We start from the raw sequence: 41844 nt of genomic DNA, 5'->3' as shown, positions 1-41844 counted from the left end.
GAGGACCGGTCGATGTACAGCCTCCGCCCGCTCGCCTGGGCCGTCGCCGTCCTGGCAGCGCTCCTCCTGGCGGTCCCCATCCTGACCGCGCTGCTCGTCACCGCCGTCGCGGCCCCCGCCATGACCCGGACCGGCTGCACCGACCCCGTCGCCGCGGCGATCGCCGGTGGCTGGCAGGCCCCGTTCACGCAGCCCTACCTCGCCACCTCACCGTTCGGGATGCGGCTACACCCCGTCGAGCTGGTCTGGCGGCTGCACTCCGGCATCGACCTCGTCTCCCTCCCCGGCCCAGGACCCGTCCACGCCGCCCACGGCGGCCAGGTCATCGCTGCCGGCCCGCGCCCCGGGATCGGGCTCAGCGTCGACATCGACCACGGCGACGGCGTCACCAGCCGCTACGCCCACCTCGCCACCCTCGACCCCGCCATCCACCCCGGCACCACCGTCACCGGCGGGCAGCGCCTCGGCGTCGAAGGCTCCACCGGCACCTCCACCGGTGACCACCTTCACTTCGAGATCCGGGTCCACGGCCGGCCCGTCGACCCGGCCGGGTTCATGGCCGCCCGGGGCGCCCCACTCGACGGCCGCCCCGCCCCCGCCATCACCCCGACCACGATGGGGCCGCGTCCGCCCGACACCGGCACCGCCATGGTTCTGCTGGCACCAGGCCACCATCGGCTGCAGTCTCTCACTTCGCCCGCCGCACCCATCCCGCCCCGCATCAAGGCCCTCTACGTCGCCGCCGCGGACCGCTACCACCTGCCGTGGGAGCTGCTCGCCGGGGTCGGGATGGAAGAGACCCGCCACGGCGCCGCGACCGCCACCTCCACCGCCGGCGCCCAGGGGCTCATGCAGTTCCTCCCCACCACGTTCGCCCAGTACGGCGTCGACGGCGACGGCGACGGCCGCGCCGACATCCTCGACGACGCCGACAGCATCCACTCCGCCGCCCACTACCTCGCCGCCTCCGGCGCCGCCACCGGCCCCGACGGCATCCGCACGGCCCTCTTCACCTACAACCACGCCGACTGGTACGTCGGCGACGTCCTGCACTACGCCCACACCTACGCCGACACGCCCGGGACCGGCGGCCCCGACCCCTGCCCGGCACCGTTCCCGCCGACGTCCTGGACACCGACCGGAGGACCGACATGAGCCGCCACCCGCAGACCCCGCCGTCGGTCCTCGCCCTCGTCCACCGCGACCTCGGCCGCGCCGTCCGCGACGCCGCCTGCCACACCCTCTCCCCGTACCTGGCAGCGCACCGCCTCGACATCGAGCTCGCCCCCCTGCGCTCCCGCATCGACCTCCTTGCTCAACGCCGCCCCGACCTCCTGGACCAGCTGGCCGAGCACTGGGGCACCCGCCCCGACCCCGCCGACCTCGGCGACGCCGTCACCCGGCACGCCCACCTCCTCCTCGTCCGCCGCCACGCCCACGCCGCCGGCGACCGCGACCTCCTCGCGACACCGCTGCCCCGCAGCGCTGACGCGGCCGCGGCCCGCCTCGCCAGCGACCAGACCCACACACCACCCCGGCCGACCCGTCAGGTCGGGCTGTCCGGCCCCGCCCGCTGACCCACGTCCAGCCACCCCGAGCACCGGGAGCCCGCCTTGCAGACCAGCCGCCGCACCACCCCCTACCCCTGGACCTGGGAGATCCCCGCCGGCGCCCTCACCGCCGTGCTCCTCCTCCTCGTCCTCGCCGCCCACACCGCCCGGGCACTGGCCAACGGGTTCACCGGCGGCGGCTGGGACTACACCCCCCGAGACCAGCTCTTCACCGCCCTCCCCGCGCTGCTCGCCGGCGACACCCGCGCCGGCCTCCCAACGGGCCCCGGCGTCAGCGCTGCCGCGTTCTACGCGTGGCTGGCGGCCTGCGAGACCGGCGCCGTCGCCGCCATCGTCTGCGTGACCGTCATGGGTCTTCGCCAGTGGGGGCCCGGCCGCGTCCACGGCATGGCCAGCCGCACCGAAGCCCAGGCCCTGCTCGGCACCGCGCGGCTGCGGCGGGTCGCTCCGGTCATCCGGCCCGACCTCTACCCGCGACGCCGGTGGCCCCGATGACCCGCTTCACCCCGACCGAGGTCGGGTGGAGTCTCGGTCGTGCCCACCAGCCACGGGGCGGTGACCTGTGGGTGCCGTGGGACCGCACCACCGGCGTCATCGGCCCCCAAGGCTCCGGCAAGACCCTCGACCTCCTCACACCAGCACTGCTGGCCGCCCCCGGCGCGGCGCTGGTCACCCTCACCAAACCCGACGACCTCCACCTCACCCTCGACGCCCGCTCCGCCAGCGACCGGCCCTGCGTCGTACTCGACCCGTTCGGGCTCGCCCCCGGCGTCCCCGAACTGCTCTGGGACCCCGTCGCCGGCTGCGTCGACCCCCTCGTCGCAGAACGCCGCGCCAAGGCCTTCACCGCCGGCACCATCGGTGGTGCCGGCGTTCGAGGCCACGACCAGGACGCCGCCCGCTTCTACGCCGCCGAAGCCGCCAAGGTCATCCAGGGCTACCTCCACGCCGCCGCCCTCACCGGCCGCACCCTCGCGCACGTCCTGCGCTGGGTCGCCCACCCCGCCGCCGCCACCGAACCCCTGGAGATCCTCACCGGCCACCCCCACGCCGCACCGTTCTGGCACGGCCTCGTCCACGGCGCCCTGCGCGGGGACGACCGCACCGCCGGCAACACGACAACCACCATCCAGCAAGCCCTTGGGCTCTTCTTCCAAGAGAGCACGCGCACCCGCTGCACCCCCACGCCGGGGCGTCAGGACACTGACATCGCTGAGGTCATCCGCCGCGGTGGCACCATCTATCTGCTCGGCCGGGACAGCCCGTACGAGTCCGCGTCCCCGCTGATGACCGCCGTCGCCGAACACGTCCTCGACACCGCGCTGGCCCTCGCGCACACCTCCTCGTGGGGGAGGCTCTGCCCGCCGATGCTCGCCTGCCTCGACGAGCTCCCATCAACGACACCGCTACCGACCCTGCAGACCCGGATGGCCAACGAACGCGCCCTTGGCATCGCGTTCATCTGGGCCGCCCAGACCCGAGCCCAGCTCACCCAGATCTTCGGCGACCACCCCGCCCGAGCCGTCCTCGGCCTCACCAACACCCTCGTCCTGTTCGGCGGCTCGAAGGACACCGCTTTCAACCAAGAGACCTCCGACCTCATCGGCCGTGTGCGCGTTCCCCGCACCACCTGGACCACCGGAGCGGGCCGCCGGTCGGTCACCGGCGAGGACATCCCCGTCCTTACCGGCCCTGAGATCCGCCAGCTCCCACCCCGCCACGCCCTCGTCATCGCCGAGAACGGCAAACCCATCGTCGCCCGCCTCACCCGCGCCATCGACGGCAAGGCCGGGCAGGCGCTCCTTGCCGCGCAAGCCGCCGCCCGCGACCGTGCCGCCACTGCTCGACACGCTCAGGTGTCGGCCGCCGCCCGGGCCGCGGCCGCTCTCGCCGAGGCCCGCCACCACGGACTCGCACCCGCCGACACCAGCAGAGGTACGCCGTGAGCGACCAGCCCCGACCCGACAACCAGCCGCAGCCGCTCGTCCAAGGCTTCCCCCGACCAGGACGTCTCGTCGAACACGCCTACTGGGAGCTCACCATCGCCGCCACCGGCACCCCCGTCCAGGTCAAAGCCCTCGGTGACCTCCGCCGCCTCCCACGTCCCTGGGACCCACCCACCTGCACCCACCCCGACCTGCGCCTCGAGCTGTGGATGTGGCTCGAAGACGTCACCACCTGGATCAACCACGAATACAACTGGGACCCCGACACCTACATCCCCACCTGCTGGCCCAACCACCCCCACCTCGTCCACGACCTCGCCGTCCTCGCCGACCAACGCCGCCGCGCCGGCATGGCCAACACCTCCGATGCCCTCGAAGACTGGCACCGCTACGCCCTGCCCACCTTCCACGACCGCATGCGCGAACGCCTCAAAACTCACTGCGACAATGGCCACCAACCCTGGCCGTCCACAAGCCGCCACGCCCGACACACCAGCGACCCCCACCACCGCCGACGCATCCACACGTACACCATCGACGCCCGATTCGACGCACCCCAGGACCTCGCCCCGGTTGCGCCCAGCGCGCGCCTGCGCGTGGTCGATGGCGAAGTCCTCGACCAGGAAACCGGGGAGGTCCTCGAATGAGATCCTGCGGAGGTACACCGCCGTCACCCAAGCGCGCAGCCGCCAACGCGGTGATCCGCGCACCGATTGGCATGCCGATGGTTCCATGAGGGCTCCAAGCGGTGGGGCATCCAGTCTGCTGTGCTGCCAGCGTGAGCTCGTCGAGGGCCGAGCAGACTCGGGCTCTCGCAGTCGCCGCTGGAAGTAGCGCCACAACCGGGCTGTGTACTGGCGTTTCGAATAATTGACAAGTTCTTTTCAACCTGCTTCGATAGGTCCATGCAGACCACTCTGGGCCCGCTCAGCCGCTCCGAAGTCCACAGCATCGTCACCCCGCATATGTCTGCTCTCGAGTCTGCGTTCCACCGGGCTTGGGGTCGATGGCAGGGCCTCGTCAGCGACCCACGGCACGCCAGCGCCACGATCAGCGCTCGCAGTAGGGCCAGCTTGCTTTCTGACTTCATTGCGCTGGAAGTCACGGCGGAGTTTCGCGGCAAGTCCGCCGCTCGCCTGCGGAAGAGGCATGGCGTGCTTCTGCTGATCCTGGATGACCGGGTGGTGCTGCGCTTCAAGAAGTTCCGCGATGCCGCGCTGAACACCAGTGACAACCGCACCCAGGCGACCCTTGCCTTCGACGAGCAAGCGCTTGTCTCTGCGGGTGATCTCCAGCCCATCACCCACCTGGTGGCCGGCTACCGCCTCGACGGGTTGGCCCTTGAACTGGACCGACTGGCCATCACGTGTCGCGTGGATGGAGCTCACCATTGGGAACCCATCGACATCACCCCAGCGCCGTCGCGGCCTAGCGCCGTTGTCCCCCCCAACTCAGCAGCACCCAGAGCAAGGGTCAAGAGTGCGCGTAAGGAGGCTCAGGAGGGCAACAGCGCTTCGGGTGAGTCCAAGTGATGCACGTTCGCCCTCAAATGCTCGCGCTCGCTCGCGAAGCGGCTGGCCTAACGCAGAAGGATCTAGCGACGACGAGCGGAGTCAGCCAGTCGCAGATCAGCAAGGCAGAGAACGGGCTCGCCGCGCTCTCGGAAGAGGACGCGGATGCGCTCGCAGAAGCGACGGGTGTCTCTCCTCACCTTCTGTCTTGGAATGACCAGGTTCACGGATTGGGCACGGCAAGCTTCTTTCATCGCAAGCAGCACAGCCTCAGTCAGAAGGCGCTGCGAAAGATCCAGGGCCAAGTCACCTTGCTAGCGATGCGTTCTCAGCGGCTCGCCCATGGGCTTACGTTTGAGTCTCCCTTGTCCCTGCCGCACTTCGACCTCGATTCCGGGATCACGCCAGCCGAAGCTGCGCAGCGCCTGCGCGCTCATTGGCGCTGCCCAATGGGTCCGCTGCAGGGGCTCATTGATCACGCTGAGGCAGCAGGAGCTATCGTCGCGCGGCGGGATTTCGATACTCATCGGATCGATGCCATCTCCATCTGGGATCCAGGCGAATCACCATTGATAGTCCTCAACTGGAGCCTCTCTCCGTCGCGACAGCGGTTCGTCGTCGCGCATGAGATTGGACACCTAGTCCTGCATGAGGGAGTGCCCCCTCGAGACGATGCCGAGAAGGAAGCGGATGCCTTTGCTGAGGAATTGCTGCTGCCCAGAAGTGAGCTCCAGCGAGAGCTCGTCGGGCTTGATGTAAAGCGCGCTTTCGAACTGAAGCCGTACTGGCAGGTGCCCGCACAGAGCATCATTTTGCGCGCGGAGCATCTTGGCGTGATAACGCAGCGCAGATCTCGAAGCCTGCATGCTTACATGAACAAGCTCGGATATCTGCGTCGCGGTCAGGAACCCCTTGAATTTGCCCGAGAAGAGCCGGCCATTGTGAATGAGATGGTGCGGATCCACAAGGAAGAGCACCGCTACTCCGTACAGGACATGGTCTCGATCCTCGGACTGGCAAGTCCGAGGCAACTGGGAGAGTTCGAGGGTGATTCGCGAGACGGTCTCCGAATCGTCCACTAGTGCTGCGATATCCGCGCCTCTGGTCGGGGGCGGTAGCGGCGTTCGCGGGGCTTGCGGCATCGCGTGCGTTCGAGTCGAACTTGGGCAGCTATCCGCACATGAAGCCCCCGGCGCATGGCACGCGCCATGGTGCTGAAAGTAAGTCAGACGCGCGGGCGGTTCAGGTCGCGAGCCACGCCAGCCGCAAAGGCCGCCGCGCGCTCCACGGAGCGTTCCGGATCGGCGGCGATCACATCTAGCAGCGCCTGTCCCACCACCTCCGCGGTGTGTCCGGCAGCGTGCGCCTGATGCAGAGCAGCGTCGATGCTAGGGGTGATAGGCGCTGCCGGCGCGGGCCTGGTCGATGGGCGGCTGCGCTGGTTCCCTTCCGGCGCATCGGTGAACAGACTCGGTTGCTTGTTGGAAACGCTAGACCGAAGCTGGAATGGGGATGCGGGCGCAGCGCTCCAGACCTCGGCAGGAGGCAGCAGGTGGTGTGGCAGCGGTTTCGGGTTAGCCCGGTAGCGCAGGAACACGACCTGCCCGGTAGGCAGGGAGGCCCACTGGTAGAGGGTGGGCGCGGCGGAGCGTCCGCCCGCGACGGGCTCGCCCTGCCCGGTGATAGGTCCCTGCCCGGCCAGGGCGAGCCGGTTCCCGTCGGTCAGGCCGACCAGGTCCAAAGCCGACCGGGGTGGGTTCCAGGCGAGCAGGTCCGGGTAACGGAATGACGCCATCGCCTCTCCCGTGGCGATTCCATACATGCGACCTGCCTCGCGGTCGATCAACCGGCTGTCCTGGACCGGGGTGGGTGGTGGTGCCGCGACCACCACGCCGATCAGCGCCCCGGCCATCGTCGCGATGGTGTCGGTGTCCGACCCCAGCGTGTTCGCCGCCAGTTGCAGGGCCGCGGCGGGGTCCTCGGCCTTGGCGGCGAGGTATAGGGCCAGGATGGAGGTGCCGGTGCCGGAACCGCGTGTTGCTGGGTCGAACCCACCAACGGACTCGACCGCCGACCGGTAGGCATCCTGCTCACTTGCGTGCCGGGCACGCATAGTCGATCGGAGCTGTCGGAACAGGTCTGTCGTCTCGCGCAGGCACTCCTCCAGGGCGGGTAGCAGTGCTCGGCCGGCAGCCTGTTCCCACCCGGGTAGCCACAGTCCGCCCAGGTCTTCGTCCGCGGTGATCACCTTCGCCAAGCCAGCCAGTTGGTCGGCCAGGTGGGGCCACGCGTCCGGCCCGGGCACATGACCCTCACGCATGGTCCAGGCGAGTGACAGGGCGTGGATGGCAGCTCCGAGCAGGCCGACCGGATGGCCATGCGTGCAGACGGCGTCCTTCAGGACGGAGGTGAGGATGCTGTCGGTGTCGTCGAGGTTGCGGGCGGCCCAAACGTGCGGCTGAATCCGCATTGCGGCACCGTTCCCGCCGATGTCGACATACCGAGCCTCCTTAGTTGCGAAGGTGTTTTGGTTCCACCGCGCGTCCGTGCGGGTCATCGCGGCGGCTGCTGCCTTGCTGCCACGGCCTGCCCCGAGGTGGTAGGCCTGCCAGCCCACCAATTCGACCCGGGCGAAGCTCTCGACGTCGAAGTCGCCGTCACCACGAATGGACCGTGAGGTCGCCAGACGCAGCTGTGTGTCGTCCGAGTAGCTGCCGGCCGGCAGCTTGGCCTGCACACCGGTGCGGCCCCCGATCCTGCGGCGCCAAGCGATGGGCTCGACCACCGTGTCGACGCCGGCGCGATGCCGAAGACCAGCAGCATCGGTCAGCTCAGTGATGAAGCCCAGCGCATCGCCCCACGCCGCCCACGCAGCCGACGCTCGAGTTGCCGACAGACTTCGATCGCTTCGCACGCCGCCTCCTTGCTTTGGCATCACCGTCGGAACAGGTCGGAGTCAACCACCACGTCTACCTCAGGATGGTCGATGGCCCCGACAATGGCTTCGACCGATGCCGCGAAGTCATCATCGGCCACCGTCACCCTGGTCAGGAACTCTGTCGACACCTGGTCGGGGTAGAGCACCTCCGCTTGCGGGTTCGTCGGCAGGCCGACCGACCGGTCCGCAGGGCGCGTGACGGTCTTGCCATACCCGTAAGGCACACGGCCGGCGAACAAGGACGTGAACCCGTCGAAGCCAGCTGCCGGTGTCATGCCCTGATAGCCCATGTTCCCGGGGGAGAACAACACGTCAGGGTGGGCCAGGATGGCCGGGTCGAAGTGCAAGATCGCCCAGAACAGCCCGTCCTCGCGGGCATGCCATCGCTGGCTGATCCCGAAGAAGCGGCCGTTGACGTCGGTGACCGACATGTTCACGTACCGCCAGTACACGGGTGCCTCGTACCGGCTCGCGGCGTTGGGCCGGTACACGTGCTCCAGGTAGTCGTCGCTGGCCAGATGGGCCCGGGCCCGCAGCTCGCGTAGGGTCAGGATCCCTAGCAGGCCGTGGCTGGTGGTGAAGTGCAGGACATCTTCGATCCCGCGGCGGGTGAGCTCGACCGCGAACCGGCCGTCCGGGGCCTGGTCTGCGCTCACTGGGTGACCTGGTCGTAGGTGGCGGGGTCGATGCACGCGATTAGGTCGCTGGCCTCGTCGGGCTTGTACGTCACCCGCAGCGTGCTCCGGGCCCGTCCCGCCGCCATCGCCAGTAGCCTCAGGTGGGCGTCCCGTTCGCTGTCGCCGGCCTCGGCTCCGTGGGGCATCGTCTCCTCGTTGAGGCCGACGATGATGACGTGGTCGAACTCCAACCCCTTGACCGAGTGCATCGTCGACAGGGCGATCTGCTCCGGGCCCGACGGCCACTCGGACTGCCGTGTGATCTCGACGTAAGCCAACCCGGCCGACACCAGCCGTCGCTTGACGTAGTCGAACCAGTCCCACCCCTTGGCGTGCAGGATGGCCACCGACTCCTGCGCGTCAGGGTCCAGTTGCTTGATGAACGCGATCACGTGGTCCATCTGGGCGCTGAACCTGCCAGCGACCAGGACGGGCCTGGGGCCATTCGCGGTGCACGTTGTCAGGTCGGGAATCGCCGAGTCGTCGGTCACTTCCACCTGTGTCAGCAGGGAGGCGGCGAAGGCGGCGATCTGCCGGGTGTTGCGGAAGTTCTGGGACAACTGCTTGCTGTTGGACGGGCCTACGGTGAGACCGACCTCGGTCCAGGTGAACCGTTGTGGATAGATGCGCTGCGCCCCGTCCGTGACGAAGGTAACCGAGTGGTCGGCTGCCAGATGGGCCAGCACGGCACGGACCTGGTTGGCGGAGAAGTCCTGCGCCTCGTCGACCACCACGACGTGGTACTTTCCGGCTGGGGTCTGATCAACCATCTCGTTGGCCAGGTCTGGCCAGTCGTGCGTCCCCTTGTCGGCCTTCCATTGGGCGTAGGGGTATATAACCTCGTCCAGCAGCCGGCGCCGGGTGGCCTGCGCCACCCGTGGGGTCGCACCGCGGCCAGCGCGCTCACAGGTCAGGTACGACTCCAGTTCCGTGGTGCGGAACCGGCCCAGCACGTAGTCGACCTCGCTGCGCAGGAACGCCTCCTCCAGTCCCAGCCCCTTCCCCAGCTCGCGCAGCTTGACTGCCTTGGCGTTGTCCCGGACCAGCGTGTGGGCCGGCAGGCTCGAGGTGGCCCACTTGCCGAACGTCGCGATGGTCAGCTGGACGTCCGTCCCGGTGATGTCGGCTCGGGCCAGCTCCTCGATGTAGCCACGCAGGGTGCGGTTGTACGTCAGGACCAGCACCCGCACCGGGCCCAGCATGTGCCCGTCCCGGACCCGACGTTGCCAGTATCGGACCGTCTGCTTGAGCCGATACAGGGCCGTGGTCGTCTTGCCCGACCCGGCGGCCCCGCGCACCACCAGCACCCCCTTGGCTTGCCTGTTGATCACCGTTAATTGCTCCGGCGTCGGCCTGATCTGCCGAAGAACCTTCACCCGCATCCACCCCTTTGGAACCCATCGACCCCTGGCCTCTGCGCATTCTGCCCGGTCACGCCGCCGTTCGCTCGAACTGGCCGCAACCGGGCGGCATCCCCCGTCTGACATACGTGGCGGCCTGGGTCGCCGCGCGTCACACTCCTGCCGCGCCGGTGGACCAACAGCCAGCGAGCCCCGGCCGAACCGGGCACGCCAGAGTCTGCGGACTCGCCGGGGCGGTTCATCATCGAGCCGCGGGCCTGTCTTGGCGGAGTGGCCGGCGGGAAATTGGCCTCGGGTGTGGGTGCGAGGAGTACGTCGCCATGCGAGGTGCTCCGCTGCGGGAGCGTTCTACGGCAGGGCCTTTCCTTCGCTCATTGCGTCGGCCCTGAGCCTCGGACACGGTCAGCAGCTGCTCACTGGCTACCGCGGTAGGGGAGGTGTTCCAGCGCTCGACGGCCTGAGCAAGTTCGGCTCGAACCTCAAGTAGCGCGATGTTGTGGGACGCAGCGAGCTGTTCCGCCCGTGGGTGCCACAACGCGGAGTCTCCGGCGGCGATGATGGCCGCCCTGACCTCGACGGGGAGAGCGCGCGCCGTGAGCACATCGGTGAGCGAGTGGGAGCGATCGACGGCCCGGGAGAGTGCGGCGGGGCCCGCGTCATGCATTAGTGACGCGGGGTCTGTGCCGTCCGGCAGGGTGATGGTGCGCGGCGTTGTGGTGTGCTGAGCGAGGAGCCAGTATGCGCGTTCCATGGCTGCTCGGCCGGCGGTGTCGTTGTCGAACGCGACGATGGGCCCGCGATGGCGTGCGGCGATAGTTCGGGCTTGGGTCTGGGTGAGCGCAGTGCCGAGCGGCGCGAGGCCGAGGTGGCGGCCGTGGGTGGCGGAGGTGATGGCGAGGGCGTCGAGGGGTCCTTCGACCAGGACGGGGACTGCCCCGCCGCCCAGGGCGTCGTGGTCCATTCCGTAGAGCACCTGGCTCTTGTGGAACAGGACAGTGGTGGGGGTGTTGAGGTACTTCGGCCCGTGCTCGTCGCCATGGTTGGGGTGGCGGCGGCCGACGAACCCGACGGTGATGCCGTCGCAGTCGATGGGCAGCACGAGCCGGTCCCGGAAACGGTCGATGAGGCGTCCGGTCCGGGCGCGGGTGGCGAGGCCGATGGCGAGGAGCTCCTCGTCGGTGACGCCTTCACGGTGGAGGTGGTCGGTGAGGTGGGTCCATCCGGGTGGGGCGTACCCGGCACGACCGGGCGGGGCGGCGGTGCGGAGCCGGCCGCGCAGGTAGTCGCCGGCCCAGCCGGTGTCGAGGAGGCGGGCGTAGTAGTCGGCGGCGACGGTGTTGATCTGGGCGGCACGGGCGGGGGAGAAGGGTGCGTCGTCCCAGGCGGCCGCGTGGGCGACCATCTGTTCGATCTCGGCGTCGGAGGGCGGCAGGACGCCCATGGTGGCTCGGACGAGTGCGGCTGCGACGAGCCGTGCCTCGACGTCCTCACTGGCGGCTCCGGTCACGTCGATCCCGATGTCGGGAGGGTCGCAATCCGGTGGTTCTGGCGGGGTCCAGGCGTCGTCGCGCTCGCGGTCGGTGAGGTCCTCCGGTCCTGGTGGGGTGTCGTCGGCGGGTGGGTCCGTCAGGAGGCTGATCCGCCAGGTGAGGGCCTGGCAGGGATCGATCCAGTCGTCGAGGGTGGCGGTGTCGGCGGCCATGGCCTGAAGGTCCGTGAGGCGGGTGCCGCGGGCGAGGGCGTGGTCGACGGTGGCGACGAGCGCGGGCCACCACGAGCTCCGCCGCAGCGTGGCCGCGTGGTCAGCGTGAAGGTGCCGGGTGAGGCGGTCGGTGCCGTCGGTGGAGAGGGTGGTGCTGGTGTCGAGATGGTGGGCGACGGCGGGGGAGAGGTGGCGGCTGATACGCCACCACAGGGCGGAGGCGGCGTGGTCGTCCGGGAGCGGCGCGCCACCGGCGGTCCGGAGGAGGGCGGCGGCGTCGATGCCGGTGCGGTGGATCGCGGCGAGCCGCTGCGCCAGGTGGGGGGTGAAGTCGTCGCCGCGGACCGCGGGGGCGAGCGAGTGCAGGAGGGTGCCCCATTCGGCGAGGGCGGGGGAGCCGGTGCCGAGTCTGGTGTCGAGGGCGCGCTGCCAGAGGGCGGGTACTTTGGCGAGGTGGCGGGGCCCGGTGGGGCGGTGGTCGGTCTCGGGGACGCCAGTCGCGGCGCGCCACACGGCCAGGTCCGCCCGCAGCTCTCGGTCACCTTGGCTGGCTGTGTCGGGCCACCAGGACGGCGCCGCCGGGTCGCCGGCACCGGCGGCCTCGCGGACCTGGTCCGCGAGGTGGGTGACGAGGTCGCGCCGCGCCGCCAGGTAGCTACCCCAGTGGGGGTCACGGGCGAGCGTCTCGGGGATGGCGGGGAGCCACGGCAGTGGTCCGGGGCCGGTGTTGCGGAGGCCGGTGTCGTCCAGGCGCCAGCCGAGGACGGCGGCGCGGTCGCCGGCGGTGTCGAGCTCCCGCACCTGCGCGGCATCAGTCAGCGCGTGGACGGGGTCGGTGCCAGTGGCGGCCAGGAGGGTGAGGTGGGCGCGCAGGGTGGGCCAGGCTGGGTCCTCACCGATGCCGGGGACGAGCCGGTCGGCGGCCTTCTCGAGGCTAGCGACTCCGGCAGCGCCGAGGTGGTTGGTGGCGGCGTGGTGGAGGGCGTCGAGATAGCGCCCCGTCGCGGCGTGCAACCGCGGTCCGAGGAGAACGGCTTCGCGCTGGAGGGTGGTGGCGGAGCGGGGCGAGTCGTCGCGGGCGAGGACGCCTTCGAGGATGTCGGTGGCGGTGAGGGGGTGGGTGGTCTCGGGGCGGATGACGCCGTGGGGGTCTCCGTCGCCGACGGTCTGGAGGTATAGGTGGTTGGCGTAGGCGCCGCGGGTGAGCATCGTGTAGAGCTGTTGCCGGAACTCGGCGCCGGTGGCCAGGCCGTGGAGGGTGTCGACAGAGACGCCTTGGGCGCCGTGGATGGTGGTGGCGTACCCGAGCTCGACGAAGTCGCGCACGTAGTCGCCGGGAAGAGTGACCCGGCGGCGAGTTCGGGTGTGGGCGACGGTCAGGGCTCCGTCGTCGCGGACGGCAATGATGGTCCAGCGGTCGCCGTTCTTCACCCAGTCGGTGCTCGACAGTCGTAGCCGGCGGTCGTTGCGGCGGGTGATGACGGTGTCCCCGACGTGCCCGACCGCGCCGTCGGCGAGCGGTGTGCCGTGGCCGGTGGGGCTGCCGGCGTGGTGGTGGTGTTGGGCGCGTTGGTTGAGGGCGGTGGCGAGGTCGCGGGTGGGGGCGAGCATGAGGGTGTCGCGGCCGGCGTCGAGGTCGGCGGCCCACGCGGTGAACGCGTCCTCGGTGGTGGTGGCCAGGTCTCCGACGTGGATGCGGTGGTGGTCGAGGTAGAACCCGAGCGCCTCGGGGAGCCCGTCGCGCAGGGCGAGGGAGGCGGCGCCTTCGGCGGGGTCGGTGAACCGCATCAGTTCCGACAGATGGAGCGCGCCATGGGTGTGGGCGATGTCGCGCAGGACGCCGCCGGCGCCGATGGCGGCGAGCTGGTGGGTATCACCAATCAGCCGGACCTGCCCGCCTTTGGTGAGGACGAAGCGGATGGTGGTGTCGAGGGAGAGGGTGTCGGCCATCCCGGCCTCGTCGATGACCACGAGCGTGCGCTCGTTGATGCCGGTGACCCAGTCGGGTTGCTCGTGGTCGGGGTGGTCGAGGGTCCAGGTGAGCTTGGCGAGGGTGTCGGTGGGGGCGCCGGTGTGCTCGCGCAGGACCGCGGCCGCGGCGGCGGAGGGGGCCAGGCCGATGACGGTGCCGCCGTCCTCGACCCAGGCCGCGGTCAGGGCCCGCATGGCGGTGGTCTTCCCGGACCCGGCCGGCGCGATCGCCAATTGGACCCGGGCGCCGGAGGTGGCCATGCCCCGGACGAGGGCGACCTGGCCGGCGTTCAAGGGGGTGCCGTTGGCGGCCTGTTCGAGCAGCGCGAGGGTCACCGCCTGCTCGCTTGCTGGGTGCCGGCCGGCGGTGCCGGCGGCGGTGACGATCCGCTGCTCGGCGGCCAGGACCGCAGCCGAGGAGTACACGGTGGAGCCGGCGACCTCGTAGACGCTGGAGCCGTCGCTGCGGCGCAGCGACTCCGGTTCGGCGATCCCGTCACCGCCCGCGGTCAGCCGGATCGACGCGGCCAACGCGGCGTCGGTGACCAGTCCGACGACGGCGTCGACGCCGGCCGCCGCAAGGTCGGCGTCGCGGAGGTGACGGTGGGCCTCGGCCCGGACGTGCCAGACCTGCCAGGTGGAGCGTCGCGCCTGCACCTGCGCCAGCACCGCCTCAGCGGTGCGGTCGACCCACGCAGAGTCGACCACCGCTGATGGGGCTGAACGCTTCGGACTGAGGACTGTCCGGAGCATCGTGGCCACCCCGCTGGGCTCGCCGAGGACCTGCTCGGCCTCGGCCCGCCACGACGTGCGCTGCTCCGCGAGGGATCGGGGTTCGTGCTTGGCGTCGCGGGTCTCCAGGGTGGCCTGCTGGGCGAGATGGATGGCCTCGACCGGGGTCGGGGGCCGGCCGTGGTCGCGCTGGAAGCGGGTCGCGAGCTCGCCGCGGCGGGTCTCGATCGACGCGCGTCGGGTCGACCAGCGAGCCAGCAGGGCGGGGTCGACGCCGACGATCTCGCGAACCGGCCGCGCCCCTCGGCTGGTGCCGGGGCGTGCGGTGAACCGGAGTCCGAGCCGAGCCCGGAGGTGGAGCTCGAGGGTGGTGTTGTAGGTCTCGGACGCGGACACGTGGGCCTTGAACAGGACCCGCCCGTCGATGGCCAGCCACGAACCGGACGTCCGTGCTTGGACCTTGTTGGCGACGGCGACGTGGGTGTGGAAGTCGGGGTCGCCGGCGCGGGAGTCGCGGTGGGTGAACGCGGCCGCGACCAGCCCGGTGGTCTCGACCTGACGCACCCCATCGGTGCCCTCCCGCGTGAACAGCGCGTGCGTCTCGAGGTAGGTCAGGGCGTCGCGGACCGCGTCGTGATGGGCGCGCTCGATCTCCGCCGCGACCGCACGCGGAGCGATCGCCCACAGGGCGGAGACGGACTTGACGGGGGAGAAGGTCAGGTCGTAACCGCCGACCGCGCGGGTCCGCGGCCGGGAGTAGCGGGCGACCGCGGCGGCCAGCTCGCGCGCCCCGGACGGCGCCCGGCCGTGCTGGTGCGTGAACAGTTCGGTCGCGACCGCGGTCCGGATGCGGGCCTTGGCGTCGTGCTCGACCGGGTAGTCCCGCGGATGACCGAGGGCGGCGGCGTGGTCCTCGATCCGTCGGGCGACCTCGACCTGGAAGGTGGTGACGTCGCCGGCGTACACCTTGTACGGGGTGCCGAGCCGGCCGGCCGCCCGGTAGTCCCGCTCGGTCAGGTCCGGCCCCTCGAGGCGATTCTTGAGCTGCTCGGCGAGCGGGTGCAGCCCCGCCCCGAACAGCGCCTGCATCTGGGCCGCGGTCACCTCGTCCCCCGCCTGGATGCCGGCAACTCCGACCAGGCCGGACCCGACCCACCGGCCCGGGGTCTCGCCCTTCTCGGTGTAGTAGTCCGCCAGTGAGGTGCGGGGGCCGGTGGTCCGGTCGTGCGCGGCGACCTGCCGGGTCAGGTACGTGTACCCGGTCCCGGCGCTGAGCTTGTGCAGGCTCATCGTCACGCCAGCCGAAAGGCGGTCGGGTCATCGCCGGTGGACATGTCGTTGCGGATTCAACGACCGGGAATGCATGAGGTGTGCGGCTGACGGTGGTTCTGGGATTCCGGGCGTCGGGAGCGGCGTGGTCGGTGCGGGTGCGTCGGTCGTACCTAGCAGCGGCTGTCGAATCGTTTGTCGGGGATGTCCATCGGGGTGGGGTGATCGGTCTTTAGGAGGTGTGAAAGAGGTCTTGGCTGCGTTTCGCCGATCGAAAGTGACTCGTGGCCGGGCGGACGGTCGCCCGAGCGGGTGGGCGGCGACGCAGCCGGTGGCGGGCTCGCCCGAGGGCGCCTGTCCTATTGGCTGGATATCCACAGAGGCGCGGCGGATGGGGCGTCGTCCACGGGTTCGCGGCCTTCGGCCCGCGACCGTGGCGGACACCGAGCCTGGACACGAGGGACGGACGGGGGAGAGGCCAGAGGCATGGATGAGATTGAGGGGTGCCGGCACGCCGGACGCGGCCTGCTCGGCGGGGAGGACGACGACGGCGCGATCCCGGGATGGCCCGAGCTGGCGTACGAGTCGATCCGCGCGGTCAACCACATCACCGGGCATGGAGCGGCGATCGCGGCCCCGACGCTCTACCGGGTCTTGGGCGAGCTGAAGGGTGTCGGGTACCTGCTGCCGCAGGCTCTGACGCAACTCGGGGAGGGCCTGCAGCGTTCGCTGGAAACCCTGCCGGTCTACGACCACGAACGAGACCCCGAAGTGAGTGTCGCGCTGGCCCGGGAGCACCTGGCCGCCGCAGCGACTGCGCCCACGAGCTCGGGGCACTCTTGGAGCAAGCCCAGAGCGCGATCGCCCACCAGGGCTACGACGCGAACCGGGCCGGTGCGTGACCCCGCCGCCGTCGACCCGGAGCGCACAGTGGCGCCCAAGAATGCGCCCCTCGCCGGCGACGCCAGGTCCTCGTGGGCGCGGGCCGCGCGGGCACGCTGGCCGCGGCGCCCGGGAACCACGAGGCGCGCTGGTCCGTCCTACGATGGCAGCTCACTGGGGGAGGCGGAAAGTGATGGTCAGCCGCTGGATGATCTCCGCGATGTTGTCGGGGCTGTTGGTGCTCTGCGGCTGTGACAGCCCTCCACCGGACCCGACCCTTTCGCCGGTGCCGACGCCGCCACGATCGACCACGACTGCGCCGCCACCCACGACGGCACTGCCCACTCCGTCGGCCTCCACACCGATACCCGGGATTTCCACCCCGCCGTCGTCATCGGCCGGCCCGGCGATCGAGACGGTCGACGGGTTCCTCTCGATGCGGTTCGACTGCACGTACGTGAAGGACTCGTTCCAGGACCAGTGGACGACCCAGGCGGTGAAGAATCCGGACTACGGCCAACCCGAGCCCGGGCACCGGTACACCTTCGACCAGGTCGGCGGACGCGTGTTCACGATCTTTCCCGCCGCGTTCGGGGGAGGCGTGCTCAGCGATGACCCCCTCCGGGTCAAGGCCGACGCGCCGGGTCCACGCCGCGTCACGGTCTGGGTGACCAAGCCCAAGCCCGATCCGGATCTCGACGTCTCGACCGCGGTCGACATCGTGCTTGCCCGGTTGACCGCGATCATGAGCACGCAGCACCCGGAACGCGACGGGTTCTGCACCGTGCGGCCATCACCACCCCTGCCGCCGATCAACCAGAACACACCCGACGACACCCCGACCGGCTGACCGGCCCCCTCTCAGTCGATCATCACGTGCCCGAGCCGAGAATGTCCACCCACATGCACGTCGAGCCCCTTAGGCCCTGAGGATCAGCGGCGTCGACGGGAGGCAGAGCGATGAGCAGGCGGGATGACTGGCAGCGCGCCCGGCGGGCCGCGCTGGACGGGCAGAGCACCTGGCGGGCCGAGCGGGCCGCCAAGGACGAACGGTGCAGCCGGCTCGGGGTGGAGGTCGCGATGGCGCTGCGTGAACGGGACGCATGGGTCGCCGAGTGCGAGCAGCGGGCCGGGCGCGCCCTGGTCGCCCTCACCGGGGAGGAGGGTTTGTCGAGCGCGGAGACGCTCCGGTGGTGCGCCGGCAGCGTCACCGGACCCGAGGCGGCCAGGCTCCGGCGCCTGGCTCAGGCCACGGACCCGGCCGACGACGTCGAAGCCACGCACCCGGCAGTGCCATCGCCAGAGTCACCGGCTCGCGGCGGTCACCCTGCTGGGGAAGACTGACGGCATGTCCGCGACGTCGCACCCGGCGTTGGAGTGGTTGGTGCGACGCCGGGACGGAGAGTCCGCGGCCCTCATCGGATGGCGGGACGGGGTTCCAGCGGCGACGGTCCGCAGGGTCACCGATCCCTACGGCCCGTTCCCGCGCGCCACACGTCAGCTGGGCCGCACCCACATCCCCGAAGCGGTCGCCGGCGCCCGAGCGCGCCGCTGGTTGCAGGCCCGCCGCCGCGGCCAGTCCGTGACGGCCATCGCGGCACGGGAGGGCGTCGCACACCAGCTGGTGAGCCGAATGACCGCCGACTACGGCCCCTTCCCGGCGCCGGAGGTGATCGAGGAGTGGGCACAGGCGCGCCGCGCCGGGCGCACCATGGCCCAGATCGCGGCTGCCGACGACATCCCGGTCACGGTGGTCTCCCGTGCCACGCGCAGTCACGGACCCTTCACCCCGATCGGGCCGCGGCTGCCGGACGGGGTCGTCGGCCTGAAGGGACTGGCCCAGATGGTCGGGGTGACCGAGCCCACCGTGGTGCGCTGGGTCCGCCAGGACCGCACCCCCGCACCTGACTTCATCACCGCGTCCGGCCGCCGGCTGTGGCTGCCGGCCACCCTGACTCGCTGGCTCAGCGACGCCAACCTGGCCACGTGCCCGGACTGCCGAGCGCGGTGTATCAGCCTCAGCCACCACCGGCGCATCGCGCACCGGCCCTAGGACACCGATGCGACCGATCCGACCCGAGCACCGCTCGATGCGGGAGTGAGGCGCAGCCGCCGCTCCATCCCAGGCGCGCACCCGCTGATCTCGAGCAGCCGGACATAGCCCGAGCCAAGACCCGCGTCCCGCACCGCGGCATCGCCCACCTCCTGAACGCGATGCTGCGCGGCCCGCGCGGCCCTCGGGAAGAGGTAGGAGCCCGCCCCGATCGCCACCGACAAGGCGGCGACCCACAGGTGGCCGGCCTGGACCGCCTGGACCGCGGCCACAGCGACCACCACGCCCCGCGCCTGCCACATCAGAAGCGCCACCGGTGTCACCGGCAGCCCGCGACCCGCGCCGGCGACGGCACCGGCCAGGACGGTCCACGGCAGGCACCACACCTGCAGTGCCGGACGGTGCCTGTTCACACCGGCTCGGTTGATAGCGGCGGCGTGCACGATCCCTGCTGCCGCTTGCCGGGGCGTGACCCGGCCTTGATGCAGCGCCGCCACTAGAGCGACCGGCACCAGCACCGTGCGACGACCCGCCCCCGCCGGGAGGACGCCCGCACTCCCGCGAGCGGCCCGGAGCGCGACTGTTGGTGGGCCATGCCCGACCCGACAGGCGAGCGTCACGGCCGCAGCCAGCACCGCCTGCTCAGCCTCGGACAAGTCACGGGCGCCGTCGAAGACACGTGCCGCGCCCTGCTCGGCCACGGGACTTCCGGCCAGCCACGTCACCCCCAGCAGCACCAGCACCTCGGCGGCGCCCCAACCGGGCGGGACCAGCGCAGCGATGCCGCACCATACCGCCGTGCTCAGCGAGCACGGCCCCACCATCGCCGACGCGACGACAACGCTCCTCGGACAACGCATCACCACGCACCTCCCGCCTTGAACGGCCGCCGGCCGGCCGGCGGCCGCCTCCACATATCCACCCGGTGCTTCCGTGCTCCACGGTGCTCCCCAGCACCGTCTGCGGGTCACGGTTGTCCACAGGTACGGCCGGCCGGGCCAAGACGACCCGGCCTGGGGACAGGCTGACCCTGTCCAAACGAACCCGAAAGGAGGTGACAAGAACCTATGACCGCGCGATGTCCACCCACAGACCGCGGGACGCCCTTGGGAGGCATGGAAGACCAGCACCATCCGCCGCGCGCCACGTTGCGCCTGCTGCCCGACCCGCCGGTTGGCGACGGGTCCGCCCTGCCGCTCCTGCTCGCCCAACTCGGGGACCAGGCATCCGCGACGGCGAGCCCCGGCGGCGACGTCCGACCGCACATCCTCGCCTGCCGAGCCCAGCACCTCGCGGCCGACATCGACGCCCTCCCCGGATGGCCCCCGACCCCGCCGAGCGCTGCACCTTCACCGACGGACCTGCCTGGCACTCTCTGTCAGGTGCGGCGGCTGGCGCGCAGCCCGCTTCCGCGGCCCCTACCCCCGCACCTCGTGCAGGACCTCGCAGAGCTGATCAACCTCGCTGCCGCGGTGACCCCGTGACCACCTCGGACACCCGCAGCGTCGGCGAACTGCTCCTGGCCTGCGACCGCGACACCCGCGCCCTCCTGCTCGACCCGCACGACCTTGACGCCGCAGCCCTCGTGCGCGCCTGGCCGGAGATGGTCCAAGCCGCTCACGAGCTCCTGTCGGCGCTGCCCACCAGCTTGCCGCATCCCGGCCGGGCCACCCAACCCGGACCGGCAGACGTGATCGCGGAACGGCTCCGGATGGCCAGCGACGGCACCCACAGACACCTGGCCGCTCGGACCTGGCCCGGGACCGGCCCTTCCGACTCTCGCCTCATCGGCGTCGCCGACGCCTTCGTGCGCGCCCACGACCTCATCCATGCCACCTGGCGAGGGCTCGAACCCGGCCGGGTCGACGTCCTCGTTGACGCCACCGCTGCCCGCGCCCGGGTCCTGCACAGCGTCTACGTCGCCACCCACGCGGTCGGCCTCGCCGTCGGCCAAGAGATCCGCGACCGGGAACACGGCCCAGCTACCCGCAGCCGCCACGCCACCCACCGGCTCGCCGCCCTGCGCTACACCCGAGACCGGCTCCAGGTCGCCGAACGCATCACCGGCACCGAGCTCTACCGGGTCTTCCCGCACGCCCTGACCGGCGAACACCGCGACCCACCCGCGGCCGGCCGGGTCGCGACGGTGCTTGCTCGGTGGGACCTGGAAGCGCACCGCGCCCTGGCGACCCACCCCGGACTGCCCACCCTCTTCGAGGTCACCCGCATCCAGGCCGCCACCACCGCCATGACCCATCGGATCATGGCGGCCGCCGCCAGCCAAGGAGACCTTGACGCGCTCACCTTCCAGGAACAGCTCGACGCTCAGCTCGCGGCAGCCACCTCGGCCTGGCAGATCCTGCACACCGACCTGCGCGACCTCACCCCACCCACCGCACGCGCCATCCCCGACGCGCTCCATGCCGCCGGGGGCGAGGTCGTTGCCGCCCTGGCCGAGATCGTCATCGACGGCACGGCCTTGGCGTCCACCGCGACCATCGTGGATCGCTCGTCACCGGAGACGCTCCACGCCGCGGCCGAGACCCTCGCCGCGAGCCATGATCTCGCCATCACCGTCCTCGACACCGTCGCCGACGGCAGCCTCACCGTCAGTGCCCGCGCGGCACAGGCCTATCTCACCCACCAGCAGGGACCCACCGTCAGCGAAAGCCCAACGCGGACCTGGATCGACCCACGAGACCTCACCGCCCACCGAACCATCCCCTTGCCACCACCCGTGGCAGTCTGTCTGCAGCGCCACGCGAGCTACGTCCCCAACGTCACCGGCGGCTTGGCGGCTGCTGCTCTCCCGGTCCGTGACCTCCACCCGCCGGGCACCGAGGAACCGCGTCCCCCACATTGGTACGGAAACCACGACGCACCGCGATCCACGCCCGCTGCCTACGTTGCGCCGTGAGGGACTGTCCGTCTAAAGGATCGGGACCCGTGCCAAGCCGGTGCTGACCCACAACGCCAGCCCGGGCCAGGTCGTGGTAAAGCGGGACCAGAACGGCTCTTCCGAGCCGGTGATCGTCAAGAGGCGCCAGCGCCGCCTGTCCGGTGTCGACGCGATTGTGCTCTCGCAGGGGCACCCCCCTGCACGAAGTGCTTGTGGGAGACGCCCGGGTCTGACCACCGGCGAGATCAGCGCGCGCTTCGCCGAGATCTACCGTGCCTCGGTCAGCAAGGACACCGTCTCGAAGATCACCGAGAAGGTCATCGAGGACATGTAAGCGTGGTCCTCCCGGCCGTTGCAGCGGGGTGCACGCGGCGGTGTTCATCGACGCGATCTACGTCAAGGTCCGGGACGAGCAGGTCGGCAACCAGCCGTTCTGCGCCGCGATCGGGGTCGACCCGGCCGGGCACCGCGACGTGCTCGGGCTTGTGGTCCGGCCGCGGCGGCGGGGAGTCGACCAAGTTCTGGATGGGCGTGCTGACCGATGTCATGAACCGGGGCGTGGCCGACGTGTTCTTCAGTGTGTGCGATGGTCTGAAAGGGCTCCCGGACAGAGTGGCCGCGATCGTCCAAACCTGCATCGTGAGCCTCGACATGCCGTGGCCGTCGTCCTCAACCACGATGTGCTGCGCTTCGCCGCTGCCTACGACTCGGACCGTGATCTCGGTTGCGTCGGCGTCATAAGCATTCGCCACCAGCTCCGCGACGGCGTTGGGGAGCCAGGAGCACATGTTCGATCCAAGGTGCTCGATTGTGAGCGGGTCGAACCTGAGAACGAGCTCGGATTGGACCTGGGACTCAACCGTCCGGTCCATCATGTCGGGTGGCATCGGAGATGGCGTGCCTACTGGGCGTCGAGGGCCGACACAAGATGGGCACCGAGAGCCTGGGCGAGCGGAATGGGGACGGCGTTGCCGATTTGGCGGGCGATAGCAACCTTCGATCCGACCCACTTGTAGTCGTCGGCGAATCCCTGGATCCGCGCGGCCTCGTGGTGGGTGAGGGCGCGGTGCTCGGTCGGGTGCAGGTACCGGCCCTTCTCGGGCTTGAAGAACTCCGTTCGGATGGTGACCGACGGCTTCCCGAAGTTCAGCCGCCCCATGACGTCACCACTGCCACTCTTGTGCTTCTTCCAGCACTCGGCGAGAAGCTTCTTGGGGATGTCGAATCGGTTCCCGTCGGCCGGGATGTGGCGGAAGCGCTTAATCGAGAGTGGCTCGTAGTGCCGGGTCAGGTGAAGCTCACTCGTTTTGAATGCTCCGGGGAGCAGAGTGTCGCCGAACTCGATGGTGCGGTCGGGCGGATCGATGTCGGTCACGGCTGGGCGGAGGCCGTCGAGAACGTCGCCGAGCGTGCGCCACTCGGCATGCGTGGCGTCCTCGACCTTCGCATGCGTCGCAGTCGGGAATCCCGGAAACGGCAGGTCGCGGTGATGGCCGATAAGGATTACCCGCTTCCGGACCTGGGCAGCGCCATAGTCGGCAGCGTTCAGCACCATGGCCTGGAAGGTATATGCGCCGAGCCTCTGGCTCGGCTGGCACTGACGCTTGAACCGGGCCAACTGCACGGACGTCAGGAACTGGGGCACGTTCTCAAGCACGAAGTACTTCGGCTTGGCCTTCCGGATCGTCTCGGCGTAGCGCAGCCACAACTGGTTGCGCTCATCGAGTTGCTCCTGCTTGCCGAGGGCGGAGAAGCCTTGGCACGGTGGTCCGCCGATGACGACGTCTGCTTCGGGCGTCTCCTCCGACTTGAGCCAGTGCTCGATGCCACCTGCGAACACGGTTTCGGGATCGTGGTTCTCGGCGTACGTCGCGGCGGCCGCTGAGTCGTGCTCGATGGCCCTTAGTGTCTTGAAGCGATTCGACTCCGCACTGAGGCCAGCGCTGAGCCCACCGGCCCCGCTGAAGAGGTCGAGCACGCGGATCTCGGCGCGCGAAGACGAGCGAGAATCCACCATGACACGGCACTCTAGCCGGCCCGTACGACACTTTGCGGCGAGCTCGGCAGGACTCGCCGGCGACACCGTACCCGCCAGCCGCGACAAGGCGTGGGCTCGAAGTCCGGGTCGCGGTTCTGGGACAGTTGAGAGCTGTGGACGTGCCCACGGATCCGAGTACCTCTCAGCGGATGTCTCGCCAACGAACGCGCGACACGGCCGCCGAGTGGTCATTGCGCCGACTCCTGCACGCACGCGGGTTGCGCTACCGGGTGGATGCAGTGCTGCCGGGACTCCCGCGCCGACGGGCAGACATCGTGTTCCCCCGGCAGAAGGTCGCCGTGTTCGTCGACGGCTGCTTCTGGCACGGCTGCCCCGAGCACAAGACCGCACCCAAGGCCAACGCCGCCTGGTGGGCCGCGAAGCTCGCCCGCAACGTCGAACGCGACCGAGAAACCGACGCGCATCTCGTCGGAATGGGGTGGACCGTGCTCCGGATCTGGGAGCATGAGGACCCGGAGCGCGCGACGGATCTCGTCGAGGCTGCTGCTCGATCTGGTCATCCCGGGGCGTAACGGGTTCTGTCGGGCTTCTCTGGTACCCATGTCTAGGAGCCAGCCGGCTCAGCACCCGGTTCGAGTCGAGGGAACAGGTTGAAGCGCAAGCTCATCGAGGTATCGCTACCGCTGGAGGCGATCAACAAGCAGGCGGCGAGGGAGAAGTCCATACGCCACGGCCACCCCTCGACCCTCCACCTTTGGTGGGCTCGCCGTCCGTTGGCCGCCGCCCGTGCGGTGCTGTTTGCCCAGCTCGTTGATGATCCGAGCGCGTGCCCGGAGGAGTTCGCAAGCGAAGATGACCAGAGGCGCGAGCGCGAACGCCTGCACGAGATCGTCGAGCGACTCGCTGACTGGGACAACGTCCGCGATGAAAAGTTGCTCGCTGAAGCACACGCCGAGATCTTGAAGTCAACTGGTGGGGCACCGCCGACGATTCTGGATCCTTTCGCCGGCGGCGGGACGATCCCCCTTGAAGCGCAGAGACTTGGTCTGGACGTTCAGGCTTCCGACCTCAACCCAGTCGCAGTCCTGATCAACAAGGCTCTAATCGAGATCCCTGCGCAGTTCAGGGATCAACCGCCAGTCTTCCCAGGTCTCGCGGAAGCCGAGATTCGGAACTGGAAGGGTGCGGAGGGTCTTGCGGCCGACGTGCGCGCGTACGGCCAGTGGATGCGCGACCTGGCTGAAGAGGGACTCGGGCCGCTCTATCCGCAGGCGGACGGCAAGACGGTCATCGCGTGGCTCTGGGCGCGCACAATCACGTGCCCAAACCCCGCTTGCGGCGTTGAGATGCCGCTCGCAAGATCATGGTGGCTGGGGAAGAAGCGTGGCAAGCAGGCCTATGTGGTGCCGTCGGTCGTTGCAGACCAGACACACCCCTCAGGCAAGCGTGTTGAATTCAGCATCGGCACCGACAGTCGCTTTGCACCAGCGAGCGACAAGGATGGAACGGTTGGCCGGCAAGGCGCGGTATGCGTTGCCTGCGGTTCTGCGACTGACCTGAAGGTTGTCCGGGCGATGGCCGCGGCAGGCGGGCTTGGCCGTCGACTGATGGCTATCGTGGCTGAGGGCGACCGCCAGCGCGTCTATCTCGCACCCTCGACCAAACACGCTGAGATCGCTGACGAGGTTGCTGCGCCGCGCGACGCCCCGGCCGCGTCTCTCCCGGACCAAGCGCTTGGGTTCCGAGTTCAGGCATACGGATTCAAGAAGTGGGCAGACCTGTTCACCTCCCGACAGTTGCACGCCCTCGTCACATTCAGCGACATGGTTGCTTTGGCTCGCGAGAAGGTGATCGCCGACGGCGGGACTGCCGGTTACGCCGATGCGGTTGCGACGTTCCTCGGATTTGGCGTCTCGAAGGCCACGGACTACCACAACGCCCTCTGCGCATGGCGCTCGGACATCAAGAACGAGGGCATCGGGCACCTGTTCTCGCGGCAGGCGATCCCCATGGTTTGGGACTATTGCGAGGCGAACCCGCTGTCGTCGTCGTCGGGCAACATGCGCGACCAGTGGACGTGGGTGGCGAAGTCCCTGGAATCCTTGGTGCCCGCGGGTGCTGGAACCGTCGCTCAGGCCGATGCGGCATCGAGGTCGTACGACGGTGTGGTCGTTTCAACGGACCCGCCGTACTACGACAACATCGACTACTCAGATCTGTCCGACTTCTTTTATGTCTGGCTACGACGCTCCCTCCGCTCGATCTATCCTGAGTTGCTTTCGACACTTCTCGTGCCGAAAGACGAGGAGCTGGTTGCTAACCCGTTCCGCCACGACGGGCCGGCGGGCGCTAAGGCATTCTTCGAGAACGGCTTCCGCTCCGTCTTCTCCAGGGTCTGTGCGACGGCGGACTCTCGATTCCCGATCACCGTCTATTACGCGTTCAAGCAAACGGAGTCTGAGGCAGGTGGCGATGCCTCCACAGGCTGGGAGACCCTCCTGGAGGGAATGGTCCGGTCCGGTTGGGTCATCACCTCAACCTGGCCCATGCGAAGCGAACTCGGCAACCGCATGAGGAGTATCGACTCCAACGCGCTCGCGTCATCCATCGTGCTATCGCTGCGGCCGCGCCCCGAGGATGCACCAGTTATCGATCGACGCGGCTACTTGGATCTGCTTCGTGACGAGCTGCCGCCGGCGCTCGCAGACCTTCAGCGCGCTGCGATCGCACCCGTAGACCTTGCTCAGGCGGCCATTGGGCCGGGCATGGCGCTGTTCTCAAGGTACGCACGAGTCGTCGAGCCAGCTGGGTCCAGTGTCTCGGTGCGGGAGGCTCTGCGGTTGATCAACTCGGTCCTCGCCGAGGTGCTGTCCGATCAGGAGGGTGACTTCGACAAAGACACACGCTGGTGCGTGAAGTGGTTCGAGACTCACGGGTTCGACAAGGCGGCGTATGGCGGAGCTGAGACACTTGCCGCGGCATACAACACGTCCGTCGCGGGGCTTGACCGGTCTGGGGCCGTGTACGCCAAGGCAGGCGAGGTGCGTCTGCTGACCACCGCGGAACTCCCAACGGCCTACCGGCCCGAGCGCGACGAACACATCACGCTCTGGGAGATCGCCATGCACTTGGCGAAGGCCCTGGACGAGAGCGGACTAGCAGAGGCTGGCCGGATCCTCGACGGCGCGTCAGCGAGGGTCGATGTCGAGGCAGTGAAGGAGTTGGCTTACCTCGTGTTCTCTCTCGCAGAGAAACGGTCGATGGTCCAGGTCGCCGGCATGTTCAACGCACTCGTCACCTCCTGGCCCGAGGTCACAGCCGCAGCGAGAGCCCACGCGAGTGCGGCACCAAGGGCGACTGAGCAGGCCATGCTTGCTCTTGACGACGAACTCGGCGACTGAGGAGGCGCTCCATGGCTGTCAGCAACCGCGAGCGCGTTTCACGCGCACTCGAAACTACTGCCGAGGCCCTCGGCCCGTTCGTCGCCCGTCAACTCGCGCCATACGTGCCTGCTGGCGCCGAGTGGCCAGCGATCCTGAGGGTGCTCGACGAGCAGAAGGGAAACGACAAGGTCGGCTCCCTGTACGTGCCGACGGATCTGTCAATGCAACTCCGGGTCATGACCGAGCGCCTCGGCGCCATTGGCTTCCCGTTCTCGTCTGCGCTATCTAGGGCCGAACAGAACCTGGCTGGCGAACTCCGTGACATCCGGAACCGTGCAGCGCACGGCGCGCCCTTCAACTTCGACGACACCTACCGCGCACTCGACACCGCCGAGCGGCTCCTGCGAGCAGCAGACCAACCGGGCGCAGCCGACCGGATCAAGGCCGAGCGCACCGACCTACAGCGTGCCCAGATCGAGGCCGAGACCCGGCGAGACGTCCGGGAGAGCACCTCGATCTTCGGCCTCGGCGATGTCGAGCTAACACCGTGGCGCGACGTGCTCAAACCCCATCCGGATGTCCTCAGCGGACGGTTCAAGGAATCCGAGTTCGCAGCCAACCTTCACTCGGTGGCACATGACACCGGTACGACCTCGGCGGAATACTCTGACCCGGTCGAGTTCTTCCGGCGGACATTCCTCACGGCCGGGCTGAAGGACCTCCTCACCCAAGCAGCGAACCGCGTCGCCGGTGCCGCCGCCGCGGCACCAGTGATCAACCTTCAGACCACGTTCGGTGGCGGCAAGACGCACTCGATGCTTGCGGTCTGGCAATTGTTCTCGTCAGTTCCGGCTGCTGAGCTGCCGCAGGAGTTCCAGGAGATCCTCCACACGGCCGGGCTTGCTGACGGTGACCGCACGATCCGCAGGGTCGCCGTGGTCGGCAACGAAATCGCTGCAGGGCAGGCTCGGCAGCGTGACGGGCTGACCGTGCGGACGCTCTGGGGCGAGATTGCGCGACAGCTTGGCGGACGGGAGGCGTTCGACCTCGTCGCGGAGTCAGATGCCACCAGCACCAGCCCCGGCGACCACCTGCGTGACCTCCTGGCTCAATACTCGCCCTGCGTCATCCTCATCGATGAGTGGGTTGCCTACGCGCGCCAACTCGGGGACGACGACCTGCCCGGTGGCACGTTCGAGACCCAGTTCACCTTCGCTCAGCTGCTGACAGAGGCGGTCGCGGCGACACCCGGCGCGCTCCTCCTGGTCTCGATCCCGGCGAGCGACGTCCGGCGCGAGGCTGACGGAACAGCCGCGGAGTCCGTTGCATCCGATCTTGAGACCGGTGGAGAACGGGGGCGGGCCGCGCTGCGCCGACTCGAACACGTCGTCGGCCGCGTGGCTCACCAGTGGCATCCGGCTTCGGCCCAGGAGTCGTTCGAAATCGTGCGACGCCGGCTCTTCGAGCAGCCGGACGCGCAGGCCTTCCGGCAAGTGGCAGCGACTGCCCGCAAGTTCGTGACCTTCTATCGCGAGCACCAGGGAGAGTTCCCGCGCGAAACGACCGAGGACGCATACGAGCAGAAGATTCGCTCGGCGTACCCGATCCATCCTGAGCTCTTCGCACGCCTCTACGAGGACTGGGCCACTCTGGAGCGGTTCCAACGCACGCGTGGCGTACTCCGACTCATGAGCGGAGTGGTCAAGGAGCTGTACGCCGCCGGGGACGACTCGCCGCTGATCATGCCCGGGTCCGTCCCGATCGCGGCCGACAAGGTCGTCGGCGAGCTGACGCAGTACGTCGACGTGCAATGGCGCTCCGTCATCGACTCTGACGTCGACGGGACCGACAGCCTGCCGTTCCAGATCGATCGCGAGCGCCCCCTTTTCGGCAAACGGGGCCTGACGCGACGGATTGCACGCTCTGCGTTCCTCGGTTCGGCGGCCACCTTGCAGAGTGCCCATAAGGGCATCGAGCGCAACAACATCTTCCTCGGTGTCGCGATGCCGGGCGACACGGTCGGCAACTTCGGGTCGGCGCTCCAGATGCTAAGCGATCGGGCCACGTACCTCTTTGCCGAGGGTGTTCGTTACTGGTACGACCTGCAGCCTTCGCTGAATCGCACCGTCAACGAGCGCGCTGCTAACCTCCACGAGGAAGATGTGTGGGCCGAGGTCGTGACCCGACTCAAGCAAGCAGGCCAGGCCGGTGCCGACTTCGCCGCGGCCATCGTCGCCCCGACCGACGCCTCGGACGTCCCAGAAGCCGAAGCCGTCAGACTCGTCTACGTGCACCCGCAGTTCACCCACAAGAACAAGGACACCGACTCGAGCGCCATCCGGTTCGCACGGGATGTCGTGGCAAATCGAGGAAGCGCAAGCCGCGAGCGGCGGAACACTCTGGTCTTTCTGGCCGCCGACGAGCAGCGATATGCCGAGCTAGAGTCCGTCGTCCGGCAACACTTGGCCTGGCGCAGCGTGGTCACGGACAAGGATCACCTCGACCTGACCCAACAGCGCGTCGCGCTCGCGAGCGCGAAGGTCGACGAGACCAACAAGGTCGTCGCACAGCGCATCGGCACAAGCTGGATCTGGGCCCTCTATCCTCGCGACCGGGGCGAGAACGAACCGTTCAGCATCTCGGTAGTACGAGCTGACGGAGACGACGATCGCCTCGGAGTCCGCACCGGCAAGAAGCTCGTCAAGGAAGACGTGCTCCGAGTCGAGATCGCGCCGGCGACGATCCGCCACGATCTTGACTCCAAGCTCCACCGCGTGTGGAACCAAGGACGCATCCGGGTCGGCGATCTCTGGGACTATTACACGAAGTACCCCTACCTGCCGCGGCTGCGCGACAAGGAAGTCCTGATCCGCGCCATCGAAGATGTCGCGATGGATATCGCGTGGCCTCAGACCGGCTTCGCCCTTGCCGTTGACTACGACGCCGAGTCGGGTGACTTCAAACGCCTCACGGTTCCCATCGAGGACGGGCCGATATCTGTCACGGACGACACCTATCTCGTCGCTCCCCATGTCGCGTCGGCCCAACGTGCTCGCGAGCTGTCCGCCGCCCAGTCGAGTTCGCCTGGAGCTCCGGACACGCAGGTGCCCCCATCGAGCGGCCCTACGGCGACCGCAATAGCAGCTGACTCGCAGCCCGTCACGAGCAACTCGTCCGTCGTCGAACGCGCTCGATACGAAGGGCGCTACGAGGTCGATGCGTCGGATGCGGACGCAATCGCAGGCAGGCTGCGCGACGTCATCGACGAGGTAGTTCGGCACATCTTGTCCGCTCGTGGCTCGGAGAACGTCTCAATCGTCCTCGAAGTGAGTGCTGAGAACAGCGAGGGATTCTCGGAAGCCGTGGCACGAACGGTGCGGGAGAACAGCCGAGTTCTCGGATTCGACAAGAGCGACTTCGAGGACGTCGAGTGGTGAGGGCCGAGGACGACGTAGTCGAGAGGATAAAGCTCGCTCCTGACGCGGGGCTCGTCAAGGGTCTCGGGGCCAATCACACGCTCGAATCCGCGATCGCCGATCTGGTCGACAACAGCATCGACGCCGGTGCATCGCGAGTCACCATCCGGCTCCTCACTCAGAACGATCGCCTCAGCCAGGTCGAAGTTATCGATAACGGAAAGGGGATGGACGCGGCCGCGGCCAACGCCGCCATGACGATCGGCCACCAGCGCGTCTACTCCGACCGCGACCTCGGGCACTTTGGGATGGGACTGAAGGCAGCGTCGTTCGGCCATAGCGATGTGCTGACCGTCTGGTCCACGAGCTACGGCGCAACCCCGATCGGGCGCCGTATCCGGCGGGCGGACTTCTCGAAGGACTTCACGTGCGAGGTGTTGTCGGCCGACGCCGCATCGGAGCGCGCTGCCGACAGGCAGATCCTGCTCGGGTCGGAGGAAGGGACGTCGATCGTATGGACGGATGTCCGCAATGCCTACCGCGGCCGGAGTCACGACGAGGCACGTAGTTGGCTGTCGACGCGCAACGAAGCGCTCAGGTCACATCTCGGGGTGACCTTTCACAGGCTGATCGCGGCCAAGCAGCTCCGAATCGACGTGCTGATCGACGAGCTCGGCGAGGCGTTCGCTGGCCCGGGCGTACCGATACTGCCCATCGATCCGTTCGGCTACGCCACGTCGGGGCATCCCGAATACCCGAAGGACCTAACGGCGAAGGCGGGCGACACCCGCGTGAAACTACGTTGCCACGTCTGGCCGGCCAAGTCCGATGTGACGGGCTTCCGCATCGGCGGGAAGACCGGGGACCAGTTCCAGGGGTTCTACATCTACCGGAACGACCGCCTCCTGCAGATCGGCGGATGGTCCGACACCGCGACGCCGACCCCCGCACGTCAGCTCGCCCGAGTGGTTCTCGAAGACACCGGCGCCATAGGACCGTTCGTGACCATGAACCCAGAGAAGAGCGGGCTGAAGTTCGAGCCGGTCTTCCACGACGCGATCAACAAGGCCGAAGCCTCGGACGGCACCACGTTCCTGACCTTCCTGCAGGACGCCGAATCGATCTACACCGACGCGAACAAGCGCAAGCGTCGACGTAGGCCCGCCATCAGGCCCGACAAGGGCATTGCCCCTGCCGTGCGGAAGCGGATCGGCAGCGAATTGTCGTTCATCGACGGGGACCCGGTGAACGTCAAGTGGAGGCGCATGCCTGCAGGAGAGTTCCTCGACGTTGACCACCCGGGGAAGACCCTGTGGCTCAACAGTCGCTACCGCAGCCTGTTCGCACCCGACGGTGGCAGCCTGAACGACGCCCCTGTTCTCAAGGCGTTGCTGTACCTGCTGAGCCACCACGTATTCGAGGGCCAGATCCTCGGCTCGCGAGACAAGGACGAGATCGCGCTCTGGAAGAGTGTTCTTGGAGCGGCCGCAACCACCGAAGAGCACATGCGCGGCGAGTGAGGACCGAAGAGATGACCATTACGCCGGACGACGCACGCCATCTGACATTCACAACCCTCGACGAGTTGTGGAGCAACGGGGCACCGATGGTGTTGCCCATCAAGGGCGAGCCCTCCTGCCGACTCCAGCTCGACCCGAAGAACGGGCTCATCACCCTGGTGACGCCCTACGACACGCCCGAGCCGGACGTCGCGAAACTGAGGAATGTCGGCTTCGCCGCGGTCTCGGCTGGCGATGACGAAGTTGCCGAGCTGACCGTCCGCGTCGAAGGCAGCGTTCATGGGGGGTACGGACTTCTTGCGACCGTCGCCGATGAGCTTCAGATCGAGAAGATGCCGCTGGCGGCGGCCGTCGCCGCAGCGGTGACCCGCCACAGGAACGTGTTCGCGAGTCGTGGCGCGCTGACCACCGAGAAGGAGGTTGGGCTCCTGGGAGAGCTCCTCTTCCTGGAGTACCTGATCCATCAGGTCGGCGCGGGCCCGGCGACTGCGTCTTGGCAGGGACCGCTGTCGGAGGAACACGACTTCACCTTCGACTCGGTGCATATTGAGGTTAAGACGACAAGCAGCGAACGCCGTCGGCACGTCATCCATGGGCTTGACCAACTGGTGCCGCTGCGGGGGGTGCCACTCAGCCTCCTTTCGGTCCAGCTCACGAGAACGTCGCCGGACGGTGGGCGGACGCTCCCGCAGGTCGTCGCGCACGTCCGGACGATCGCTGGCGGCCACCAGGTCGCGGTCAACGCCATGCTCGCAAGTTTCGGCTGGGACGACGATGATGCTGACCTCTACCCGACTTACTGGGCCCTTCGCTCCCAACCACGCGCGTACGACGTGAAGGGCGACTTCCCGGCGATGACCCCCGATCTCGTCGGACCCGTCGTGCCCAACTTCGCGCTTCTGTCGGACGTCTCGTACAGGGTGGATCTGACCGAACTGCACCATGACGCGCTTCCCGACCCCATCGGCGGCTTCGTGGAGTCGAAGGAGAGCTGACGAACGTGACTGATCAACGCCCGATGTGGGCCGACGCACTAACCAATGCCTTCGTGGCACTGAAGAACCAACAACCCACACCGCCACTCGGTCCGATCCTGTCTGCGCTGGCCGGCGCACCGGTGGGCGATGCCGAACTTGCCACGTTCATTCAGCAGGCGGACGAGAACGACTCGGCCCTGACGCAGGCGCGGATGGCGTTGGCGAAATGGGACAACCAGGACGGCTTCCTAAGCCCGGACGGCGTCGCGACGTTCCCTTGCACACAGGAACGCCGCGCTGCCATCTACACATGCCTCGGCCTGTCGGCTGAGGTCGCCTCAGCATTCACGACGAGGGTTGAGGTGTTCGAGGTTCCTTCGGTCGTGATCTCCAAGGTCTTCGAGCCTTGGTACGCGACCGAACGGAAGCTGCGCACCAGCGTCTATTGGGACGACTACGAGGCATATCTCCGAGACGTCAAGAAGTGGCCGGCGCCGTCGATCACCTCGCTGGACGAGACCACGACGGAGGTTATCGAACGGCTCAGTCGCCCGACGCGCCCCGAGGCCAAGCAGACCAAGGGTCTGGTGGTCGGCTATGTCCAAAGTGGCAAGACCGCGAACTTCACCGGCGTCGTTGCCAAGGGCATCGACGCCGGTTACCGGCTGATCGTCGTGCTCACCGGCACGATCGAAATCCTCCGCGCTCAGACGCAGCGGCGCATGGACATGGAGCTGATGGGCGTCGAGAACATCCTCGCCGGCCAGGATCCGAACGATCCCGCGGTGGCGAAGGAGCTCGACTACCAGCAGGACCAGGAATGGATGGCTGGACGCTTCGTCGAGCACGGCGACGCCCTCACGCTGCCAGGCGTTGTCGAGATCGCTCGCGTGACGAGTCACCGCAGTGACTACAAGCGCCTCCCGCAGGCCATGACCAAACTCAAGTTCGCGCGCAAGAACAAGCAGAAGCCGCTCAACGATGAAGAGAATCTGTTCCACTCCGGGGCTTACGTCGCGGTCATCAAGAAGAACCCAGCCCCTCTCAAGAAGCTGATCCAGGACCTAAAGCCGCTCAAGAACGACCTCGCCGAGCTGCCCGTCTTGATCATCGACGACGAGTCCGATCAGGCGTCGGTGGACACCACCAACCCGGCCAAGTGGAAGAAGGGCTCGGCCGAGAACCGGAAGCGGACGACGATCAACCAGCTGATCACCGAGATCCTCGAAATCTGCCCGCGCGCCCAGTACGTCGGCTATACCGCCACCCCGTTCGCTAACGTCTTCGTCGATCCCGACGACGAGCGAGACCTCTTCCCGGCCGACTTCGTGCTCTCACTTCACCGACCGCCGGGCTACATGGGCGTCCAAGAGTTCCACGATGTCGGCAAGCGGTGGGACGATGAAGAGAAGACTGTCGCCAACTCGAACGAGTTGGCGCACATCCGGCCACTTGTCGGCGACAAGGACACCGACCCCGTCGGTCGCGTCGAGGAACTCCAGGAAGCCCTGGACGCATGGGTGCTCTCAGGCGCCATCAAGAAGTACCGCGAAGCGCACTCCGACCTCAGGTTCAGGCACCACACGATGCTCGTCCACGAGTCAGTCAAGAGGGACGACCACGCCGACACGGCCGCCGACGTCCGATCCCTCTGGAGCAAGGCCAAGTTCAACTCAGCAGAGGGCTTTGCGCGCCTGAAGAAGCTCTTCACGGACGACTTCCTTCCGGTCATGAATGCGCGGTCGTCGGGCGCCTCTGTCCCCGAGTCGTTCGACGCGTTGAAGCCTTACGTCGGGGAAGCCCTCGCTCAGATCACGATCGATGGCGACCCCGTGCTCATCGTCAACTCCGACAAGGAGATCCAGGCGCAGCAGAAGAAGCTCGACTTCGAGGCAGACAAGGTGTGGCGCATCCTCGTCGGTGGCACCCAGTTGAGCCGAGGCTTCACGGTGGAGGGGCTGACGGTCTCCTACTTCCGGCGCAAGGCGGGCCAGGCGGACACCCTGATGCAAGCGGGACGCTGGTTCGGCTTCCGGCCCGGCTACCAGGATCTCGTGCGCCTCTACATCCGCAGGGACCCTCAGGTCGACCTCTACGAGGCATTCGAGGCGTTGCTCATGGATGAAGAGGCGTTCCGCGCCGAGCTCAGCCAGTACGCCGGCTTCGACGAGCAGGGTATGCCGTTGCTGGAGCCGCGTCAGATTCCTCCACTCGTTAGCCAGCACCTGCCATGGCTGAAGCCGACTGCGCGCAACAAGATGTGGAACGCAGTCATTGCCAACAGAGCACCGACCGATATCCAGGACCTCTACGGCCTCCCGGAGCAGGGAAGCGAGGCGAATCGCAAGAACTTCGACAACGTCGTGGTGCCGCTGCTCGCCAAGGCAACCAGCGAGGTCATGCTCCCGTACGAGCTCGACGGCAAGTCGGGGTACACGCAGCGAGCGCGGGTGGGCCTTGTCGACGCCGGTGAGTTTAACGAGCTCTTCGGCAAACTGGGTTGGCATCCCGAGTACGAGGCCAACATCAGAGCTTTCCGGGGCTTCATCGAGAAGGCAACGGACGACAAGAAGATCACCGATTGGGCTGTGGTGTGGACTTGGCCCCACATGGATGGTCGTGTGTTCGACATCCCTGAACTCGGCGGCGAAGTCTCCATCGTGAAGCGCAAGCGTCGGGCTCGGCGAATCGACTTCGTAGGCTCCGACCGGAAGCACCGTGCTGCCGCCCGACCCATCGCGCTCGGCGAGACCGTTGCTCCGCTGGGTGAGTCCGCGACTCGGGGTGTCATCCTCATTTCGGTTGTGCCGGACCGTGAGCCTGACGACACGATGAAGCCTGTGGATCGCGATGACCTCGTCGGCCTGATCTCGATCGCTGTGCCGGCCAAGGCGGTTCCGAGAAGCAACCTGATCCAGTGGACCGTTATCAACTCGGCGAAGCCTGACGACGTAGTGGTTGACCAGCCAGCCGATTGATCGCAAGTACTTCTGGCTCGTCGCGGCGAGCGCGACCACACTGGCGCCCGCGACCGTGACGTTGGCAACGCGGGAGGTCGCCCGCCGATGCGCATTGAGCTCCGCGGGCGCCAGCCGTTCTGCCGGCACTGCGTCGATCGCCTGTGAGTCGCCACGAGCGAGGAGGCCGGCGTCATCGTCAAGGAAGAGGGTGACCTGGCCGTCGTCTGGCTCATCGAAAGGCTCGCGGGCGAGAGTAGACGAGCGATGGGAGCCTCATGCCCAACTTCGCGGGGGTGCGTCTTGCGGTCTGTAGGCACCCTCCGGGCGTGATCGCTAGGAACCTGACGAGCAAGATCGGCGCACTTGGGACGCGGTCTGGTCGGGGCATCAGCAACCCGCCCGGGCTCATCGAACAGATCACCTATAGGTTGTCCGGCGACGCCGATTCTGGGACTCCTCCGGCGCAGGTCGTGCACTGGACCGCTGGGCTGTGCCCGTCAGGAACGTCGACGATCCCTGCCCGCCGGTCACATGCTGCGGATGACCTTTGTAATAGTCGCGTTGCCGACCCGGACCGCGTATCGGTAATAGCCGCGGGTGTACGGGGGCCCGGAAGGCCACCTTGTCTGTGCCGGTCACGTACGTGCTCCAGGTCGTGAACCGCGGACAGGGCCTTCAAGGCGCGCTGCATGCTGCCGCGCAGCGACCGCTTGGATGCCTGAAGGCGCAAGGTGCGCACGGAGCGTCATCTGGGACTACTCCGGCTAAGAGCACCCTTGCCGCGCGTGGGGCCCGGCTTCGCCCTCGCACATTGCCATGCATTGCCCCCAGAGGAACACTGGAATGTGGCCAGTAGTAGCGAGAGCGTCGGTCCACCCATCGCCCAGCGCCCCCGACCGAGCATGCCGAGACAGCGACGGGCACCCTCGAGCGTCCCGAAAGGAGTGCCAGCCTCGGACCTCGCGGCGATGCTCCACGCCGCTCGGGTGAAGGCGTTCCTCGGCTGGCTCCCTGGCGCCGCGACTGAAGGGGACGTTCCAGCCGATCCGGCGCTGGCCGCGCTAGTCGATCACACCGCAGCGATGTACGCCCAGGCGATCACGGACTCGACGAGAGCGGCCTATGCCCGGCGCTGGAAGCTCTTTGAGGAATGGTGCGAGACCCGGGAGTTGGCGTCGCTGCCCGCGGCGCCGGAGACGGTCATGCTCTACCTGACCACTACCGTGGGAACCACGGCCTACTCACTGCCAACGATCCGCGGCTGGGTGGCGGCCATCAACCGGGTGCACATCGAGGCTGGCGCACCTGCCCCCGGCCTGGATCCGGGAGTCACCCTGTTGATGCGAGGGCTGAGCCGAAGCCGGCGAGACCGGCTTGCTCCTCCGTCGGTCTCCGCGCTGAAGATCGCCGAAGTCCGTACCGTGTGCGAGCTGCTCGATCGTCACGCGCGACGTCCCATCGACGTGCGCGACCGAGCGGTCTTCGCGTTGCACAGGGCCGGCCTCGGGGATGGCGAAATCGCGCGTCTTTCCCTCCAGGACCTCGAGATCGCGCCAGCCCGTGCCCTCGTCACCGTCCGGGCCACCAAACGAACCCCACCTCGTGAAGTCATCCTCCGACACGGACCCAAGACCGGCCCCGACCCGCTGGAGGCCCTCACCCAGTTTGTCGAACTCCGCGGAACCGATCCCGGACATCTCTTTGTCAGCTCCGCGGCTCACCGTCACCGGCGCCCGCTCTCGGCCAAGGGGATCTACTCCATCCGTCACTCGCGAAGCGGTGCGCTCGCCGCGCATTCGGAGCGGCCCGAGCTCGACGAAGTAATCGACGTTCTCGGTCGCAACGACAGCGAGGTGTTGCGGGACAAGGCGCTGATTCTGCTCGGCTTCGCAGGAGCCTTTCGCCGCGTCGACCTCGTCCGGCTCCGGTGGTCCGACATCACCCTGAAACCGAACGGTCTGCTCGTGATGCTCCGCCACTCCAAGACCGACCGATCGGGCCGCGGCCGCAGCGTCGGCATTCCTCGCGGCCAGAGCGAAGTCACCTGCCCAGTGCGGGCCGTCCTGGCCTGGCGAGCCCGCTGCGGACAACGCTTTGGTGCTGAACGCCTGCCGGACCTCCCGTGCTTCGTTCGGGTGGGGCGCTCAGGCCGGCTCGGCACGGATCCACTTACCCCTGAAGCGCTCGCCTACCTCGTCCGGCGCCGAGCCGAGCAAGCCGGCCTCGAGGGGCGGTGGGGAGGGCGCAGCCTGCGCGCCGGATTCATCAGCACCGCCGCCGATCTGGACATCCCTCTCCACAAGATCGCGCGACAAAGTGGCCACGCCACCCTCGACAGCCTGATCCGCTACATCCGCACCGATGATCCGTTCCGCGGTAACCCGGCTAACAGGCTAGGTCTGTAGCCATGACCACCCGAAGCGACCTGACCGCCCGCGGCGCATCCACCCGCAGGCTCCGCGCCGCGGACCGCGAGTGGCGCCGACTGGAGGAGTTCTGCAGGCCGCTCGGCCTGAGCGTGACAGAGGAGTCGGTCGTCCTCTACCTCACCCATACACACCTGACCCGGTCAACCACCGGACGAACGGCCCGCAACACCCTTCAACTCCTGGACCTGGCCTCCATCACACGCGGTACGACACCGTGGAGCCGATCCCCCGACGTGGCGCGGTTCCTGCAGGGCCTGCACGTACAAGCCCCGCTCGGTGGCTCCGCCCGCGCCGACCCCCTCTACCCGGAACTGGTGCGCGCCCTGGTGGACGCCACCATGCGCCCGTCGCACGACAAACTCCGAAGCCGGGCGGCAGTCCTTCTAGCCCACACGACCTCGCTACCCAACACTGTTCTCGCAGAACTGCGCTGGCGAGACATCTCCTTCAGCCGCTCAGCCGTCGACATTCACGTCCGTGACCACTGGTACACCCACCTGCGAAACCTCACGCTGCACCTCCAACAGGACCCCGACACCCGCATCTGTCCCGTCAATGCCCTCCGCGTCTTGCAGCGCGCCGATGCCGCCGGCGACGATCTCGTGCTCGGATCAGAGACCGGCAAGTGCAACGTCTCTCGCCTCGGACTCGTGACTCGGCAACTGCCCTACCAATCCCATCCGACTGCGAAGTCCAGAGCTCGTGCGGCGGCCGTGGTGTCCCAGCTGATCCAGCCCGGACCGCAGGAGAGCCGTGACCGCGCCATCATCCTGACAAGCTACGGTGCGGCGCTGCGCGGCCGTGAAGCTCTCGCGCTAAGACAGGGCGACATCGACGACCTCTCGAACGGCCTCCTCCTGCGCGTAGCAGGAAGACAACGAGCGGTCGGGCTAGCGACGGAAGAGAATCCCCTCTACTGCCCCCGAGAGGCGTGGCGCGACTGGCTGGGCAGACTGGATCCACACCAATGCCAAGCCGCGCAGCCAGCATTCCTGCAGGTCTCGGCCTCAGCCGTGTGGAACGTCCCGCTATCACCTATGGGCCTGAACTACCTGATCCATCAGCGCTGCAGCCAGGCGCGCCTCAAGGGCTACTACACGTTCACCAGCCTTCGCGTCGGGTTCATCCGCAACAGCATCCGACAGGACGTCCAAGCACACCGGATCGCCAGCGCCGCCGACCTCACTTCGCTACTGAGCGTCGAACGCCACGCCGTCCGAGAGACGATTCTGTCCGACAACATCGCCGGCATCATCGGCCTTTGAGGGCTCGCGGGCCGCCACCTAGTTCGAGGTTTCTCGAGGGGCAAGTCGAGACGACGCAACTGCTCTACATCGCTCGGCTCCGCCGTCGCCTCGCGAGCCCCTGGGTTCGCTTGTGCATCGGACTTCGCCTGATTTGCAAGCTTGTAGGGCGGTAAGACCTCCCTGTGAAGCGAAGCTATCTAACGGCTTGGCTTCGCCGCCAGGAGGCCCCTGAAAGCGATGCCACGGCAGCCGGCTCTCAGCCCACAGGCACGGCCTCGCGTCCGAACATTCCGTACAGAGTCTGTCACAGTGCTGACACGCCACCGGAAGGTAACAAGAAACTGCAGGTCAACAGCCAAAGAGTGAAGTTCCCGCCATCTCTCCCTCGGCGACGAGATCTCAGCTCGCCAGAGACACCCACGATCACCCCAACCTCAGCGGCGCGGTCCCGCCCAGCCCTCGTGCGATTCCGGGACTGCCTGGCTACCTCAGTCGATGGTTTCGGTGTCAACGACACGCCAGTTATGCCTCAGTTGTGCCCTGATCAGAGTTCCAAAGAGGGCCCTGACCGCGTTTCCGCTGGTCAGGGCCCTCGTGCTCACGGTCGGGGTGACAGGATTTGAACCTGCGACCTCGTCGTCCCGAACGACGCGCGCTACCAAGCTGCGCCACACCCCGTGGCTGCCTCCGAGGGCTGCTGCCCGCGGCGACACCCGAGGATAGCCGACCACCGGGAAGCATCCGAAATCGGTTCGCCGGGACCCGGCGCGGCCGGTCAGTCGGGGAAGTCGGGGTCCTTCGCGAGCAGGGTCAGCAGGGTGGCCTCGGGGCGGCAGGCGAAGCGCACCGGGGCGTACGGCGAGGTGCCGAGGCCGGCCGACACGTGGAGCCATGCGGCGTCCCGGGGTGCCTGCGAGGACGGCCGCACCCGCCCGCGCCGCCCGGCCGAGCCCGCGCCCGGCCACCAGCGCGAGACGCCCTTGGCGCGGCCGGTGTCGAGGTCGCAGTTGGTGACGAGCGCGCCGTGGAAGGGAAGGGCCAGCTGACCGCCGTGGGTGTGGCCGGCCAGGACGAGACCGGCGCCGTCGCGGGTCATGGCGTCGAGGATCCGCTGGTAGGGCGCGTGGACGAGCCCGACGGTGAGGGCGGCGTCCTCGCGGGCCTGACCGGACACCTCGTCGTACCGGTCGAAGTCGACGTGCGGGTCGTTGACCCCGACCAGCTCGACCCGGTGCCCGCCCATCGTCACGACCTCCCGGGCGTTGTCCAGGTCCGCCCAACCACCGGCGCGCAGCCCGTCGACGAGCTCGCCCACCGGCAGGTTGCCGCGCTGCCGCGGCGCCTTGGCGTAGGAGGAGGTGAGGTAGCGCGCCGGGTTCTTCGGGACCGGGGCGAAGTAGTCGTTGGAGCCCAGGACGAAGGCGCCCGGGAACTCCAGCAACGGCTCCAGCGCCCGCAGCAGCGGCGGGACCGCGGCGGCGTGGGCGAGGTTGTCGCCGGTGTCGACGACGAAGTCGGGCCGCAGGTCGGCGAGCGAGCGGACCCAGGCGATCTTCTTCTCCTGCCCTGGCGTCAGGTGCAGGTCCGAGACCTGGAGCACCCGCACCGGGGCCGACCCGGGCGGCAGCACGGGGACCGCGACCCGGCGCAGCGCGAACCACGTGCGCTCGACGAGCCCCGCGTACGCGACCGCCGCGACGCCGGTGCCGGCGGCGACGCCGAGCGTACGGAGCAGGGCGCGGGGGAGTCGGTCCATGCGTCCATCCTCGCAAACCCGGGGGCCGCGGCCGGGGCCGCACCGCGGCCCGACCCGGATGCCGCCGGCGGGCGCCGGGTGCGAGGATGCCTGCATGACCGACACCACCCTCAAGGCCCGGCTCCAGGGCGACCTGCACGACGCCATGCGCGCCCGCGACAAGGTGACCGCGGCGACGCTGCGGATGGCCCTCACGGCGGTCACGACGGCCGAGGTGGCCGGCGACGAGGCTCGCGAGCTGGATGACGACGAGGTCCTCGCGGTGCTGGCCAAGGAGGCCAAGAAGCGCCGCGAGGCAGCCACCGCCTACCACGGCGCGGGCCGCGAGGAGCTGGCCGAGGGCGAGGAGGCCGAGCTGTCCGTGCTCGAGGGCTACCTGCCGGCCCAGCTCGGCGACGACGAGCTGCGGGCTGTTGCCCAGCGGGCGGTCGAGTCCACCGGCGCCACCGGCATGCAGGACATGGGACGGGTCATGAAGGCCGCCCAGGCCGAGGTCGCGGGCCGCGCCGAGGGCGGCCGGGTGGCCGCCGCCGTGCGCAGCGCGCTCGCGGGCCGCTGACCGGGCGGCCGCCGACCCGGCCGCGCTACTTCTTCGGCGGAGGCGTCTTGCCGGGCTTGTCCGGCTTCGGGTCCGACGTCGTCTGC

At 68.5% G+C, this 41844-nt stretch carries 28 protein-coding genes, 1 tRNA gene and 2 pseudogenes; 21 read left to right on the top strand and 10 right to left on the bottom strand.

The genetic code is table 11. From position 1 onward, the window contains the following. The 7 genes from EPD83_RS12040 to EPD83_RS12010 form a co-directional block, all read left to right on the top strand. The coding region (locus EPD83_RS12040) for a peptidoglycan DD-metalloendopeptidase family protein (protein ID WP_205859513.1) at window positions 1–1155 on the top strand (1155 nt) is incomplete at its 5' end. Further along, window positions 1152–1577: a hypothetical protein gene (locus EPD83_RS12035; RefSeq protein WP_128365183.1), complete on the top strand. Its 426-nt coding sequence runs from the start codon at window positions 1152–1154 to the stop codon at window positions 1575–1577. The genes EPD83_RS12040 and EPD83_RS12035, both read left to right, overlap by 4 nt. Before the next feature lie 36 nt (window positions 1578–1613). Further along, window positions 1614–2066, top strand: coding sequence for a hypothetical protein (locus EPD83_RS12030; protein WP_128365181.1), 453 nt, complete (start codon window positions 1614–1616; stop codon window positions 2064–2066). Further along, on the top strand, window positions 2063–3517 hold the full coding sequence (locus EPD83_RS12025; RefSeq protein WP_128365180.1) for a type IV secretory system conjugative DNA transfer family protein: 1455 nt from the start codon (window positions 2063–2065) through the stop codon (window positions 3515–3517). Before EPD83_RS12030 ends, EPD83_RS12025 begins: the two co-directional genes overlap by 4 nt. Continuing rightward, window positions 3514–4164 (top strand): hypothetical protein, encoded by a 651-nt coding sequence (locus EPD83_RS12020; RefSeq protein WP_128365178.1) that lies wholly within the window; start codon window positions 3514–3516, stop codon window positions 4162–4164. Before EPD83_RS12025 ends, EPD83_RS12020 begins: the two co-directional genes overlap by 4 nt. Before the next feature lie 258 nt (window positions 4165–4422). Beyond that, window positions 4423–5049 carry a hypothetical protein gene (locus EPD83_RS12015; RefSeq protein ID WP_128365176.1) on the top strand — a complete coding sequence of 209 codons (627 nt, stop codon included), beginning with the start codon at window positions 4423–4425 and terminating at the stop codon, window positions 5047–5049. 17 nt (window positions 5050–5066) lie between these two features. Then, entirely contained in the window at window positions 5067–6110 is a 1044-nt protein-coding gene (locus EPD83_RS12010) for an XRE family transcriptional regulator (protein ID WP_164896052.1), read from the top strand. Between the two features lie 143 nt (window positions 6111–6253). Here the strand turns inward: EPD83_RS12010 and EPD83_RS12005 are convergent, their stop codons facing one another. The 5 genes from EPD83_RS12005 to EPD83_RS11985 all read right to left on the bottom strand — a co-directional run bounded on the left by EPD83_RS12005 (window position 6254) and on the right by EPD83_RS11985 (window position 17013). Next, on the bottom strand, window positions 6254–7942 hold the full coding sequence (locus tag EPD83_RS12005; protein ID WP_164896051.1) for an ADP-ribosylglycohydrolase family protein: 1689 nt from the start codon (window positions 7940–7942) through the stop codon (window positions 6254–6256). Window positions 7943–7962: 20 nt separating this feature from the next. Further along, on the bottom strand, window positions 7963–8622 hold the full coding sequence (locus EPD83_RS12000; RefSeq protein WP_128365171.1) for a DarT ssDNA thymidine ADP-ribosyltransferase family protein: 660 nt from the start codon (window positions 8620–8622) through the stop codon (window positions 7963–7965). Next, entirely contained in the window at window positions 8619–10019 is a 1401-nt protein-coding gene (locus EPD83_RS11995) for a 3'-5' exonuclease (protein WP_128365193.1), read from the bottom strand. The genes EPD83_RS12000 and EPD83_RS11995 overlap by 4 nt, the downstream gene beginning before the upstream one ends. A 226-nt stretch (window positions 10020–10245) precedes the next feature. Then, window positions 10246–15699, bottom strand: coding sequence for a MobF family relaxase (mobF, locus tag EPD83_RS11990; RefSeq protein ID WP_128365170.1), 5454 nt, complete (start codon window positions 15697–15699; stop codon window positions 10246–10248). A 1032-nt stretch (window positions 15700–16731) separates the two neighbouring features. Beyond that, window positions 16732–17013: a hypothetical protein gene (locus tag EPD83_RS11985; protein WP_128365168.1), complete on the bottom strand. Its 282-nt coding sequence runs from the start codon at window positions 17011–17013 to the stop codon at window positions 16732–16734. 4 nt (window positions 17014–17017) lie between these two features. On the opposite strand from EPD83_RS11985, the gene EPD83_RS11980 reads away from it, so the two are divergent. The 3 genes from EPD83_RS11980 (at window position 17018) to EPD83_RS20385 (ending at window position 18613) form a co-directional block, all read left to right on the top strand. Next, window positions 17018–17410 carry a hypothetical protein gene (locus tag EPD83_RS11980; protein WP_128365167.1) on the top strand — a complete coding sequence of 131 codons (393 nt, stop codon included), beginning with the start codon at window positions 17018–17020 and terminating at the stop codon, window positions 17408–17410. Window positions 17411–17520: 110 nt separating this feature from the next. Next, entirely contained in the window at window positions 17521–17904 is a 384-nt protein-coding gene (locus EPD83_RS11975; protein WP_165566618.1) for a hypothetical protein, read from the top strand. Between the two features lie 280 nt (window positions 17905–18184). Continuing rightward, complete coding sequence (locus tag EPD83_RS20385) at window positions 18185–18613, top strand: hypothetical protein (RefSeq protein ID WP_128365165.1); 429 nt, start codon at window positions 18185–18187, stop codon at window positions 18611–18613. Here the strand turns inward: EPD83_RS20385 and EPD83_RS11965 are convergent. After that, window positions 18610–19356, bottom strand: coding sequence for a hypothetical protein (locus EPD83_RS11965; RefSeq protein ID WP_128365164.1), 747 nt, complete (start codon window positions 19354–19356; stop codon window positions 18610–18612). The two genes, EPD83_RS20385 and EPD83_RS11965, sit on opposite strands and share 4 nt — an antisense overlap. Before the next feature lie 737 nt (window positions 19357–20093). Here EPD83_RS11965 and EPD83_RS11960 point away from each other — a divergent pair. Beyond that, the gene (locus tag EPD83_RS11960; RefSeq protein ID WP_128365162.1) at window positions 20094–21530 is read left to right on the top strand and encodes a hypothetical protein; all 1437 of its coding nucleotides are present in this window, start codon (window positions 20094–20096) and stop codon (window positions 21528–21530) included. Between the two features lie 16 nt (window positions 21531–21546). After that, window positions 21547–22160, top strand: a pseudogene (locus EPD83_RS11955) (IS256 family transposase); the annotation flags it as partial. A 56-nt stretch (window positions 22161–22216) separates the two neighbouring features. Here the strand turns inward: EPD83_RS11955 and EPD83_RS20710 are convergent. Next, a pseudogene (locus EPD83_RS20710) lies at window positions 22217–22300 on the bottom strand (hypothetical protein); the annotation flags it as partial. Window positions 22301–22413: 113 nt separating this feature from the next. Then, window positions 22414–23529 (bottom strand): DNA cytosine methyltransferase, encoded by a 1116-nt coding sequence (locus tag EPD83_RS11945; protein ID WP_128365161.1) that lies wholly within the window; start codon window positions 23527–23529, stop codon window positions 22414–22416. A 134-nt stretch (window positions 23530–23663) separates the two neighbouring features. Here EPD83_RS11945 and EPD83_RS11940 point away from each other — a divergent pair, with 134 nt between their 5' ends. The 8 genes from EPD83_RS11940 (at window position 23664) to EPD83_RS11905 (ending at window position 39461) form a co-directional block, all read left to right on the top strand. Further along, entirely contained in the window at window positions 23664–24083 is a 420-nt protein-coding gene (locus EPD83_RS11940) for a very short patch repair endonuclease (RefSeq protein ID WP_322095789.1), read from the top strand. A gap of 78 nt (window positions 24084–24161) precedes the next feature. After that, the gene (locus EPD83_RS11935) at window positions 24162–26912 is read left to right on the top strand and encodes a DUF1156 domain-containing protein (protein WP_128365159.1); all 2751 of its coding nucleotides are present in this window, start codon (window positions 24162–24164) and stop codon (window positions 26910–26912) included. Between the two features lie 11 nt (window positions 26913–26923). Next, window positions 26924–30331, top strand: coding sequence for a DUF499 domain-containing protein (locus tag EPD83_RS11930; RefSeq protein WP_128365158.1), 3408 nt, complete (start codon window positions 26924–26926; stop codon window positions 30329–30331). Beyond that, window positions 30328–31830, top strand: a complete 1503-nt coding sequence (locus EPD83_RS11925) for an ATP-binding protein (RefSeq protein ID WP_128365156.1) — start codon at window positions 30328–30330, stop codon at window positions 31828–31830. Before EPD83_RS11930 ends, EPD83_RS11925 begins: the two co-directional genes overlap by 4 nt. 11 nt (window positions 31831–31841) lie before the next feature. Further along, a complete protein-coding gene (locus EPD83_RS11920) occupies window positions 31842–32825 on the top strand; it encodes a PD-(D/E)XK motif protein (RefSeq protein WP_205859512.1) in 984 nt (327 codons plus the stop codon). 5 nt (window positions 32826–32830) lie between these two features. Next, the gene (locus tag EPD83_RS11915; RefSeq protein WP_128365154.1) at window positions 32831–35785 is read left to right on the top strand and encodes a Z1 domain-containing protein; all 2955 of its coding nucleotides are present in this window, start codon (window positions 32831–32833) and stop codon (window positions 35783–35785) included. Window positions 35786–36753: 968 nt separating this feature from the next. Further along, the gene (locus EPD83_RS11910) at window positions 36754–38172 is read left to right on the top strand and encodes a tyrosine-type recombinase/integrase (protein ID WP_164896049.1); all 1419 of its coding nucleotides are present in this window, start codon (window positions 36754–36756) and stop codon (window positions 38170–38172) included. A 2-nt stretch (window positions 38173–38174) separates the two neighbouring features. Beyond that, the gene (locus tag EPD83_RS11905) at window positions 38175–39461 is read left to right on the top strand and encodes a site-specific integrase (RefSeq protein ID WP_128365151.1); all 1287 of its coding nucleotides are present in this window, start codon (window positions 38175–38177) and stop codon (window positions 39459–39461) included. A 586-nt stretch (window positions 39462–40047) separates the two neighbouring features. On the opposite strand, the gene EPD83_RS11900 is transcribed toward EPD83_RS11905, so the two are convergent. Next, a tRNA-Pro gene (locus tag EPD83_RS11900) sits at window positions 40048–40121 on the bottom strand. Window positions 40122–40218: 97 nt separating this feature from the next. Continuing rightward, window positions 40219–41199, bottom strand: coding sequence for a metallophosphoesterase (locus tag EPD83_RS11895; protein WP_128365150.1), 981 nt, complete (start codon window positions 41197–41199; stop codon window positions 40219–40221). Window positions 41200–41293: 94 nt separating this feature from the next. Here EPD83_RS11895 and EPD83_RS11890 point away from each other — a divergent pair, with 94 nt between their 5' ends. Then, window positions 41294–41758 carry a GatB/YqeY domain-containing protein gene (locus tag EPD83_RS11890; protein ID WP_128365148.1) on the top strand — a complete coding sequence of 155 codons (465 nt, stop codon included), beginning with the start codon at window positions 41294–41296 and terminating at the stop codon, window positions 41756–41758. Window positions 41759–41844: the final 86 nt, after the last annotated feature.

The sequence above is a fragment of the Phycicoccus flavus genome (genome assembly GCF_004025965.2).
GTDB classification, from domain to species: Bacteria; Actinomycetota; Actinomycetes; order Actinomycetales; family Dermatophilaceae; genus Phycicoccus; species Phycicoccus flavus.
Note: the sequence above shows the minus strand (reverse complement) of the source record. Positions and strands in the feature narration are given on the sequence as shown.

Excerpts from the sequence above, each read along its gene's own strand:
- EPD83_RS11920 (WP_205859512.1), top strand. The coding sequence starts at position 31,842 with ATGACCATTACGCCGGACGACGCACGCCATCTGACATTCACAACCCTC.
- EPD83_RS12025 (WP_128365180.1), top strand. The coding sequence starts at position 2,063 with ATGACCCGCTTCACCCCGACCGAGGTCGGGTGGAGTCTCGGTCGTGCC.
- EPD83_RS12010 (WP_164896052.1), top strand. The coding sequence starts at position 5,067 with ATGCTCGCGCTCGCTCGCGAAGCGGCTGGCCTAACGCAGAAGGATCTA.
- EPD83_RS11930 (WP_128365158.1), top strand. The coding sequence starts at position 26,924 with ATGGCTGTCAGCAACCGCGAGCGCGTTTCACGCGCACTCGAAACTACT.
- EPD83_RS11890 (WP_128365148.1), top strand. The coding sequence starts at position 41,294 with ATGACCGACACCACCCTCAAGGCCCGGCTCCAGGGCGACCTGCACGAC.
- EPD83_RS11945 (WP_128365161.1), bottom strand. The coding sequence starts at position 23,529 with ATGGTGGATTCTCGCTCGTCTTCGCGCGCCGAGATCCGCGTGCTCGAC.
- EPD83_RS12015 (WP_128365176.1), top strand. The coding sequence starts at position 4,423 with ATGCAGACCACTCTGGGCCCGCTCAGCCGCTCCGAAGTCCACAGCATC.
- EPD83_RS12035 (WP_128365183.1), top strand. The coding sequence starts at position 1,152 with ATGAGCCGCCACCCGCAGACCCCGCCGTCGGTCCTCGCCCTCGTCCAC.
- EPD83_RS11975 (WP_165566618.1), top strand. The coding sequence starts at position 17,521 with ATGAGCAGGCGGGATGACTGGCAGCGCGCCCGGCGGGCCGCGCTGGAC.
- EPD83_RS11895 (WP_128365150.1), bottom strand. The coding sequence starts at position 41,199 with ATGGACCGACTCCCCCGCGCCCTGCTCCGTACGCTCGGCGTCGCCGCC.
- mobF (WP_128365170.1), bottom strand. The coding sequence starts at position 15,699 with ATGAGCCTGCACAAGCTCAGCGCCGGGACCGGGTACACGTACCTGACC.
- EPD83_RS11905 (WP_128365151.1), top strand. The coding sequence starts at position 38,175 with ATGACCACCCGAAGCGACCTGACCGCCCGCGGCGCATCCACCCGCAGG.